Below are 44,470 nucleotides of genomic sequence, written 5' to 3' on the forward strand. Positions count from 1 at the left end.
TTTTTTCCATAACAGTGTGTACTCCGTATGAAAGGAGGTGATCCATCCCCACGTTCTCGTAGGGATACCTTGTTACGACTTCACCCCAGTCACCAGTCCTACCTTAGGCGGTCGCCTCCGAGGTTAGCTAACCGACTTTGGGTATTACCAGCTCCCATGGTGTGACGGGCGGTGTGTACAAGACCCGAGAACGTATTCACCGCAGCATAGCTGATCTGCGATTACTAGCGATTCCGACTTCATGGAGTCGAATTGCAGACTCCAATCCGAACTGAGATCGGCTTTTTGAGATTTGCTCCATGTCGCCATATTGCTTCTCTTTGTACCGACCATTGTAGCACGTGTGTTGCCCCACTCGTAAGAGGCATGATGATTTGACGTCATCCCCACCTTCCTCCCAGTTACCCAGGCAGTATCTCTAGAGTCCTCGACATGACTCGTTAGTAACTAAAGATAGGGGTTGCGCTCGTTGCAGGACTTGACCAAACATCTCACGACACGAGCTGACGACAACCATGCACCATCTGTCACTCCGTTAACCTCCGCTATATCTCTATAGCATTGCGAAGGATGTCAAGAGTGGGTAAGGTTCTCCGTGTATCTTCAAATTAAACCACATGCTCCACCGCTTGTGCGGGTCCCCGTCAATTCCTTTAAGTTTCACTCTTGCGAGCATACTACTCAGGCGGATCATTTACTGCGTTAGCTGCGTCAGTGAACTATCCACCGACTAATGATCATCGTTTACGGCGTGGACTACCAGGGTATCTAATCCTGTTTGCTCCCCACGCTTTCGTCCCTCAGCGTCAGTGTAGACCCAGTAAGCTGCCTTCGCCTTTGGTGTTCTTCCATATATCTACGCATTTCACCGCTTCACATGGAATTCCGCTTACCTCTATCTAACTCTAGTTTATCAGTATCCAAAGCGAGCCAGGGTTGAGCCCTGGGATTTAACTCCAGACTTAATAAACAGCCTACGAACGCTTTACGCCCAATAATTCCGGATAACGCTTGCGACCTATGTATTACCGCGGCTGCTGGCACATAGTTAGCCATCGCTTTCTGACAGGGTACCGTCAGCTTGGAAGCATTTCCTCAACCAAGTATTCTTTCCCTATAACAGCACTTTACAATCCGAAGACCTTCATCGTGCACGCTGTGTCGCTCCATCAAGCTTTCGCTCATTGTGGAATATTCCCTACTGCTGCCTCCCGTAGGAGTTTGGGCCGTATCTCAGTCCCAATGTGGCCGTTCAGTCTCTCGACCCGGCTAAACATCATAGTCTTGGTAGGCCATTACCCTACCAACTAACTAATGTTCCGCACCCTCATCCTCTAGCGGGGCTTTAAGGCCCCTTTCACAACGGAATCATGCGATTCCATGCGTATCCGGCATTAGCCAATGTTTCCATTGGGTATTCCAATCTAAAGGGTAGATTAAGCACGTGTTACTCACCCATTCGCCGCTAAGGTATTGCTACCTTCGCTCGACATGCATGTATTAGGCACACAGCCAGCGTTCATCCTGAGCCAGGATCAAACTCTTAAAATTTGATTTTGGTTTTATTATATTTTTAAAAAATTAAAATTGACGTTATGGTATTCGTATCCAGTTTTCAAAGAACTACATATTAGGCACAAAAAAGTGCACTTTTATAAGTATACATTATTTTAAAGTTTTTATTATGAAAATTTTTTAATTTTTTACATTAAATAAGAACGTTTTTAAAATAAGTACCATATCATTATACATGATTAAGTTAAAAAAATAAAATAAATTTAACAAAATTTTTTATATATTTTTGCTAAAAGCAAATATTACAAAAAGTTCAAGATTTAAAATAAAAAACTTCCTTATATTTTTAAAAAATACGGAAGTTCTATAACTTATTATTATATCTTACAATATATATTTTAATTATCTACAATCTGGATATTTAGCTACATTATTGATTCAATTTTTACCTTATATTTAGGAGCGGCCTCAACCTCTACAATATCACCGACCTTATGATTAAGAATTGCTTTGGCTAACGGAGAAGAATTAGATATTTTCCCACTAAATGGATCTGCATCTAGTGCGCCAACAATGATAATAGTTAAAACAGCATTATTTTTTAAATTTAAAGCCTTAACTGTTGAACCAATTTTAACAATATGAGAACCAGTTGTGTCTTCAACAATAATATGGGCGTTTTCTAAAATATGTTGAATTTCTAGAATTTCGTTTTCAATGGCGGCTTGCTTATCACGGGCCGAATCATACTCAGCATTTTCTGATAAATCACCTTGATTTCTAGCTTCCTTGATTTCTTCAATGACTAATGGTCTAGCTTCTTCTTGCAAATATGCTAATCTTTTTTCATATTGTTCAAGGCTCTCCTTTGTTAAATATATTTTTTTATCTTCCATCTTCTTTTTCTCCTCTTTCAACAATGTCTTTTATGTTATTTTTAGCTAAAAGTATAACACTTTTATTTTTGAATTTTAAAGTTTCATAACGCAAACCAAGATTTGCTGATATCTTCTTTAACAAATCTAAATTAATGTTTTTATTATTTTCAATAATCATTATTCCTTTTGGATTTAAAAAGTTTATTTTAGAACTTATGGTTGATTCCAATAATTGATCTTTATTATTTAAAATTATTATTAATTCATTGTCATTTGGAAGCTTAGCAACACTTTGAATATTTTCAAATTTTAGATCCGGAAATTCATATAAAATTTTTTCATTAATACCTAAATCTATTGTTCCATTAAAAAATACTTTCTTATTAGCTAAATTTGATACTGATAAAGCAAGATAATTATCATCATCTTCTATATAAATATTATGGTAATCATTTAAATAAATGGTATTAACAACAAAACATACAAAAAAATCACTTAAATCATTATTATAAAACTTCTTAATACCACTTAGAACTACACCATAATTAGGATTAATTTTAATAAGTTTTTCTTTTTCTCGTTCTTCATTAGGAGATAAATATTTTTTAATAGCCTTCTTCTTATAATAAAGGCTAAGAACAAGAGCAATAATGGCAATTAATAAAGCTATAGCAATAGAAATAATTAATCCCGTTCTTACGTTGGGAGGTATTTTGCTTGTCCCGTTAGAAATAGATGATATATATATTAATTTGTGCATAAATTATCTACCGTCTCAGCTTCAAACAAAATGTGTTCAATAGATTCACCATTTTCATCTACTAATTCAAATTCATTAGCAAACTCTTCTAATAAATCACTTAAGATTGAAACAATCCCTTCATCTTCTACCTCTTCTAAAATATGAGATTTTGTTTGTCTAAATAGAAAAATACCTTTTTTATTAGTTAAAAATATGTATTTTTCACCATTTTCTTCAATCGAAAACAAAACTCACATTTTAACATTGTTTTCCAAAATGATTTCTCTTTCTTGTGAGAAGATAAATAATTTTTGTCGTATGTTTTTATTGTTATTTTTATTTATTTCTTCCATAAATCTAACCTTTTTTTAAATAATCCTCTAGTATGATTTGGGCAGCTAATGAATCTTTTTTATTTTTTCTTTTTTTGCCGTTATATCCGGCATTATATAAAATATTTTCAGCAAATATTGTACTTTCTCTCTCGTCTTGTAAAATAACATTTATTTCAACATTGTCTTGAAGTCTTTGCTTAAATTTTTCCACCATGATTGTTCTTGGACTTCTTGAAAAATCCATTCTTGTTGGATAACCTAAGATAATTGTATCAATTTCATTCTTATATTGACTTTCATATAGTCAATATTTCACTCTCCTAATAACGTCGATAAAATGTCATTCCTCAAAATAGAGTGTTTCTAATCCAGAAGCAATTATATTATTAATATCACTGATAGCAAAACCGCATGTTTTTGAGCCTAAATCCATAGCTAGTTTACGCATTTATTAATTCCTTAATTTCATCCATAATTATTTTAATCTGTTTAGTTGAATTGATTGATCCTTGCGATACTATTTGATTACCGCCACCTTTACCATTAAAGTTAGAAATTATCCTTTTAAAAATCTTTGTTGAGTCATATTGTTTTGAAGCAACAATTAAAAAATAATTATCATCTTTAATTCTAGAAAGACCGATTATCAATGCATCAGCATTTGCTTCACGAATTTGCACAGCAATTTTTCTTAGTAAGCTTGCATCATTTTCATTAATTATGAATAACTTAACATTATTGCCAATTATTTCAGGATTATAAGCATTTAAATTTACTGATTCGTTATTCTTTTCTTTTAATAATTTCTTATAATCTTCTCTTAATTTACTTTCGACTTCATCATAATAATCCAACATTTTTTCTTTCTGCGATGAAAGGCTAGGAATATCTACCAAATAAGATAAATTATAATTAGATTCTAATGCTTTATTATTCTTTACCAAGGAAGACAATAATTTTTGCTTTTCTAAAATTTCATTATGTAAATGTTTATTAACATACTCTTCCGAGGTAATAACCTTCAAACGATAAATTCCAGTTCCCTTTGAATCAACAGAAACAATTTTAAAGTTCTCGATTATGCCAGAATTTTCAACGTGTGTCCCACCGCATAAATCCTTAGTAATATTTTCAAATTCAACAACTCTGACATTATTAGCATCATAATATTCAGATTCATCAATTGTCATATATGCCCCTATTTCTTGTGCTTTTTTGACTGAAGTAATAATATAATTTCTCTTAGCCTGCATTGCAATATATTCATGCATAATATGCTCAATTTTTTTAATTTCATCCTTAGTTGGCCGATGATCTAATCCGAAGTCAAATGTAAAATATTCAGGATGAATGTTTGAACCAAGTTGTTCAATAATATCATTTGTGTAAGTTCTTCTTAAAGCATGGAACATAATATGTGTTGAACTATGATTTCTGGCATAATTAATTCTTTTTTCTTTGTCCACATAACATTCAATAGGTAAATTCTTATTAATCTTTCCTTTAACATAATGAACATGATTTTGGTATTTATCTTTAAATACATCAATTATTTCAATTTTATTATTTCCTTGTATCATATAGCCAAAGTCATGATTTTGTCCACCACTAGTTGCATAAAAAGGAGTATTGTCAAGAATAACATATGAAAAATCATCATCGCCATCTACCTTATCAATTTCCTGTTCCTCATTTAGCAAATAGATAATTTTTGATCTAGACTCAAGAAATTCATAACCAATAAATTCAGAAATTTTTCTGTCAACCAGTGAAAGCGAATTAATAACCTTTTGCATCGCAGCCTTTAAGCTGCCTTTTGAACGTTCTTGATGTTCCTTTTGAAAATCATAAAATTCTTGCAAATTAATTTCGATATTCTTTTCTTTTAATATTTCAGCCGTTAATTCAATAGGGAAGCCATAGGTATCAAACATTTTAAAGGCAATTTTAGCATCAATAAAACCTTTTTTATTTAGTTCGTGTTCAAGAAGTTTTTCGCCATCTTTAATGGTTTTAGCAAATAAATTTTCCTCATCAGAAATTACCCTTGAAACAGTTTTAACATCGATTTCATATATCAATGAGTCCTTAACAACTTGAACTAATTTATATAAAAAAGTTTTTTGTTGTATTCCTAATGATAAACCAGCGCGGTAAGCTCTTCTTATTAAACGTCTAATAATGTATCCTCTACCAACATTTGAAGGGCTAACGCCATCATTAATAGCATTCACACTTGCTCTAATATGATCCGCAATAATCTTAAATCAAGTATTAATTTTTAATTGTTCTGGCTCTTTTGTAAAATAGTTATTTATATCGTAGTGATATTTTGTTCATTCTTCTACTTTTCTAATAATAGGCAAAAATAGGTCAGTATCAAAATTAGTAGGCGCATCCTGAATAATAGAGGTTATTCTTTCTAACCCTGCACCAGTATCGATATTTTTAGTAGCTAATTCAGAGTAGTTATTTTCGCCATCATTATTGAATTGCGAAAATACAATATTTCATATTTCAATATATCTGTCATTCTCAATATCTTCTTTTAACAATTCAATGCCGCGCTTATCATATTTTTCACCCCGGTCATAAAAAATTTCAGTATCAGGTCCACAAGGTCCTTGACCAACATCTCAAAAATTAGTATCTCTTGTTCCGCTTATAAGATGGTCCTTGTTTATACCTAACTCAATTCATCTATTATATGTATCCAAATCTTCTTCATAGTATGTTATATATATTTTTTCTTTTTCGAGTTTCAATACATTAAAAATAAACTCATATCCAAATGCAATAGCTTCTTTTTTAAAATAATCACCAATAGAAAAATTTCCTAGCATTTCAAAAAAGGTGTGATGTCTTGCGGTTATACCAACATTTTCAATATCATTAGTACGAATTGATTTTTGCGAATTTGTTATTCTCTTTGCGGGCGGAACTTTTTTACCGCTAAAATAATCTTTTAATGTTGCCACACCCGAATTAATTCATAATAACGAAGGGTCATTTTGAGGTATTAAAGATTTAGATTCTACAACAAGATGTTGTTTTGAAGCAAAAAAATCAAGTCACATTTGTCTAATTTGTTTTGATGAAAGCATTTTTTCTCCTTGTTTTATATCATTATTTGATTTATAAAAAATTCTTTTGTTTTTGTTTATAAAAAATTCTATCAATGATTGCTGCCCCTACAACTTTTTGACCATCATAAATTACAACTTGTTGTCCTGGGGTTATAGCTTCTGTTTCATTGTACATGACCGCAATTTCATTATTGTCTAAAAGTTTAATCTTACATTTGATATCTTCTTGACGATATCTAAATTTGGCCGACAGGTTTTCCTGATTATATGTTTTAGCAATTAAATTTCAATCTTTGGCAATAATCTTATCGGATAACAAATATTCTTTATGGTCCTCATTGGCGACATAAATAATTCTTTTTTTAATATTATGTCCAACAACAAAATAAGGTTTCTTAAATCCACCGAGATTTAAACCCTTGCGTTGACCAATTGTATAATACATTGCGCCGTTATGCTCCCCAACCTTATTGCTTGTGGCAATATCAATTATGTCACCTGGTTGAGCAGGAATATAATTTTCAAGAAATTTTGTGAATCTTCTTTCGCCAATAAAACAAATGCCTGTTGAATCTTTTTTAAAGGCAGTTTTTAAGTTTAGCTTCTTAGCAATTGTTCTTACTTCATTTTTTGTTATATTAGCTAGAGGAAAAATAACCTTTTTTAGTTGTTCATTGTTTAATTGAGCCAAGAAATACGATTGATCCTTAGTCTGATCAAAGGCCCGAAATAATTCCCCATCATTAGTGTATGCATAATGACCCATAGCAATATAATCGGCTTTTAATTCATTAAATGCATAATCCGAAAAAGCTTTAAACTTTATAAATTTATTACAAAAAATATCAGGATTTGGTGTACGGCCAATTTCATATTCATTAATTAGGTATTTAAAAACATTGTCTCAATATTCCTTAACAAAATCCACACGGTGTAGCTTAATATTTAGTTGATTTGCAACATCCTTTGCATCTTGATAATCTTGTTCTTGTGGACAAATATTTTGTGAAATGTCTTCATTGCCTAAGAAATCATTGTTTAAAAATGAATCTCAATTTCGCATAAACAAACCTTCAACTTCGTATCCTTGTTTTAAAAGTAGGTATGCGCACACACTAGAATCAACTCCGCCACTCATTCCTAAAATTACTTTTTTGCTCATTTTGCTCCAATAAAATATATTAAATTATAAAGTTTTTAACGAAATAAAAATTTATTTTATACGAAACTAGTATTATAAAAAATAAAAAGAGTCTCTATATAGACTCTTAATCAACAAACGATGTATCAAACACACCCGATATATTATGAATATTTGAAGTAGTTATTCACGCAGACTTATCTACTTTCTTAACTTGTTCCATAATAATATCTTTTTCTAAAAATAAAGCAACAGTTTCAATTTTGCCAAATTCCTCATGGCTAAATCCACCAACGCCATTAAAGATATTAAATGAGTGAGCATAACCAATCTTTTTAAATTGTTCAGCAACAATTTCAGGATATCTTGTATATATCTCAATTTTAACTTTCTTATATTTAGGATAAAACTTATTAACAAGTGTCGAAAATACTAATAAATATGAAATAGTACCTAAAATTCTCACTAAGAATAAGCCCGAATTTCAAACATGGCCTGTAATATTTCCGCTAAATTCTAACGAACCAATGATAATCGTTGATGAAGATGAAAAACAAATTGCTACCATTAAGAATACATTACCAACTGGTTTTTTATTTTTATATGCAATAAAGTTAGAAATAACTGATGTTCCTCCAATAGAACCTTTTTGTCTTCATGCAACTATAGAAGCAAATCCTTCTGAAGCACCACCCATAATAGCATAGACAAGAACCGGCCAATTTTGTCCATCATAAACACCATAAATTTTAGTATCTTTTAATAATAAAGGTATTGAACCTAAGAGTGATACTTTTCCTATTTTAAATTGTTCAACTAATGCAGAATCAGTAATATTTTTAACTATCAAATTCAAGTCTTTTGGAGCATATTGATTTTGAAAATAAGTAATAACTTCCTTAGCACCTTTATCAAATTCAATTGTTAAATTTTCGCCTTGAAGAACTTTTAATATTTCTTTACTTTGTCCGTTGTTATATAGTTTTGAAACTACTCTCGTATCAATTCCGAAAGGAGCTCAATAGAAATTATTCTCGCCAACCGGATTATAGAATGAAATTTTTTGATTAATAAAGTTAACAATTGGATTTGATCCACGACCGTCATATTCTATATATATTAATTGAACAATAACCTGAAATAGCATTCAATAGTATGTTAAAACCATAAACATTCTCGGGTTCATTCTTCAAAAAACAAACATTAATGGTAAATTAACTAATACATAAAATAAACCATAGAATTGTGCAGTAGCAGGAGCAGTAAAAGTAATAATTTGCGAAAGTGATGATGTGCCCGAAGCAATAGTTGCTGCCTTTCTAAGAAAAACAGTAATTGCTATATTGTATAAAAAAGCACTCAATAACATTCAAATAACTTTTTTAGGATATTTTTTTCATATATTAAAAATGGTTACTTGTTGTGGGTTTAAGATAGCCATTTTTTCATCATATAGAGCCTTTTTTTGCTCAACGGAGAGCTTCGTTTTTTGAATTTTTTTATCTAAGTTTTTTTGTTTTTTATCCATGATTTAATCCTCCTTTTCTTTGAAAATTTGATGTTTGTTGTTGCCGTGTTCCTTTAAGACATAGACAAATTTATTAAAGTCAGGATAAAACCCTAATTGAATAGTTTTAGTTGATCCGTGACGGTTTTTGGCAACAATAACGTTTGTTGTTGAAAACATTTCCTTTTGTTCGTTATTAGCATTTTGATCATTTTTTTTGTTTCGATAATAGTCATCGCGATGTAAAAAGATAACTCTATCAGCATCTTGCTCAATACCTCCAGATTCTCTTAAATCAGAAATTATAGGGGTTTTGTCTTCACGTTTTTCAACGCTACGGCTTAATTGACTTAAGGCAATAATAGGGCATGCTAATTCCCGACCAAGTTGCTTTAATGAACGTGAAATCTTGGCCACTTCAAGTTGTCTATTTTCTTGCGACCTTTTTGAATTGTCTCCAATAAGTTGCAAGTAATCTATAATAACAAGATCAACCTTAGCATTTCGGGCGTATCTTTTTGATAAGGTAATAATATCCGAAATATTTAAAGTAGCAAGATCATTTAATACAATATTTCACTCGAACATGTTTTCGACAGTATGAGATAAATTTCTTTGATCATCAATACTTAATTCTTTGGTTTTAAGTTTGTAAATAGGGACAGTTGAATCTATAGAAATCATACGCTGGACTAATTGTGGATTGGACATTTCAAGGCTAAAAAATAAAACGTTTTTCCCTTGTTTAGCTACATTATTAGCAATATTCAAAGCAAAGGCCGTTTTACCCATAGCCGGTCTAGCACCAATAATAGTTAAATCCCCACTATTTAAACCAAGCAAGCATTCATCTAATTCTGGAAAACCAAGTTGCAATCCTATTCCAATATCACTATCCTCCTTGCGCAAAATTTGTTGCATTATATTGTTTGCAACATCGCCAATTTTTTCAAATGAGGAATTAATTTCTGATATATCAATATTGATCAAGGATAATTGAATATGTGATAAAAGGTCCGACACATTAAAGGTTTTATTATCAATAGTATTTTTAATATCAACTATTAATTCATTAAGTTTATCGATTTTATATTGATCAATTATGTTTTTTACATATATTTCAATTTCGCTCAAGAAACCAGCATTTTGAACCAAATAGCCAATATATTCAGGAGTATTCATATAAAATGAACCAACTAAATCAAACTGCTTTTTTTGCTCTAAGTAAACCAATAAATTAGAAAGGTCAAAATGCTCAGTAGAGTTATGCACTTCAACAATAGCAGAATATAATATTTGATGACTCTTAAAGTGAAACATTTCTGGCCTTATTAAAACAGCAATTTTCAAATATGTTTCAGGTTCAGATAAAATTAATCCCAATAAGGAGGCTTCATTATTAGCAATAGCAGTTTCTCTTGGATTTAATGTTTGCATGCTCATTTTGCTCCCTTCATTTTATTGTTTTTTTATGTTATAAAATTATTTTTCTTCGAATATTTGAATTAATAAAATTGCATTAACTTCCGGGTGAAGCTTTACATTAATATAATGTTTTCCGAAGGTGTTATAAGAATCTTTATTTAAGGCATGAGCACTAATTTTAATATTATGTTTTATTAATTCTTTTTCAATAGCCTTGTTGGTTATTGAACCGTGAACAATATTTCCGTTCGATTTTAAGAAAAAGTTTAAAGTTATTTTTTCAATTTGCTCTTTTAAAACAATCGCTTTTTCAACTTCCCTTGCATGATCTTCGGCAATGTTTTGTTTAACTCTTTCTAAATTAGCTAGAGTTTGCTTATTCACTGGTTGAGCATAACCGTTTTTTATTAAGAAATTTTTTGCAAACCCATCATTGATTTCAATAATTTCATTTGCTTTATATTTATCATATTGTTTAATTATTATTACTTTCATTTTTTACACTCACTATCGCTTGTATTAAGTTATCAACAAAAAGTTCGATATTTTCATCACTTTCAGCTGCTGCCGTGCCATAATGTCCTCCACCGTTAACTGCTTCTGCAATTAATTGAACATTAGTATCAATTCCTCTGGCTGACATCTTACATTTTTTAGTCCCAGCTAATTTGCCAATAACAAAGGCTGCTTTTCTTCCATTAACTCTTAGGATTTCATCGGCAGCAATTGAAATTACATCAGGGGAAACAAGAATATTCTTATAAGCAATGAAATATCCAGGTTTAACCTCCTGCAAGTTTTCAAGAAGTTCTAAAACTTGTTTGAAGGTTTCTATATCTAATTTTAAAGTATTAACTGAAATTTGGATCTTAGCGCCTCATATCTCTAATAAGGCAGCTGCTGAAAAAGTCTTGGAACTTGTTTGTTTTTGAAAATTATTAGTGTCAAGATAAATGCCATTTAACAAATATTGTGCTGTGATCTCATCCATCTTGTCGCCATTATTTGAAATAGCAATTATTTCACTAACAATTTCTGAGGCTGACGATGCTGATGAGTCAATATAAGTATTTTCTCTAAAAGCATATAATGGGTTTGCCCCGATTCGATGATGATCAATAATGATTATATTATCCTTTTCAATACCTTTAAATGCGTTGGGATTTTCAATTCTTGTTTCATCAGCAACATCACAAATTACTACAAGTGTTTTTTTATCATTTAATAATGTCGCTTCCTTTGGCGATATAAAGATTTGCTTGTCTAATGGACTCATATGATCATAAACGCGTTGCGTGGTTTCATCGAATGTCTTGTTTTGAATAAATGTTTCTTTTTCATAAGCTCTTGCTAATTTATGAATACCCCACGCAGAACCGAGCGCGTCAAGATCAGCGTTCTTATGACCATAAATTATAACTTTGTTAATATTCTTAGACTTTAATTTTGCAATCAAAACCTTAGAAATATAGCTAACATTAGTGCGAGACATATTGATGTTTATTTCTGAGCTAGTTCCATAATATCTTGGATGTTCATTTTTTGTTAAAACAGTTATTTGGTCTCCACCACGGGTTTTGGATTGTAATAATGCCTCTTTGGCTAATTTATCAAGTGTTTCCAACTTGAATAAACCATATGAAAACCCACCAGACAATGTCAAGGATATACCTTTATGCAGACTCTTATTTTTAAGTTGATTAAATGCCTCAAAGTTGGTTTTTTCTAGTTGCTCAAGAGTTTCTTGATTAGTTAAAACAAAGAAACGCCCATTCTCATATTGCCGGTAAATAATATTATAACTTTTAGAAATATCATCAAACAAGGACCCGAAACTTGAATATATAGCATAAAGATCTTCTTGTGATAAGGATACTTGGTATAAATTCATATTGTCAATATGAAATTCGCCAAAAACAACACGTTGCATCTTATAATCATTTAATAAAGCTGTTTGAATAGTTATATCTTTAATCTGAACAATATTTTTTTCAAAAATAACCTGAACATCGTACTCATAGTCATCTTTTTTAAAAACAAAGTTATTATTATTCCCATCTCATTCTTCAATATTAAAAACAGTTTTTATATTTTTTCCGACTATCGACTTACCAAATTTGTTAATAACAAAGTTTGAAGCTCATATAATCCTTCCATTATTTAAAAAAATAATAGTACCAATCCCTTGATCACTTATTTCATTTTGAATGAACTGATTTAGGGTTTGATTTGCAATTGATGATTCTTTTAAATATCTTCTTATGATGAAAAATATAAAAACTCCAAGGCCCAATACTAAAAGCGAATAAATAACAATAATAGGAACTCTTCAATTATTAGGTAAATGGAATAATCCTACAAACAAAAGAATCATTGGTACTATAAATAAAGTAAATACTTGAATTATTAAAATGAGTAATCTTTTTTTGTCTTCTTTGTTTTTCATATGTAAAATTATACAAAAATTGATATAAAAATGGACCAATGCGCACTAAATTAAACCTAGATTATTTAATTTTTAGTAATTTTAAATTTTTGGAAAGCAACATATTTAAATACTAAAAATCAAAATGTTTGATAATGTCTTGCAACCCTACTTTTTTTTCTGATGAGACTATAAAAATATTTACTTCTTTTTTAAATGTTAGTGCCTGGATTTTTACTCTATGCCTTTGTGATTGGTTAGCCTTATCAATTTTAGTAATAATAATATTAAATGGTATTTTTAAATTATTAATATACTCAATCATTTCCAAATCTATCGGCATAAAACCTATCTTGGCATCAATTAAGAAACAAACTATCTTATCATTTGGGCTGTTGCGAAAATAATAATCTATTATTCCGCTAACTTTTTGCTGTTCTTTTTTAGACATACTAGCATAACCATAGCCAGGCAAATCAACCACAATCTTTTTATTATTAGTTTCAAAATAATTTATTAATCTTGTACGTCCTGGACTTGAAGAAGTTTTTGCTAATTTATTATTAGCTAGAGCATTAATTAACGAAGACTTTCCTACATTTGAGCGCCCTCAAAAAACAATCTCATAGCTGGTAAAATCTAATCAATTTTCCTGTGAAGTTGAACTTTTTATAAATTTTCACATATTATTTTTTTACCTTTTCATAAGCTAGTCTAGCAATCATCATTGCATTATCGGTTGTATACTCCATTAATGGTAGATAAACATTGTTGTGAAGGGTTAACACCATTTCTCTAATTCCTTTATTAGCACTTACTCCTCCTGCTAAAGTAATACATTTTGGTCCATACTTTTTAATTGCCTTTTCTAAATTAATTTTAAGGTAGGCAATTATCGTATTTTGGAATTCACAAGCAATCTTATTAATATTAATTTCTTCGTTTCTATTTATTAGACTATTAAAATGATTTATAACGGCTGTTTTGATTCCGCTAAATGAAAAATCTAATTCATTTAATGTATGCGGAATTGAAAATTTATTTTTATATTTTTCTTTATTATTAATTCAAATATTATCAATAATCGGTCCACCCGGAAAACCTAATGATAGTTTTCTAGCAATCTTATCATAAACCTCACCAACGGCATCGTCCAAAGTTTCACCGACTATCTCAAAACTATTAGAATCAGTATATAACATCAATTGCGAATGTCCACCTGAAACTAATAAGCATAAGGCAGGAAATTCTAATTCTTTCGATATAAAAGCTGAATAAAAATGGCCTTCTAAGTGATTTAACCCAATTGCTGGTATTTGATATATTCTGGACATTGTTTGTGCAACAATAAAACCTATTTGCAACGATCCTACCAATCCCGGTTCCTTAGTATAAGCAATATAATCAATATTCTTACAAATCTCCTTGTTATTAACAACGATATTTTTAAATTCCTCAATTAATAATGCAATATTTCTAACATGCAATCTCGAAGCAATTTCTGGAATGGTTCCACCATATTTTTTATGAATTTCTGTTTGAGATATAGTTTTCATTCAAACAGGCTTATTATCTTCCAAAATAGCAAAAGAGGTATCATCATGAGAGCTCTCGATAGCAAAAATTTTCATTAAACACCTCCAATTTGAGGATCAGAAGCATAAATTAATTCCTCTTTTAAGATGTCATTTGATTCTCTAAATAAATCAACATATTTACTAAAATTTTTAAAGAAATTTTGGTAATTAAAATCTATTACTGAATTTATACTATCAACTAAATTTATAGTTATTCCTAAATTAGTTTTAATTACTTCATATGCCTTATGCCTATTAGCTTTTATATAAATAACGTCCAAATTTAGTTGTTTAAAAAACAAATCATATGTTGGCGCAATAAAAATTTTTATATCATTTTTTGCGATTACATTTTGAAGAAGTTTATTAGTAGATGCAAAAACAAAGGCTAAACGTGTCCCGGTAAAACTTCCAGGTCCATTTGTTATGTAAAGATTATCTAGATAATTCAACTTTGTATTATTTCTTCCTAATAACTCATCTATTGATTCAAAGAATTTATCAGTTTTTTTAATTAGTTTTTCAATTAATATATGGTCAATTACATTACCATTTTCAGTTAAAGCTATGCAAAAATCTGGCAAAGAAGTTTCAATGAATAAGCCTTGATAACAAGTTTGCTTAGTTATTTTAAATAAATGAAAAATTTGACCATCCCTTTCATGAAGACTGACCTCAATATTAAAATAATATTTAAAATTATGTATAATGTTTTTTGACCATTCAATAACAACAATTTTATCTTCAAAATATTCTTCATATGGGAATAAATCACCAACTAATTTATACGCATCAATATGTACCATTTTATCATAGCATATTATAGTATTAAATGTTGGGGAAACCACAGCCTTAGATTCACCTAATTTTTTGGCTATTTGCGCAGTTAATGTTGTCTTCCCTGCACCCAATTCCCCATCTAATAATATAGCTTCTATTTTTTTAAATGACAGAAGATAATTAACTAATTCATCTAGCTTTTCGCCTTCTTTAAACCAAAATTCCTTCATTTTTTTAAAATAATCTCCTTATATAAAAACAAAAAAGAAGATTCAAATATTTTATGATTCTTCTTTTTTAAAATAATTTAGCACTGGCTTTTTTGTCAACTTCAGCTTTTTTCGTTTTAATGTCATCAAGAATTTTATTTAGTTCTTGTATTAATTTGGCTTTAGCATTATCATTAAATAAAACTGAATTTATTTTCTTGATTTCTTCTTCTTTTGCGCTGTATTGTTTAACTAACTCAATTTTCAATTCATCATATTTTTTATCTGACAACTGTTCATGTGCATATTGCTTTAATGTATTTAAAAAAATAAATACATCTCTTTGGTTATTACTATATTTTTCAGTTGTTGTTTTATTATCATTAAGAATTTTATTTGTATTTTCAATAAAATCACTAAGTGCCTTCTGATAATCGATATTTTTATTGCTATTATTTTTTAATATATTTTCAGCGTCAATAATTTCTTTTCTTAATTTGTCCTCATAATCATCAGCAAATTCAATATTAGATAATTGTTGCTTAGCAAGAGAAACTTCTCTTTCTAATTCTGCTTTATAGTTAGTACATGAAATGGCAATTAATGGGAGAGTCAAAGCAGAAATCGAACCAATACTAATTAACGTTTTTGTTATTTTATTCATAATTCTCCTCTAAAATAAATACCATAAATAACTAAGAGCAAATCTCAAGGTCATTATGTGAGAATTCCGTTGGCACTTTTCTTCCAAATTGTTCAATATTTACAAATGCTTTTTGTTCAATGTCATCATTTCTAATAATTTCGCCAACTTCGCCCTTGAATATACCACTCTTAATTTTAACAATAATCCCCTCTTTAAATGCTGTTTCAATATCTCCCGCTTCAAATTTCTCAATGAGAATCCTTTCTTTTTCAACCATTTTTTCAAAGGTGTTTTCACTGATTGGCGTTGGTTTTGCACCTTTTCCAGAAGATCCAATCAAACCAGTAACGTATTGTGTATTACGAACTAAATACCAGGATTCATCAGTCATTATCATATTAAGAAAAATATAACCTTTATAAATATTTACATACTTAATGTTGTATTCCTCACCCCTACTTTTCTTTTGCAATTCTTTGCTAGACAAATGGGGCATCTTAAAAATTCTAATATCCTTAAAGAAATCTTCCATTTTTTGAGAACTAATTTTGTTTTTCAATGCTTCAACAACGTTATCTTCCTTGCCTGAAACAGTTGATATCATATATCACTTACAATCTGAATACATTTTTTCTCCTTAAAAAATATTATGTTCTAATACCCACTACATTTCATAAACCGGTAAAAATTAAAGTTATAACAAAGCAAAATATAGCCATGATTAACACAAAGGCAATAGTAATTCCAAACCATTTTCAAGACTTGAAATTACTTGGCCACGCAACTCTCTTAATTTCCCTTACTAAATTTCTAAAAGTGTAAAGTTTCGTTGCCTTAGCTTCATCCTTTTTTCTTTCCTTTAAAAGAGCTTTCTCTCTTCTTACTCTATCTTTAATCTCTTTTTTTTCTTCAGGACTCATCTTTGTTTTTTCTAGCATACCTTATTTTTCCTCTTTATGAATTGTTTGAATATTGCAATATTTACAAAATTTCTTAATCTCTAGTCTTTTTTCATTACTTTTATTAACAGAATAATTTTTATGCAAGCATTCCTGACAAGATAGTGACACTTTCTTTTGCTTTCTCATATAAGGAAAATTATATTATTTTTTTACATTTTTTTCAAATAAAACTAGACTTAGATATATTGTGAACAATAAATAAGATATATAAAATATAATTTTACTTACTATGGTACACAATTATTTGTATTTTTTGTTAAATGTAATTTGGATAATACCTATTATTATCGCCTTCATTATTCGATCTTTAAAAAAGGAATTTAAAATCAAGAAACTTCAAAAAAAGATTGAATACATAAACCAAAATTTAAAAAAAATTAAAAAAATTAATAATCAATTTCATGAATTTACAGATAAAAACAATAAATGCACATACCAAGAGAAAATAACTGCTAATGTAATAAATATTATTGAATTTTCACTATCAAAAATAACTTTTTTTCTTAATGAATTGCATATGATTAATAACATAAGAAACATACAAGAAAAAAAATCGAAAAGTCCTGAATTTAAAAAAATTTTTAATAAAGCAATTGTCGAATGAAAAACAATAAAAGAAACAATAAAAGAAAACAAAGATTTTATTTTTCTTGAAAGTCAAAATATCTCAAAATTTCTCATCTTTTCAAATAATTTAAAATCCGCCTTCTTAAATATAAATAAATGTATTGATAACAATAAAAACAACATTTTCTTTCAAGATTTTTCAATTGAATTTAATGAAAAATACAATGAAATAAAAAATATTGTTGAATACAGTAGTAAGCTTCAACTATATAAAGGTTGGAACAATCATTTTTTAATTAATTCAAAAAATGTCAAGAAAATATTAAATGATTTTTTGTTCTTTATAAAAAATGGTTTAGCACTATACTCATATATTGAAAATAATATTGAAATTCCATTTAAATTTATTGAGGACCTTGTCATCAAGTATTCATCTTTTCACCAATTTTTTTTTAATTGGCAAATGCTAAATTCTTTCATCGATGAAACTAGAAGTGTGATTGAAGAAATTAAAATTAAAATTCATAAAACTAATTTTTTTGATTGAATTGTAACATTCAAAACAAAACTTGAAAACCTTTCAAAAAAAATAATTTACAAGTATATTGAAATCAAAAAAGAAATAGATAGTTTTGAAATATTAAAATCAAATTCTGAGCTTATAAGCAAAATAATTGATCTTTTTGATATACAAAATTGAAAAAATCTTAAATCAGACCGTCAAAACGCAAAATATAAATTATTAATAAATAATTTTTATGAATTTTATTACCAAAATCTGGCGTATTTTAAATCAAAAAATAAAAAAAATTCAAGCAATATTTCATATTTTGAAAGATTAAATAATCTAAATAATATTCTAAAAAAAATGTGTAAAATCCCGTTTTTTCAAAGACAATTTAAAAATAATTGAAACAAAAAAGATAAGACCGCTTTCAAGGATAAAATGACCAATATGTTAATTGAGACATTTGGACTACATGACTTTAAAATACCATTAAATGAGGAAATAATTTATTATAAAAATAAATTTGAATCATTGCTAGAAAAGCAAAATATAAATGACGAATATGAACTAAACTTAATAAATCAAGTCATTCAAAAAAAAATTATTGTGATTAACATAAAATATTTGGTTGCAAGGCATCTAATCGATAATTTTAACTTGCTAACAAAGAATAAATTTCAAGAAAAAAATATTGAATTAATTAACTTAATATATCAGAATAAATATGATGAAATAATTAATAAATCGCTAAAATTAATTAATAAGTCAAAGGAGAAATAAAATGTGTGCTAATCAAGAAATGGAAATATTAATTAGATACGGAGAATTAACACTAAAAGGTGAAAATAAAAAGGATTTCATTAATCAATTAAGAAAAAATATTGAACTATATATACCTAAAAATGAGTTAAGAATGGAATACGACAGAGCTTTTTGTAAGTATTCAGAGCAAAATTTAAAATCCCTAAAATTTATTTTTGGAATTTCATCTTATTCAATAGTTCATAAGACATCAACCAATATTGAAGATATTGAAAAAAAAGTATTTGAACTAGCCTCGAAAAAATCATTCAACTCTTTTGCTATAAATGCCAGAAGACATAATAAAAATTATCATTTAACTTCATCGGAAATCAATATGCACTTTGGCGGTTTTATATTAAATAATTTTAAAAATAAAGTTGTAAACCTTAGCAATCCTGATTTATCCATATATATTGAAATAAGAGACAAATTTACATATATTTTTAGCGATTACATTTATGCCCTTGGTGGAATGCCAGTGTGTTCATCAGGACGTGTTTTACATTTAATAAGTGGTGGAATCGATTCTCCTGTTGCTGCACATTTATTGCAAAAAAGGGGATTAAAGATTGAATTTTTAAACTTCATTACACCCCCTCATACCGATGAAAAAACGACTATGAAAATCGAACAAATTATCAAAACATTAACCAAATTTCAAGGATCTTCTACTCTTTTTCAAATTAATTACACAAAATTAATGAATTATATAGGTCTTGTATCAAATCAAAAATATAAAATAACACTAATGCGTCGCAGTTTCTACCGTATTGCACAAAAAATAGCCAAAAAATATAATATAAAAGCAATTTCGAATGGTGAAAATTTAGCACAAGTTGCTTCGCAAACATTAGAATCAATCCACGCAATATCAGAGGTTTGTGATTTGCCTATTTTTAGACCATTATTAAGCTTCGATAAAAATGAAACAATCACAATTGCCAAAGCCATTAACACAATGGAAATATCGATCCAAAAAGCTTGCGAAACATGTGAACTTTTTGCCCCAAGATTCCCAGTCACCAAACCCACAAGAGAGGAAGCAAAAAGATTAGAAGAAGAACTTGAAAATCTTGAGAAACTTGAGAATGAAATAATTAACGAAGTTGAAATAAAAACATTTAATTTAAGAAATGACAAATAAAAATAATTTTTTTTGTAAACTAAAAAAATATCCAAAACTTAAAAGAAATTACATTTTCTTTCTTGCTTTATGCATTTATGCAATTATTATTCCTATCATTCTCATTACAGCATGAATTGTTTATCTTATTTTAAATAATGGAACACATTTTCTAATGCAATCAAATAATTTTATAGTTTTAATTTCCATCACTAGCATACTATTTATTAGCTGACTTACCTGTTTTTTCTTAATTAGATATATTATTAAAATCACATTTGCAAAAATATATAAAATAACTAAAAATAAAACAATTAACAAAATTGCTATTTTCTTTTTGGGTGAAAAAATTATGAATGCAGATATTCATATGATTAACCAAGAACTGGAAGAAAACAATAAAAACCAACGTCTATAAAACACTCATTTGTGTCTTTATATTTTTTAATTTTTATTTAAATATTCAAAAAATATATAATTAATTATCATGAGTACAACTAATTACGAAGCAAAAGATTTAAAAGTTTTAAAGGGTTTAGAGGCAGTTATTAAAAGACCTGGAATGTATGTTGGTTCTACTGATTCAAACGGATTACATCATCTAATTTGGGAAATTTTTGATAATGCTATTGATGAAGCATTAGCCGGATATGCTAATAATATTAAGGTAATATTAAAAAGTGATGGGTCTGTTATTGTTGAAGACAACGGAAGAGGTGTTCCAATCAATAAACATGAGACAGGAAAAAGTGGTGTTGAACTAGTATTTACCGAATTACATGCTGGCGGTAAATTTGGCGATGGGGCATACAAAACTAGTGGAGGACTTCATGGCGTTGGGTCCTCAGTAGTAAATGCTCTTAGTTCTAAGGTTGAAGTTAGCGTTTATCGTGACAAAAAAGAATACTTCACATCTTTTGAACAAGAAAAAATTACAAGTAAAACAACAATTATAGGACCAACTACAAAACGTGGAACTAGGGTTCAATTTTGACCTAATTATTCAATATTTAAAAAAGCGAAATTTTCATCTGAAACAGTTAAAGAAAAATTAAGAGAGGCCAGTTTCTTAATATCAAATTTGAAAATCAACTATATCAATGAAAATACTAACGAAAATGTTGTTTTTCAAACCAATGAAGGAATTAAAGAATATATTAACTTTGTTGGCGAGGGCCGAAAATTTATCAGTAGAATTTTCTTTGCGTCAGGAAAATCAAAAAACAATATTGAGGTTGAAATATCGTTAGCATATACTGAAAACTATAGTGAATCAATATATTCCTTTGTCAATAATGTTAAAACTAGGGATGGAGGAACTCATGAAACAGCATTTAAATCTGCATTAACCAAAACAATTAATGAATGGTATGCAAAAAATTCAAGTTCTAAAACAAAAATTAATTTTGATGGATTAGATGTTAGAGAGGGAATAATTGCTGTAGTATCACTAAAAATTCCTGAAAGTATTCTTGAATTTGTTGGGCAAACCAAGGATAAATTAGGAACGCCTGAAGCAAGGGAATCTGTTGAAGATTTCTTTAGTGAAAAATTTACATTTTTTTTAAATGAAAACAAGCAAGAAGCTGACAAAATCATCGAGAAAATTAAGCGAACATATGACGGAAGAATTGCGGCAAGAAATGCTAGAAATGAAGCTAGAAAGGTAAAGAATAAACTCGATTCAAAAAAAATTCTTTCAAACAAATTAACTCCTGCACAAACAAAGAACAAAACAATCAAAGAGCTTTTTTTAGTCGAAGGTGATTCGGCCGGAGGGTCGGCTAAAATGGGCAGAAATCGAATGACTCAAGCCATTCTTCCCTTACGTGGGGTTGTAATGAATACTGATAAGGCCAAGTTAGTTGATGTCCTTGCAAATGAAGAACTTGCAACAATTATTAACACGATTGGAGCTGGAATTGGTAGCGAATTCGATGCCAAGAATTCACAATATGGAAAAATTATTATTATGACTGATGCGGATGTTGATGGAGCCCATATCCAAATGCTTTTATTAACATTTTTCTGAAGATATATGAAAAAACTAATTGAATTAGGAATGGTATATATCGCTTTGCCCCCATTATATAAAATAACAATTAAAAACTCAAATAACAAATATTTCTATGCTTGAGACGAAGAACAACTAAGAGAAATAACGTCGCAATATACAAACTACGAAATCCAAAGATATAAAGGGCTTGGAGAAATGAATGCTGACCAACTTTGAGAAACAACAATGAATCCTGCAACTCGTTCAATCATTAAGGTAGGCATCGATCAGCAAGCATTAATAGAAAGGTATATAACTACCTTTATGAGTGATGATTCGGAGGCAAGAAAAAATTGAATCAATAATAACATCGACTTTTCAAGTATTGATGAATTTGAAATTAATAAAAAATAAATGAGGCACGACTTATGGACAAGAAAAATAAAAATAATTATGACCAAGTAATTGAAAATATTATTGATAAGAATATGGTCGACATTATGAGCGATAGTTTTGCCCGTTTTTCAAAATATGTTATTCAACAGCGTGCAATACCCGATGCCAGAGATGGCTTAAAACCAGTACAACGTCGTATCCTTTATTCAATGTGAAATCTAAAACTTAGAAACAAGGAGGCATTCAAAAAATCGGCACGGATTGTTGGGGATGTTTTAGGTAAATATCACCCACACGGCGATAGTTCTGTTTATGAAGCAATGGTAAGAATGGCTCAGGAATGAAAAAGCAATTATCCGCTTGTGCAAATGCATGGAAATAAGGGTTCAATTGATGATGACCCAGCTGCTGCTATGCGTTACACAGAATCAAGATTAGAAAAAATAACAGAACTAATGCTAAAAGATTTGGAGCGCAAAGTAGTACCAATGATTCCAAACTTTGATGATTCAGAATATGAACCCGTTGTCTTACCGACCCTTTTTCCTAATTTGCTAGTAAATGGAGCAATGGGGATTGCATCAGGCTTTGCAGCACAAATTCCTCCCCATAATTTAGGCGAACTAATTGATGCCTTAATTGCTATGATTAAAAACCCAAATATCACCACTAGCGAATTAATGAATTATGTTAAAGGCCCTGACTTTCCGACCGGAGGCATAATTAACGGGACCAAAGGAATTCACGATGCTTTTATGACCGGAAGAGGAAAAATTGCACTATCCTCAAAATATAATTATGTTTATGACAAAAAAGAAAACATTGTTGGCATAGAAATTACTGAAATTCCCTTTGGTGTAGTTAAGTCGAAAATGGTTTTTGAAATTGATACAATCATTTCTTCAAAAGTAATTTCTGGAATTAAAGAAATTAGAGATCAATCTGATCGCAATGGATTATCAATATACATTGAACTTGAAGAAAATGCAAATGCCGAGGCAATCATGATATATCTAATGAACAAAACTAAACTAAGAGTTAATTATGATTACAATATGCTTGCTATATATAAAAATGCACCTAGCCTATTATCGCTTTACAAAGCATTATATGCATTTCTTGAGCATTCAAAACAAATAAATACCAATGGAATAAAATACGATCTTCAAAGATATAAATTACGCCATGAAATCGTTGAAGGTTTTATTAGAGTAGCAGAAATTTCTGATGAAGTTATCAAATTAATCAAGGAAAGTGATAATTCCAAAAAAGGTGTAATTCTTTCACTAATAAAGGCATTTAATTTTAGTGAAATTCAGGCAACAGCCATAGCTGAGCTAAGATTATATAAACTCTCGAGAATGGATCAAATTGAATTTCAGCAAGAAAAAACTAACCTTGAAGCTTTAATTACGCAATGTAAAACCTTACTTAGTGATAACTACGAATTTAATATTTTTTTAATAAAACAACTAACTGAAATAAAAATTGAATATGCACAGGATAGAAAAACCATAATTAAAGAAGAAGGCATAAATAAAGATATTGATCATAAACTTCTTGCTAAAAATGAAAATTTTTATTTCTTTATTTCTCAAGAAGGCTATATCAAAAAAATTAGTACAAAAATCCATAATGCTAACGACTTTGCTACATATAAACTAAAAGAAGGAGATGCAATTAAATATTATGATGAAATTAATTCTCTTTCAAAATTAATTTTCTTTACTAACAAGGGTAATTTTTTCATCATTGAAGCACATATTTTAAAAGATAATTCATGAAAAGAATTGGGTATGCATATATCTTCATTAGTGAATCTTGATAGCAATGAAAAAATTATTCGAGTAATGGAAATAACATCATATGAATCGTATGCTAACATTATACTAATAACAAAATATGGTTTCGCTAAAAAAGTAAAGATATCTAGCTTTAATTCAAAAGTATTAAACAAGAAGAGAATTTGTATAAATTTTAAAAATGATGATGATGAATTAATCGATGCAAAAATTGGCAATGATGAGAAGGATATTTTTATACTGCTTAATAATGGTTCATATTTCTTATTAAATGAAAATGTTTTTTCAACTGATCTAGCCCTCAAAGCGCAAGGCATAAAACTATTGCCTAAATTACAAACAAATGAAAAAATTTTTGTGTCTGCTTTTACAACTTGTTTACCTTTAAATGTAGTAACAATGATAACTGAAGGCGGAATGTATAAACAATGAAATATGAGGGACATAAAATATACAGGGCGCGCAAACCGCGGGACCAAATTATTCAACTGTTTAAAAAATATCAATTGCATTCCAAAATGTCTAGAAGTAAATACTAAAAACCTTGAATTACTAATAACAAATGAAAATAATGAAACACAAAAACTTGATTTTAAGTGCAGTCAAAGTGATAAAATTAAGATCGAAAAATTAAATAAATTTAGCAATGAATTAAATAATTCGGGTTACTTAATTCAGCATATAAAAATAAACAAACTTATTGAAGATGATAGTAAACAAAAAGAAATTCTAAAACTGAAATTTCAAGATAATTTAACAAAAAATAGCAGCATCGAAGAAACAACTGAAACAACACTATTTAAAAAAAATTATTACACTAATTCATTAAAGATTAATAACCAAATCTTTGATGAAGAAGATCAAATTAACCTTTTTGATGCGGCCAATGACTTCAAAGAACTTAATCATAAAATATCAAATAAGGAACATTTAAAGAAATCATTATCGCTTGAAGAAAAAATAAAAGCAATGGATGATATTGATTTTGATTTGATCGAGCAAAAAGTTGAGCAAATTAAGAAAAAATAGTTATAATATTAACTATCCTTCTAAAGTAATAAAATTAGCAAATATTGAAAGGAAATGCGATGAGAAAAGACGTTAGATTAGCAAATAAGGTTAAAGCTGAAAAAAGAGCTCACAAATTAGCTAAAGAAAGAGCCCGCGACCTAAGAAGAGAAGCAAGAAAAGCTGAAGCAAAATCACAATAATAATATATTTTGTAACCTTTTAAGCACACTGTGGTGTGTTTTTTTAATGTTAAGAACATTGCTATTAATATAAAATAACACAACTTCTATGTCGTAAGTATTAACCTTCTTTTAAGGCATATTAGAGTATTATAAAAACGCTAAAAATTAAATAGTATTATAATTAAAATGTTAACCAATTTATTCTAAGGAAATTATTAATATGAAAAAAACTTATTCAAAAAACATAATGATTTATTTAACAACGCTAACGTTACCAACAACATTTTTGATTTTGTCCTCATGTTCAACGCAAACGCAAACTTCTGAAAATGAAAAAAAATATCTAAATAAAAAAGAAGAACTTCTAAAAAACATCCTTAAAATAAAAGATAATGAAAAATTAAATAAACTATGAAACAAGCTAGAGATTATAGAAAGCAAGGAAAACTCTAAAAACTTTGATTCATTAATTAAGGAAATTGAAATATTAAATAATGAAACTCTAAGGGAAATAAGTCCTTCAGCAAATCCGAATGATAAAAAAACAGAAACAGGAAGCGAGAATAATCCTATTACTCCCGATAAGAAAGAGAAAGATAATAGACAACAAGGACAAGATAATAACACCTTGGCAAGAAATGGCGCTGCCCCAACCACAAATAATGGATTTCACATCCAATATGATAACTCGAATAAATTTTATGAATCACTAAATGGATTAAGTGGACAAGAATTAAGAGACAAACTTTTTATGATTCAACTACAAAACCGAGACAAAACGGGTGTCGGTAGAGCTGCTTATGCAAAGTTGCACAATACTTATGTTGATGCATTCGTTGATAAGTATTATGAAAAAGATGGCACAGTTTTAGATCTATATACGGAAATAATTGGGGGAAAAGACAAATACAACTTTGAATTTGGCAAATATCGTGACATTGGAAATAAAGAGGGGCAAGGTATGAATCGTGAACATATCATTGCACAATCCTGATTTGCAAAACAAGGGCCAATGAGAAATGATGCCCACCATGTTTGACCGTCAGATAAAAAAGTCAATGCTATCCATGGTAATTTACCATATGGAGAAACTCAAAATGGCAAAATAGTTTCAAGCAATGGTTCAAAGTTAGGAATTGGAAAAGAAGATGGAGAGCAGGTTTTTGAAGTAATAGATGAATTTAAAGGTGATATAGCAAGAGTTTTCTTCTATTTTGTGTTAACTTATAGAGACAAAAATATTACAAACAACCACTCTGCACAAAGAGTATTTTTTGAAGAAAATGGCATAAATCAAATAAAACAAAAATATTTAGAAACTTATTTAAAATGAAATAAATTAGATGGAATTTCACAATTTGATATCGATAGAAACAATGGTGTTTATAAACATCAAAGAAATCGTAACCCATTTACTGACTATCCTGAATTAATAAAGGTCTATTTTGAACATGACGATAATTACGTCTTTCAAAACAAAGGGATTGCTATAAAATTAGTTAAAAATTAATCTTATTTTAAGGATTTAAAATGAAAAAATATATTCAATTTAAGCAAGAAAAAGAAGCGTTTGATAAAATGATCAAAAACATTGCAAGCTTATGCGAAATCCCTTCCATCAGTATAGAGCAAGAAGGAAAATATCCATTTGGTATAAACGCTGATAATGCTTTAAACTATGCCCTAAAATTAGCTGATTCTTTTGGCTTTGAAACATATAAAGATCCACACAATCGATATGGATATGCACAAATTGGTAATGGGGCAAAAATTCTAGGTATTTTAGCTCACTTAGATGTTGTTCCTGCTGGCGATGAAAAGCAATGAAAAACTAGCGCCTTTGTTCCAGTAATCACTGATAATGAAATAATTTGTAGAGGTAGTCTTGATGACAAGGGTCCTGCAATCATTAACATGTATGCAATGAAATATCTCAAAGACAATGGTCTAGTCAAGGATGAATGGTCTATTCGAATTATCTTTGGGATTTCCGAAGAGACAACTATGAAATCAATGAAATTTTATCTTGCAGACTTTGGCCATCCATATGTTTCATATACTCCTGACGGAGAATGGCCACTTATTTTTGCAGAAAAACTTATATATCAAGTTAGTTTTATTTTTAATAAAATTGATAATCTTAAAATAAATGCCGGAAATGTTGTAAATCAAATACCAGACAAAACTGAATATATATACAACGGAGAACTACACAGTGTACTAGGGAAGGGTGGTCATGGTTCAACGCCAGAAAAAGGTGATAATGCTATTATCAAATCAATCCTAGAACTAAAAGAAAAACATCCCCAATTGTTAAGATATAATCTAATAAAATTTATTAGTGAAAATTTAGAAACTCGTGATTTTAGATTAAAAAATATTTTTCCAGACTATGATGATTTCTCGGGTAGTCTTAGTGCTAATCTTGGTATTATCAAAACAACCTCTGACAAACATATCATAACTTTTGATTTGCGAGTCCCGGCAACCCATTCTGTTGAAGAGGTTACAAATTCTATAAAAAAATACCTTTCATGCAATTTTTCGGATGTACATTTTGAAGTAGTTGGAACTAAAAATTCTATGTTTATGTCACCGGAAAGCAAATTAATAAAATTACTAATGCAAACATATAATGAAGCAATGAATACCGAAGAGCTACCATTAGCAATTGGTGGAGGGACCTACGCACGTATAGTTAATAATTGCGTAGCCTTTGGTTCAACAAAATATATGCATTTAATGCATGGACCAAACGAATGCTTCGCATTCAAAGAAATAAAAAAATCGCTCGAAATTTACATTAATGCTCTAAATAGAATACAAGATGAAATATAATGAAAATAAGAATAGAAAAAATCATTTCTTGATATCTTAACATTTCAAGAAATGAATGCAAAAAAATAATAAAAGCTAAAAGGGTTCTAATAAATAATAAATCAATCCTTAAGCCAATTTGTGTTGATATTAATAATGATACAATTATGATTGATGGTAAGCTAGTTGAATATAAAGAAAAACAATATTTTATTTTCAACAAACCATCAGGATACATAACGGCAAATTTTGATAAAAAAAGTAAAACAATTTTCGAAATTATTGACCTTGATCCCAATAAATTTTTTTCATATGGTAGACTTGACAAAGACACAGAGGGATTATTAATAATAAGTAATGATGGTTTTTTAGGCCACCAAATTATGAACTCAAAATTTGAAATACCTAAAACGTATTATTTCCAGACTAATAAACCTTTTGATGACAAAATAAAAAATCACTATCCCAAACCAATTATCATTGCAAATAATTATCATGTAGAAAGATATGAGTTTATCTTTATAGACTCTAAATCTGCCTATATAACTATTTATGAAGGTAAATTTCATCAAGTTAAGGAAATGCTAAATTTTTTTGGTTATAAAATAACCTACCTAAAAAGAGTATCAATAGGCACACTAAAATTAGATAATAATTTGAATCTGGGCGAAATCAGAGAAATATGTCAAGATGAAATTAGCAAAATTTTAGAGAATTGTAAAACTTTTAAAAAGTAAAATTAGGTTTTTTCAAAAGATATAACAAAGATTATTGCTTTAACAAAAAAATCTGGATTTAAACCAGATTTTTTAATTTAGCTCCATGAAAAAATGGCTTTATTAGTTAGCAAACAAATAGGTGCTAGTCTTCCCTGAATGATGAATTATACATTTTTTCATATAAACCTTTTTTAGCTAATAATTCCTTATGAGTACCCGATTCAACAATTTCGCCATTATTAACAACCAAAATTTTATCTGCGCTCAAAATAGTCGAAAGTCTATGAGCAATAATAAACGAAGTTTTACCCTTCATTAATTTCATCATTGCTTTTTGAATTATTTTTTCAGTTCTCGTATCAATATTAGAAGTTGCCTCATCAAGAATTAAAATATTTCGATTAGCAATGATTGCTCGTGTTATAGCAATTAGTTGTCTTTCGCCTTGCGATAAATTAGCACCACCTTCTTCAATAATTTCTTCATATCCATTTCCTAATCGCATTATAAACTCATCTGCGTGCGAAATTTTTGCAGCTTCCTTTATTTCATCATCAGTAGCATTTGGATTAGCATAACGAAGATTTTGCATAATTGTGGTTTTAAATAAAAATGTATCTTGCAAAACAATCGATATTTGTTGTCTTCAACTTTGTTCTTTAATATCGCGCGAATTATTTCCATCAATTTCAATGTTACCAGATAGCGGTAAATAAAACTTACTTAAAAGATTTATAATCGTAGTTTTACCAGCACCAGTAGGGCCAACAATAGCAAATACTTGGCCTTTTTTTGCCATAAATGAAGCATTTTTTAATTGAAGATTATTAACATCATTTGTATAGGAAAAATCAACATTCATAAATGAAACATTTCCCTTTGTATAATTAATTGACCTCAATTTGGTTTCATCAACAAGTGGTTTGAATGTAGCCAAATTCATTACTCTAACTGCTGAAACTAGCGCCATTTGAATAGACGAAAGATTCTCAAAAACACGAACAATACTATTAGCCATAACTCTTATGTATAAAACAAATGTAATAATAACCCCAGGCGTAAAATTAGAATTAGAGCCTGTACCAATATTTGCCACCGTAAATGCAGAAGCGATTACAACGATAATTAATTGCAATATATTAATAACGGCATTGCCAAGAGGTCACATTAAACCAATATACAGATTAGCCTTAAGAGATGAACTATATAATTTATTATTTCTAATAATAAACTCGTCTTCAATTTGTTTAGTAAAATCAAGTGATCTGATTAAATGATGTGCAGCAAGATTTTCTTCAATGAACCCATTTAATGAAGCAACACGTGATTGTTGCTTTCTAAATTGTGGATTAGCCTTCTTTAAAACAATAAAAACAAAACAAAGCATTAAAGGCATTAAAAATAAAGTAATAAGAGTTAAATAAGCAGAATAGTAAAACATAAATCCAAAGGATGAAATGATTGTTGTAAAAGTTATAATAATAGTATTAAGGCTTCCAGTCATACCATTATTTATATTATCAATATCACTAGTTAGTATAGACATTAATTCGCCAGTCTTAACTGAGTCAAAAAATGAAACAGGCATTTTCATAATCGCCTTATAAGCATCTTCTCGCATAATTAAACATGACAAAATTGAGGCTCTAACTGATAAAACATTTGAAATTAACGAAAAAATTTGCTGAAAAACAAATATTAATATAAGTAAAACAAAATGTCACACAAAGCTTGAAATATTAAAATTATCAACATATTCTGGTACTAAAGATTTTATTTCGCCAACAAGAAATGAAGCAGATAAAAAATTATCAATAAAATATCCTAAAAAGAAAGTACCGGTAGTTAAACATAAGGCCGAAAAAACTGAAAAGACAATTATCCAAAAAAGATTCCCTTTTCTATAATTCAAATACCAAATTAATCTTTTGAAAGCGTCTCTTTTTATTTTTCTTCTTTGCTTTTGAATATTCTTTTTTTGGGTTTTTGTTAAACTTTGTTGCTTATCATCCACCTTAAGAGGGTCCAAATTATACATCTAAACCTCCTAACTGCGTTTTTGCTATTTCTAGGTATAGCTTCGAAGTTTTTAATAACTCTTTATGCGTCCCGATATCGCTTATCAAACCATTTTCCATTACCAGTATTCGGTCAGCATCAATAATTGATGATATTTTTTGGGTAATAATAATAGTTACAATTTTTCTTGAAGAAAAATGCATATCAATATTATCCTTAACCATTTTCTCAGTTTTAGTATCAAGAGCAGATGTTGCATCATCTAATATCAAAATCTTTGGTTGCTTTAAAAGGCCTTGAGCTATTGAAATTCTCTGTTTTTGTCCTCCTGACAAATTTGATCCATTTTTAAGAACCTCATGCTCAAATCCATCATTGTATGCATTTATAAAATCATAAGCAAATGCTAATTTTGCAAAATATTCTAAATCTTCTTGTGTAGCTTTGTTATTTGCCATTAATAAATTAGACTTAATAGTTCCAGAAAGCAAAATTGGTTTTTGGTAAACAAATGAAATATTTTTTCGCAAAGAAGTTGTATCAATTTCATTAATATCATTGCCATCAATGCTAATGCTTCCGTGGATAGTTTTAAATTCATGGCTAAGTAATCTAGCAAGCGTTGTCTTGCCTGATCCGGTCGGCCCTATTATTCCGATTTTTTCACCTGGATTTATTTTTAAATTAATATCTTTTATAACAAAATTTTCGGATTCTTCATGATACTTAAATGAAACATTTTTTAATTCAATTTCACCTTTAGTAATAACTTTATTAGATTTTATAAAATCTATATCTGCTTCTTTTTTTAAGATTTCAATAACTCTTTTTGATGAAACATTTCCACGAGAAATTAAAAAGACTGCAAATGAAGACATAACTACCCCAATAGTAATAAACATTACATAATTTATAAATGTTGTAGCATTAGATATCTTTGTTTTATATAAGGATAATACATCGCTAAAATCCTTAAAAACTTTCAGATCAGTTATCACACCATAAGAACCTTGGTTAATTCTTGATCTAATAATAAAGCCAGTGGCTAATAATATACATGAAGTCACAATATTTGCAAACAAATTAATAAATGAAAAAGTAATATGATAAATAATTCAAGATTTTTTAGCTACGTTCGACCAGTTTTTATTACTATTTTGAAACTTATCTAATTGAACATTTTCAAGATTATATGATTTAATAACTCTTACACCTAAAATACTTTCTCTTGCTTCATTATTAATTTCATCATATGCTTTTTGTTCCTTTGGAAATAATCTCATAGAAGACATTCCTGCTATTGCCATAATAACAAATAATGCAGGAACAAAAGCACCTAATGTAATTGAAAGATTCAGATCAGTTAGCAAAGCAAAAACTAACCCAAAAATTAAATTGCAAGGGCCGATAATGCTTAATCTTAAACCAGAGGAAATTCCAATTTGTATCCTAGATATATCGATAGTAAACCTTGTTAAAATTTTTGAATGACTAAAAAACTCAATATCTTTTTCCGAAAGAATTGTTAAATGCTGTCATAACGACTTTCGAATATGTTTTGCAGCACCTGTCGAAATATATGAAGCAAGCATAGACCCTAATAAGGTTACTATTGTTCCAATTAATAACACAAGAGCAAAATATGAGGTAAACCACTTTATAGAATAAGAGAGTGTTCCTTCAATTGTAAACAACCTAAGAATATTGATTTTAGAATAATCTAATATACTTGTTTGGTCTTTATGCAATTGTAAAAATGAATTTTGTGCGATTAAATTAGATAAATTTCCAATGAAAATCGGCACAAATAAAAAACAGATAACTTGAAGTAATGTTAGCAAAATGGTTATAATTGATAAAATTTTATACTTATGATCCATGTATCTAAATAATCGAAGCAACATTAACTCCTTTAATTAAAATTTAATATCTTTATTAATTATATATTAATTAATCATGATTGCTTATTGTTTCAAAATCATTGCAATACCTAGAAAAAAAAGTAGCTTTATAAGGCTACTTTAAATCAAACTATAAATTTATTGCTTCATTTGCAATGAATTGCTCTTCCTCGGCACGAATTACATAAATAGGAATAGCGCTTGATGCATCAGAAATAATCTTATAATCACTAAAATCTCGGCATTGATTCTTCTTATTATCTAGTGAAAGATTGACAATATTTATTTTATTTATAACTTCACTTCTTATATAATTGTCATTTTCGCCAACGCCTGCAGTAAATACTATAGCATCAACTTTTTCTGTAATTCTATTTAAATAGGTAATTAAATAATCGGCAATTCTTTGGGTATATAAATCAAGAGCAAATTGCGCATCTGAATTAGTTACCTTGGCCTTTTGAATATCCCTTAGATCAGATGAAATACCAGAAACGCCCAACATACCAGACTGCTCATTGAATAATTTAAATAGTTCTTCAACACTAATATCCTTGTGCTTTAGAATGAATGGAATAATCGATGGATCAAAATCTCCTGATCTAGTCCCCATCATAATACCAGCGAGTGGTGTAAAACCCATACTCGTATCAATTGACTGACTATTTTGCACAGCGCATAAACTTGCACCATTTCCGATATGTAAACTAACTATGTTAACGTCTTTTTTATTTAAAATTTCTTGGCACTTTAAAGTAATATAATTGTGATTTAATCCATGAAATCCATACTTTCTAATATTTAATTCCTTTGCTAAATCCTTATTTATAGGATATGAATACGAGATCCTAGGCATGGTTTGATGAAATGTAGTATCAAAATGCATTGACATTTTTGCAGAAGGTAATAAAGCTTTGAATGCTTCAATTGCTTCAATTGCGCCAGGGTTGTGAACTGGTGCCAAATCTATTGATTGCTTTAAAATTTCGATTTTCTCTTCATCGATAAGGGTTGTTTTTTGCAATTTTGGACCACCATTCACAATACGAAATGCAACTTTTTCAATATCATTAAAATCTTTTATGATATTGAATTCTTTTCACTGTTTTACCAATTGTTTGACAGCTTCTAAAAACGTAGGAAGAGGTATTTCAAAATCTTTATTAATTTCCTTATATTTCAATGTAAGAATACCTTGTCTCAACTTAATGCGTTGAGCAATTCCCTTAGCCTCAACAACCAATTTCTCATTAAACAATGTTCATTTAATAGAACTAGATCCTGCATTTATAACTAATATTTTTTTCATAAAATATACTCCTAAATATGTTTTTTAAATTATATTATAAAGACTAGATATAAAACTATATTATTTATAATTATTTAGCTCTAATTATTTTTTTAAAGATTTTAAGTATAGATTTCAGAAGCTTAAAAAAATTTAACTAACCGAAAAGCTAGTTAAACTTTTTTTAATAACAATTTGTAAAATATATGATTATTTAATAATTTCTAACAATCGATGAATTTAAGAATTTATACCCAAAATTATTAAACGATAGCAGATAAAAATCATTAAAGGTTTGATAATTTTTGACTTGTTTTAAAATATAAAATTCATATATAGTTGTCGAAATAGCTAGCGAAAAAACATTAGAAATAATTATAATTAGCATTCTTGATATTGCTGATAATGGGATGTTTTTTTCTTCATGATGTCTATTATAAAAGATAATAACAGAAGCAATCAAAATACTCATTATAGCCAATGGAATCAAAATATCAAGCATAAGTATTCTCAAAATTGCAATCTTTTTTTGCTTTATAAAGTCAGGAGTCATAAATGAATGCATAGCAAAGTCTGTTTCTATTTCTTTTTCCAAGTTCTTAAAATGAGGCGATTCATGTGAATATCCCAATATTTCAGCGGTAATCAAAATAATATCATTTTTAGTCAATTCTTGTTCTTTCTTGGAATACAAGGCAAAGGGAATTCTAGGGTCCTTTAAAAAAACAAATTTTGATTTATTAGCCATCGACTTTAGATAACAGTAATATGAATAATAATCCTTTATCTTAGCTCTTTTAATTAAATCAAGAAAAATAAAAGCTAGCAATATTGATAATATACCCGAAATTAAACCAGCAATAATGCTGACAGTGATATCGTTAAATATTTTAAAAGTGCTATCACTTGAATATTTATTTTCAAATATGGTAACCATATAAATAATTAAGGCTCATACAATGATAATGACAGCAATGGTTAATATCGAATATCAACTTGAATGTAAATCAAGCCGTTTTAACTTTCTTAATTCTTGTTTTCTGTTATTCATTAAACCACCTTTGGTATTTTATTATTTATTAAGATAAATTATAATAAAAAAATACTTATATTTGTATTATAAGTATTCTGTATCTACATTTGTGAAAGGTAAATTATTTATATGGTGCTCCAGACTGGACTTGAACCAGCACGGCTCTTAACCGGTTGATTTTGAGTCAACTGCGTCTGCCATTCCGCCACTGGAGCATAAAAGCATTAATAATTATAAATTATATTTTTAAAATAATGTTAAAAATAAAAAATCATAATTATTTCTTTTTAATTTTAAAATGTAAAATTAACTAATTGACAAATAAAAAGTTTTTATTTTTATGATTGGGAATATAATAATTATTGCTATGGATTTAAAAGAAATTTTTATGTTGCAAATTGACCTGGATAAGGCTTTTTCTGAAACCATTTCAAAAAAGGATTTTCGTTTTTTTGATACAAAAATTGTTATTGCTCTATTAGTTGAATTGGGAGAATTTGCCAACGAAGTTAAGGCCTTCAAATATTGAAAAAAAAATAAAGTTATAGATCGCGAAAAGATGCTAGAGGAGTTTGCTGATGGAATTCATTTTATAACTAGTATTGCATATCCAAAAGGTATAAGTCCAATTATCAACCCCTACATTAAGCACAAAAATTTTACACTTCAATTGGCATATACATACAAACTTTTTACCGAACTTTTAAATACCAAAGACAAAAATAAGGTCTTAAAGGCATATGAGGCTTATTTAGGTTTAGGCTTATTGGTTGATATTCAAGAAGAGGATATTGTTAATTCATATCTTGCTAAAAATAAAAAGAATTATCAAAGAATCAAAAATAGATATTAATAAAGGAAAGTGACAATTAAAAAATATAGTTAGTTTTACATAACTAGCCATATTTTTTTTACAAAAAATACTCAAATTACATCACATTGTTAACCTAAATATAAATTTATAAAATGATTCTAACTTAATTAATTCATTTATTTTTGAATCACAAAAACAATATTTAAATATTCCTAAAATTTAGGCTAAATTATATTAAGCTAACTTAGACATGCAACAAAAAAGTTCTTTAACTTCTGTATTTAATTAATTAGTTAATTAGTATTAATCTTTTTTCAACCTTAGAGGAAGGAAAATTAACAAATAAGGCTATAATTTAATGTATAAATTTTATTCTTATTTTTAAGGGGCTCTATATGTCAAAAAATATTGAAAATAATCAAGACTTTATTAAAATGAGCAAGCAAAAGCTTGCTAATAAAATTTGGTCTGCTGCTAATGAACTAAGATCTCAATTAGATGTAACAGAATATGACAAAATTATTTTAGGTCTAATATTTTATAAATTCCTATCTTCAAAACAAACTGAAACACTAATAGATAAAAACGGTGATTATCAACTAGCTCAAAAAAGCGAAGAGAAAGACAACGATAATGAATCATGTTTATATATTGAGGACCTTACCAAAGGCAATAATCCTGACGAAATAGTTGACAGTTTAAAAAACAATTTAGGATACTATATACCATATGAATACTTATTTTCTTCATGGAATAAAAAGGAATTTCGCAACAAATTTGATAGAAACTATATTATTGAGTCTATCAATCATTTTAATAGTGAAATCGAAGTTATTAATGAACCTAATTCATTATACAAAAACATCTTTGATGAGTTTTATCTTTCAATTCAAAAGGTGAAAAATGAAGATAGTATCAAAAAGATAATTAGAATTATTGATGAAATTCCAATCAAAAAACAAGACTACGATGTTTTAGGTTTTATTTATCAATATTTAATTGGCGAATTTGCATCAACTGCTGGTAAAAAAGCTGGTGAGTTTTATACTCCACTTGAAGCCGGAATTTTAATGTCCGATATTATTTCATTTCATCTAAGCAAGTTTACATATAATAAAAATGATCTCATTAGAATTTATGACCCTACCGCCGGATCTGGTTCCTTATTAATTAGAGTTGCTGAAAAATTCCAAAAACATATGAATGAATTGCATCATGATATTAGAATTAAATATATTGCCCAAGAAATTCTACCAACTTCATTCAAAACATTAAGTATGAACTTAATTATGCATAATATTCCACCACAATTAATAAATATTAGAGAAGCTGACACGTTGGAAGATGACTGGCCAACAGAAAGTAATGGTGACAAAAAAGTCAAAGCTATTGTAGCTAACCCACCTTATTCACACCTTTGAAAACCCGAAAATAAGGTGAATGATCCAAGATTTCAATCTTATGGTATAGCGCCAAAATCAAAAGCAGATTATGCTTTCTTATTGCATAGTTTATATCACTTAGACAAAGACGGAATAATGGCAATCGTTTTACCTCATGGCGTTTTATTTAGAGGGGGGTCCGAATATGAAATCAGAAAATCTTTAATCAAGAAACAAAAAATTGATACTATTATTGGTCTTCCTAATAACATGTTTATGGGTACAGGTATTGCAACCATAATTATGATTCTTAAAGAAAATAAAGCAACCGACGATTTTATGTTTGTTGACGGATCTAAACTTTTTTCAAAAGATGGAAATAAAAATAAACTAGATAGATCACATATTATTAAAATATCCGATGTTGTTAATAACCGAATTGAAAAAGAAGGATTTTCAAGAATTGTCTCACTAAAAGAAATTGAAGATAATGATTATAATTTAAACATTTCAAGATATATTGATAATTATGATAAGGAAGAAATTCACGATTTATATTCAACTATGTATGGCGGTGTATCTGACCAAGAAATTTCAACTTTAGATTCGTTTTGAAATAAATTTATCGGTTTAAAGGAAAAACTTATTTCAAAAAGATCCGATGGGTATAATCTCTTAAATTTAAGAAATGAAGAATTAATAAATACAATAAAAAACGATAATTATGTAAAAGAATTTATTAACGAAAATAAGAATATCGCAATTTCAATTATTGAATTTATTAAAAATAATGTTCCATCATATCAAAGTATCAATGGTATTAATGTCTATAACTTTGAAAGCATTTTTGAAAAATTTATATTAAACATTAAGGATAATTCTTTTATTGAAAAATACGATATATATCAAATAGCAATAGAAAAATTTGAAATCATTAAGGAAGATATTGAAATAATTCAAAATTATCAAAATGATAATATTCCAATCTCTGAAATTATTCTTCAAGAAAAAAATGTCGAAAATAATAAAAACGGTAGTTTAGTTAATTGGGATGCTCGTTTAGTAAATAAAGAATCAATCATTAACAAGTTCTTTGCTACTAGCTTAAATAAAAATGAAAAACTTAAATATGACATTGAATTAATAGAAAGTGAAATCAAGGAAACCTTTGATTCAATCGATGAAGAAGACAAAGATTTATTAGTATTTAAAGAAAATGGTTTTGATAATAAGAAATTATCAAAACAAGTTGCTATCTTAAAGAAAGACGAAAATGCCTTAGATAATATCGAATTATCCAAAAAGCTTCTTCATGTTCATAATTTAAATAATGAACTTAAGAATTTAAAAAACGAGCTAAAATCAAATGAATTCGAACTATTACATGATTCTCTTGAAAAATATAATTCATTAGATGAAGATACATTTTATGATCTCTTGTTTTACAAATGAACTAATAATATTTGCGAAAATATTGTTGAACTCGTTGATAAAATAATTGACTCATTTATCAATAAAATTGAAATATTATTCAATAAATACCAAAACACATTAAATGAAATAAACGATGAAATTAGTAAAAAAGAATCAGAATTAATCGAACTCCTTGCAGATTTAAAAGCAGATGATTATGATCAAAAGGCTATTAATGAATTAATCGCAATTCTAGGCGGTAATAAAAATGAGCAAAAATAATATGGTTCCATCAATAAGATTTAAGGAATTTACTAACGCTTGAGAACAGGAAAGGTTGGGAGAAATAGTTGATTATTTTAATGGGTCTTCGAATGAAAAAGAACAAACGAATGAAGGAAAATTTGAAATAGTAAACTTAAACTCTATTTCGATATCTGGTGAATTAAAACCATCAGGAAAGTTTTTACACAATGCTTTTGAAACGTTAAAAAAAGATGATATAGTAATGATTTTAAGTGATATTGCATTAGGTAATTTGTTAGGTAAGTCTGCTGTAATACCAGTAGATAATAGATATGTTCTAAATCAAAGAGTTGCTTTATTAAGAAAAAATAATTCAAAATTTAATTCAAAATTTATTTCATTATTTTTGAATAAAAATCAAAGCTTACTTTTTAGAAAAGGAGCTGGATCATCACAATTAAATCTTTCAAAAAAAGAAGTTATTAATTTTTTAATTTTTTCAACAAGTAGAAATGAACAAGATAAAGTATCATTAATATTTAACAACATAAACACCCTCATCACCCTTCATCAGCGTAAGTTAAATGCCTTAGAAAATATCAAAAAAACCTTATTAGAAAAGATGTTTGTATAGGAGCAATATGTCAAAACTTAATTTTAACAATGAAAATTTCAAAAATGAAGCCGAATTCGAAGAAAATGTTGTAAAGCTTTTATTAGATAATGGTTGAAAAAATCAAGGTTTTGGTCAATTAAATATTGATAATGAATTAAATAATGTTAGCGAACATGATTTAAAGTTAAATTGATTGCGTATCTTAAACCATAACAATGTGGATAAACTTGACGGTAAACCAATCACTGAAAAAGAATTAGATCTATTAATAAATGAAATACAATCTCAACAAAATATTGCTCAAGTTAATAGAAACATTATAAAACCAAATCAAGGATTGCAATTAAAAAGAGAACAAAAAATAATCCCTTTAACCTTAATTCATAAGGAACAACTAAATAATGACGGTGGTAAAAATTATTTTCAAATTGCAAGACAAGTTACAATTAATAATGCTAATAACGACCAAAAAAGAAGCGACATTTTCTTATTAATAAATGGAATACCACTTATTCATATTGAATTAAAAGATAAAGATAAAAGTATTATTAATGCAAAAAATCAATTAATAAATTATAATGAAGCAACAAAAAGCATTTATAATGGTATCTTTAAATTCATTCATATAGTAGTTGCAATGAATCCACTAAAAATGGAATATTCGCCAAGAAATAGAGAATTAAAATTTATTAATTGGTATGATGAGACTAATAAAAATGAGATTAATAATTGAGTTGATGTCGTTAAAAACTTTTTATCTATTCCAATGTCATTAGAATTAATTTGTGACTACACTATTCCGGACGGCGATGAACTAAAAATTTTAAGAAGTTACCAATACTATGCTGTTAAGAAAATTCTTGATAAAATTAGAAAAACGGATCTTTTTTTAGCAGAAAATGATGAACCTATTAAAGGGGGATTCATTTGACATGCTACAGGTTCAGGAAAAACCTTCACTAGCTTTAAGACTAGTTCATTAATAATTGAGCATAATCTTGCTGATTTAGTAATATTTGTAGCTGATAGAATTGAATTAGTGGATCAAACCTATAATGAGTTTGTAAAACATGATAAAAAGGTTACTGATGTTTCTAGTACAAGAGATTTGCAAAATAAGACAAGAAAAAACGAAGATCAACCAATCATTGTAACTTCAATTCAGAAATTAGATCGTATAAATGAAGATCATAAAAATATTCTTGATAAAAAAAGAATTGTCTTAATCTTTGATGAAGCCCACCGTAGTACATTTGGCTCAATGATGAGCAAAATTAAAAATACCTTTAAGAAAAAAACCATAATTTTCGGTTTTACTGGAACCCCTATTTTTGATGAAACACCTAAAACATATGATATTTTTGGCGAAAAATTACATAGCTATACTCTAGGGGATGCTATAGTACAAGAAAAGGTTCTAAAATTTAGTTGTAAATATAATATATTTGAAGATTTATATAAGTGAGCATTTAATTGCAATATTGAACATAATAAAAAATTTTGTACTGAAAAATTAAATTCCATTAAAAATGAAACATTAAAACAAGAGCTTCTTTCTTTAAAAAATGATGCTCCATACGAAGTTACTAAAAAATTAGAAGAATTTAATGAAAAATCAGATAATTTGGATAAACTAATTGAATTAGAAGATGAAATTAACTATATTTATGAAAGCGATTTATATAAAAATCTTGTAGTTGAAAGCATTTTAGACGAATTGATATAATTTGGCGAAATCTAATGGTTTTAAATATAATTTTTCTTCAATTTTGGCCACTTCAAGTATTGAAGATGCAATAAAATATTTCCGTATATTTAATAAACATATAAATGATCTTGATATAAAAGATGAAAAACGTAATTTTAAATTCACCGCTTTATTTACAAGATCATTAGATAGTGATGAGTCTCCACAAAAACTTGAAAAGCTTGAAGAAGCATTTAAAGAAATATATAAAAAATACGAACAAGACTTCGATTTTAAAATTATTAACCAAAATGATGAACACGAACTATTCAAAAAAGACATTTCGCAAAGACTAAAAAGAATCAATATGGATGAAGATGATGATTCAAAAACTATAAACTTGTTAATTGTAGTAAATCAGATGTTAACCGGCTTTGATTCAAAATATATTCAAACAGTATATTTTGATAAACAACAAGAATCACAAAATTTAGTCCAAAGTGTTTCGCGAACTAATAGAAAATACAATATTCATAAAGAATTTGGTAGAGCACATTTTTACAAATTTCCATATCACATGAAGAAAAATGTTGAGGATGCATTTAGAAAATATGCTTATGAGGATTTAACAATAATCACAGTTTCCGATACATCATCTATAGTAAAATATGCAAATGAAGAATATAAAGAAGTTGAAAAATTATTCAAAGAATTAGGTATTAACTGATTCGAAAATATTGAATCATTTGACACTAATGATATAAACAAAGTTAAAAATCTTAAAAAGGCTTATAATCATTTGTGCAAAATTAAACGCTTAATAAATTCATTAAACTTATTGAGTTTTAAATGAGAAGAAAATGAAAAATTGATGTCCTTTGATAAAGAAATATCCGAAAGAATTAATGTGAAAATATATGAAATTGATGTTATTTTAACCAATCTTAATTCATTAGCAACTTTTAATGATTCGGATGATGAGCTTAGATTTTATAATACTGAAATTCTAAAAGATATTCAAAACAATAAAAAGCAAGAACTTTATGATAAAAATTTTTTCACAAATCTTGAATTAGAATTAAGAACTTGCAAATCGATACCTCATGTTTTAAGCAAGTATTATATTAAAAATCCCGAATGAATTAAGGAATGATGTAATCTTCCCGATAATAATAAACCTAGTTTAAATGACTTTTGAAAACAAAAAAAACAAGAAGAACTACAAAAAAATCTTGATGAATTAGCGATATATGGACTCGAAAAAGAAAAAATTGAAGAATTCGTAAATAATTGCTATATAGATATTAAAGAAGACATTAATAAAAACAATAATTTTGAAGCTTATATTTGACCGCTTGTTAAATCCCCGGACGGCCCTAAATATAAGCTAAGACCCCTAATTATTGATCTTATAAAGCAATACAAGGAAAAAAAATAGAACCTATTTGGTTCTATTTTTTAGTGTGGGCATTGATATATTTTAGTTTAAACTCGATATTGAACGCATAACAACATCGATATCTTTATTCTCTAACTCGTTAATAATATGCAAATATATTCTCTCAGTTGTGTTCATACTAGAATGACCAAGCCTTTTAGCAACAGAAGCAATCGATACCCCGGCGTACAACAATAATGATGCATGAGTATGTCTTAAACCGTGAATAGTTATGATAGGAACATTTGCTGTTTTGCATCTTCTGCTAAGTGTATCATTAATAGTAGAATTATAAATTTTTTTCTTAAGGATAAATATAGGTTTATCACCTGGCAAGTCTTTAACAAGACTCGAGAACTGTGAAATAGTCATTCAATCTAATGGAATTTTTCTAACCGAAGTTTTATTTTTGGTAGGTAAAAAACCACCATTTTCTTTATAATTTCATGTCTTAGTTATATTCAATGTTTGTTTTGAAAAATCAAAGTCTTCCGGCGTGATTGCTATAGCTTCCGAAAACCGCAAGCCAGTTTTCGCTATTAAAAGCAACAATCAATCACAATTAATTTTTTCGTTTAATTTCAAGGTTTTTAGGAGCAATTGAAGCTCAAATTGACTTAAAAACTTCTGCGCTTTCTTTTTAGGTGGTTTACCCTTTATAACAACCTTTCTAGTAGGATCATTATCTATTAAACCTTCATCAAATGCATCTAATAATGCGCTTTTTAAATGGTGGTGAAAATCCATTGTTGTTTGTTTTTCATGATAAGTAGCATAATCATTCAATATTTTTTGGTATTCCATTCTATCTATATCGCACAATCTTAACTCAGGCACCAATTTAATTATTCAATCTAATGATAACTCGTATTTTTTAAAACTAACGTTTCTTATAGAACCTTTTTTATATACAAAAATTCAATTTTGAAAATATTTATAAAATAAAATTTCTGATTTTTTTCTCATCTCTCCCCCAATTATGCCCACGCTGATGAAGGGTGATGAGGGAGTTTATTAATGAAAAAATATTACCAATCCTTTGTTGTTCATTCAAATTACATAAGAATAATTTAATTTTACAAACATCTTTAACAGATAAGGCGGGGATGCCTGTTGAAGATATCATAGATCTCATTTTAAATTCTAAATTCTTTAATAATATGTATGAGAAAAATAAATTAACCATTTTATCTTTTGTAAAATCTAACACAAATACACTATTTCCGGCTCAAAAGTTTGATTTCACATAATTAATAGTACCCGCCCCAGCACCTCTTGAGCTCATAATAACTTTAGGCCCTAAAAAATTAAATTTATTATAAAACCCTGTGTATGTAGTGCCGCCATTATAAACTGGAAATTTAAAAACTGGGCTTTGTTTCGTCTTTATAACAAAATCTCCAGATTTAATATTAGTTAAATTCTCCAGCCTTTCCTGTTCTCAAGCGTTAGTAAATTCCTTAAATCTTATTGATGGAAA

The 44,470-nt window shown here is 28.3% G+C and carries 36 protein-coding genes, 1 tRNA gene and 1 rRNA gene; 13 read left to right on the forward strand and 25 right to left on the reverse strand.

Annotated features, from left to right (window positions below):
- Positions 1-30: 30 nt before the first annotated feature.
- From ACWXVP_RS01705 to rpmG, 18 genes are all read right to left on the reverse strand, one after another.
- A 16S ribosomal RNA gene (locus tag ACWXVP_RS01705) occupies positions 31-1,551 on the reverse strand.
- A 389-nt stretch (positions 1,552-1,940) separates the two neighbouring features.
- The gene (gene greA / locus ACWXVP_RS01710) at positions 1,941-2,411 is read right to left on the reverse strand and encodes a transcription elongation factor GreA (protein ID WP_438340667.1); all 471 of its coding nucleotides are present in this window, start codon (positions 2,409-2,411) and stop codon (positions 1,941-1,943) included.
- The gene (locus tag ACWXVP_RS01715) at positions 2,401-3,153 is read right to left on the reverse strand and encodes a BC85_0335 family putative methyltransferase (RefSeq protein WP_455993953.1); all 753 of its coding nucleotides are present in this window, start codon (positions 3,151-3,153) and stop codon (positions 2,401-2,403) included. The genes greA and ACWXVP_RS01715 overlap by 11 nt, the downstream gene beginning before the upstream one ends.
- Entirely contained in the window at positions 3,141-3,488 is a 348-nt protein-coding gene (locus ACWXVP_RS01720; protein WP_455993951.1) for a hypothetical protein, read from the reverse strand. Before ACWXVP_RS01720 ends, ACWXVP_RS01715 begins: the two co-directional genes overlap by 13 nt.
- Before the next feature lie 4 nt (positions 3,489-3,492).
- Positions 3,493-3,918, reverse strand: a complete 426-nt coding sequence (gene ruvX / locus ACWXVP_RS01725; protein WP_438340664.1) for a Holliday junction resolvase RuvX — start codon at positions 3,916-3,918, stop codon at positions 3,493-3,495.
- Positions 3,911-6,574 (reverse strand): alanine--tRNA ligase, encoded by a 2,664-nt coding sequence (gene alaS / locus ACWXVP_RS01730; protein WP_456012787.1) that lies wholly within the window; start codon positions 6,572-6,574, stop codon positions 3,911-3,913. The genes ruvX and alaS overlap by 8 nt, the downstream gene beginning before the upstream one ends.
- A 31-nt stretch (positions 6,575-6,605) precedes the next feature.
- Positions 6,606-7,718 (reverse strand): tRNA 2-thiouridine(34) synthase MnmA, encoded by a 1,113-nt coding sequence (mnmA, locus tag ACWXVP_RS01735; protein WP_456012789.1) that lies wholly within the window; start codon positions 7,716-7,718, stop codon positions 6,606-6,608.
- A gap of 106 nt (positions 7,719-7,824) precedes the next feature.
- Positions 7,825-9,225 carry a YitT family protein gene (locus tag ACWXVP_RS01740; protein ID WP_455993945.1) on the reverse strand — a complete coding sequence of 467 codons (1,401 nt, stop codon included), beginning with the start codon at positions 9,223-9,225 and terminating at the stop codon, positions 7,825-7,827.
- A 3-nt stretch (positions 9,226-9,228) separates the two neighbouring features.
- On the reverse strand, positions 9,229-10,641 hold the full coding sequence (gene dnaB / locus ACWXVP_RS01745; RefSeq protein WP_438340660.1) for a replicative DNA helicase: 1,413 nt from the start codon (positions 10,639-10,641) through the stop codon (positions 9,229-9,231).
- 45 nt (positions 10,642-10,686) lie between these two features.
- Positions 10,687-11,124: a 50S ribosomal protein L9 gene (gene rplI / locus ACWXVP_RS01750; protein WP_455966444.1), complete on the reverse strand. Its 438-nt coding sequence runs from the start codon at positions 11,122-11,124 to the stop codon at positions 10,687-10,689.
- Positions 11,105-13,075, reverse strand: coding sequence for a GGDEF domain-containing protein (locus ACWXVP_RS01755; RefSeq protein WP_438340658.1), 1,971 nt, complete (start codon positions 13,073-13,075; stop codon positions 11,105-11,107). Before ACWXVP_RS01755 ends, rplI begins: the two co-directional genes overlap by 20 nt.
- A 112-nt stretch (positions 13,076-13,187) precedes the next feature.
- The gene (gene yihA / locus ACWXVP_RS01760) at positions 13,188-13,739 is read right to left on the reverse strand and encodes a ribosome biogenesis GTP-binding protein YihA/YsxC (RefSeq protein WP_456012791.1); all 552 of its coding nucleotides are present in this window, start codon (positions 13,737-13,739) and stop codon (positions 13,188-13,190) included.
- A gap of 1 nt (position 13,740) precedes the next feature.
- Entirely contained in the window at positions 13,741-14,685 is a 945-nt protein-coding gene (tsaD, locus tag ACWXVP_RS01765; protein WP_438340656.1) for a tRNA (adenosine(37)-N6)-threonylcarbamoyltransferase complex transferase subunit TsaD, read from the reverse strand.
- A complete protein-coding gene (gene tsaE, locus ACWXVP_RS01770; RefSeq protein WP_456012793.1) occupies positions 14,685-15,641 on the reverse strand; it encodes a tRNA (adenosine(37)-N6)-threonylcarbamoyltransferase complex ATPase subunit type 1 TsaE in 957 nt (318 codons plus the stop codon). The genes tsaD and tsaE overlap by 1 nt, the downstream gene beginning before the upstream one ends.
- A gap of 67 nt (positions 15,642-15,708) precedes the next feature.
- Positions 15,709-16,284, reverse strand: coding sequence for a variable surface lipoprotein (locus ACWXVP_RS01775; protein ID WP_456011936.1), 576 nt, complete (start codon positions 16,282-16,284; stop codon positions 15,709-15,711).
- 31 nt (positions 16,285-16,315) lie between these two features.
- Positions 16,316-16,894, reverse strand: coding sequence for a transcription termination/antitermination protein NusG (gene nusG, locus ACWXVP_RS01780; RefSeq protein WP_438340653.1), 579 nt, complete (start codon positions 16,892-16,894; stop codon positions 16,316-16,318).
- A gap of 19 nt (positions 16,895-16,913) precedes the next feature.
- Positions 16,914-17,204, reverse strand: a complete 291-nt coding sequence (gene secE, locus ACWXVP_RS01785; RefSeq protein WP_438340652.1) for a preprotein translocase subunit SecE — start codon at positions 17,202-17,204, stop codon at positions 16,914-16,916.
- Positions 17,205-17,207: 3 nt separating this feature from the next.
- Complete coding sequence (gene rpmG / locus ACWXVP_RS01790; protein WP_438340651.1) at positions 17,208-17,354, reverse strand: 50S ribosomal protein L33; 147 nt, start codon at positions 17,352-17,354, stop codon at positions 17,208-17,210.
- A gap of 118 nt (positions 17,355-17,472) precedes the next feature.
- On the opposite strand from rpmG, the gene ACWXVP_RS01795 reads away from it, so the two are divergent.
- The 8 genes from ACWXVP_RS01795 (at position 17,473) to ACWXVP_RS01830 (ending at position 29,171) form a co-directional block, all read left to right on the forward strand.
- Positions 17,473-19,083: a hypothetical protein gene (locus ACWXVP_RS01795; protein ID WP_456012795.1), complete on the forward strand. Its 1,611-nt coding sequence runs from the start codon at positions 17,473-17,475 to the stop codon at positions 19,081-19,083.
- Position 19,084: 1 nt separating this feature from the next.
- A complete protein-coding gene (thiI, locus tag ACWXVP_RS01800) occupies positions 19,085-20,251 on the forward strand; it encodes a tRNA uracil 4-sulfurtransferase ThiI (RefSeq protein ID WP_438340649.1) in 1,167 nt (388 codons plus the stop codon).
- Between the two features lie 466 nt (positions 20,252-20,717).
- Complete coding sequence (locus ACWXVP_RS01805) at positions 20,718-22,640, forward strand: DNA gyrase/topoisomerase IV subunit B (protein WP_456011944.1); 1,923 nt, start codon at positions 20,718-20,720, stop codon at positions 22,638-22,640.
- 14 nt (positions 22,641-22,654) lie between these two features.
- Positions 22,655-25,453 (forward strand): DNA topoisomerase (ATP-hydrolyzing), encoded by a 2,799-nt coding sequence (locus tag ACWXVP_RS01810; protein ID WP_456012797.1) that lies wholly within the window; start codon positions 22,655-22,657, stop codon positions 25,451-25,453.
- Between the two features lie 59 nt (positions 25,454-25,512).
- Positions 25,513-25,635 (forward strand): hypothetical protein, encoded by a 123-nt coding sequence (locus ACWXVP_RS01815; RefSeq protein WP_438340645.1) that lies wholly within the window; start codon positions 25,513-25,515, stop codon positions 25,633-25,635.
- Between the two features lie 202 nt (positions 25,636-25,837).
- Positions 25,838-27,127 carry an endonuclease gene (locus ACWXVP_RS01820; RefSeq protein WP_456012799.1) on the forward strand — a complete coding sequence of 430 codons (1,290 nt, stop codon included), beginning with the start codon at positions 25,838-25,840 and terminating at the stop codon, positions 27,125-27,127.
- Positions 27,128-27,147: 20 nt separating this feature from the next.
- Complete coding sequence (locus ACWXVP_RS01825; protein ID WP_456012801.1) at positions 27,148-28,455, forward strand: M20/M25/M40 family metallo-hydrolase; 1,308 nt, start codon at positions 27,148-27,150, stop codon at positions 28,453-28,455.
- Complete coding sequence (locus ACWXVP_RS01830) at positions 28,455-29,171, forward strand: pseudouridine synthase (protein WP_455966452.1); 717 nt, start codon at positions 28,455-28,457, stop codon at positions 29,169-29,171. Before ACWXVP_RS01825 ends, ACWXVP_RS01830 begins: the two co-directional genes overlap by 1 nt.
- A 124-nt stretch (positions 29,172-29,295) precedes the next feature.
- On the opposite strand, the gene ACWXVP_RS01835 is transcribed toward ACWXVP_RS01830, so the two are convergent.
- The 5 genes from ACWXVP_RS01835 to ACWXVP_RS01855 form a co-directional block, all read right to left on the reverse strand.
- The gene (locus tag ACWXVP_RS01835; protein WP_456012803.1) at positions 29,296-31,191 is read right to left on the reverse strand and encodes an ABC transporter ATP-binding protein; all 1,896 of its coding nucleotides are present in this window, start codon (positions 31,189-31,191) and stop codon (positions 29,296-29,298) included.
- A complete protein-coding gene (locus tag ACWXVP_RS01840) occupies positions 31,184-33,076 on the reverse strand; it encodes an ABC transporter ATP-binding protein (RefSeq protein WP_456012805.1) in 1,893 nt (630 codons plus the stop codon). The genes ACWXVP_RS01835 and ACWXVP_RS01840 overlap by 8 nt, the downstream gene beginning before the upstream one ends.
- Positions 33,077-33,203: 127 nt before the next feature.
- Positions 33,204-34,382: an acetate/propionate family kinase gene (locus ACWXVP_RS01845; protein ID WP_456012807.1), complete on the reverse strand. Its 1,179-nt coding sequence runs from the start codon at positions 34,380-34,382 to the stop codon at positions 33,204-33,206.
- Positions 34,383-34,575: 193 nt separating this feature from the next.
- Positions 34,576-35,412, reverse strand: coding sequence for a hypothetical protein (locus tag ACWXVP_RS01850; RefSeq protein ID WP_456012809.1), 837 nt, complete (start codon positions 35,410-35,412; stop codon positions 34,576-34,578).
- A gap of 112 nt (positions 35,413-35,524) precedes the next feature.
- A tRNA-Leu gene (locus ACWXVP_RS01855) sits at positions 35,525-35,609 on the reverse strand.
- A gap of 125 nt (positions 35,610-35,734) precedes the next feature.
- Between ACWXVP_RS01855 and ACWXVP_RS01860 the strand changes: the two genes are divergently transcribed.
- The 5 genes from ACWXVP_RS01860 (at position 35,735) to ACWXVP_RS01880 (ending at position 42,990) form a co-directional block, all read left to right on the forward strand.
- Positions 35,735-36,247 carry a dUTP diphosphatase gene (locus tag ACWXVP_RS01860; protein WP_456012811.1) on the forward strand — a complete coding sequence of 171 codons (513 nt, stop codon included), beginning with the start codon at positions 35,735-35,737 and terminating at the stop codon, positions 36,245-36,247.
- A gap of 356 nt (positions 36,248-36,603) precedes the next feature.
- On the forward strand, positions 36,604-39,285 hold the full coding sequence (locus ACWXVP_RS01865) for a type I restriction-modification system subunit M (RefSeq protein ID WP_456012812.1): 2,682 nt from the start codon (positions 36,604-36,606) through the stop codon (positions 39,283-39,285).
- Complete coding sequence (locus tag ACWXVP_RS01870) at positions 39,272-39,883, forward strand: restriction endonuclease subunit S (protein WP_456012814.1); 612 nt, start codon at positions 39,272-39,274, stop codon at positions 39,881-39,883. Before ACWXVP_RS01865 ends, ACWXVP_RS01870 begins: the two co-directional genes overlap by 14 nt.
- 7 nt (positions 39,884-39,890) lie before the next feature.
- A complete protein-coding gene (locus ACWXVP_RS01875) occupies positions 39,891-41,591 on the forward strand; it encodes a DEAD/DEAH box helicase family protein (RefSeq protein ID WP_456012815.1) in 1,701 nt (566 codons plus the stop codon).
- Between the two features lies 1 nt (position 41,592).
- On the forward strand, positions 41,593-42,990 hold the full coding sequence (locus tag ACWXVP_RS01880) for a type I restriction enzyme subunit R domain-containing protein (RefSeq protein WP_456012817.1): 1,398 nt from the start codon (positions 41,593-41,595) through the stop codon (positions 42,988-42,990).
- 42 nt (positions 42,991-43,032) lie between these two features.
- Here ACWXVP_RS01880 and ACWXVP_RS01885 read toward each other — a convergent pair whose 3' ends face one another.
- Both ACWXVP_RS01885 and ACWXVP_RS01890 read right to left on the reverse strand, forming a co-directional pair.
- Positions 43,033-43,956, reverse strand: a complete 924-nt coding sequence (locus ACWXVP_RS01885) for a site-specific integrase (protein ID WP_456011960.1) — start codon at positions 43,954-43,956, stop codon at positions 43,033-43,035.
- On the reverse strand, positions 43,925-44,470 hold a 546-nt coding region (locus ACWXVP_RS01890; protein WP_456012818.1), incomplete at its 5' end, for a restriction endonuclease subunit S. The genes ACWXVP_RS01885 and ACWXVP_RS01890, both read right to left, overlap by 32 nt.

This window comes from Mycoplasma sp. 1781, assembly GCF_053851675.1.